Consider the following 55,102-nt stretch of genomic DNA (forward strand, 5'->3'; position numbering starts at 1 on the left):
CCAGAATCGGGCTGAATCGGTAGGTGCACATGGATACGGTCACGATCACGGCGAAGGGCATTTCGGTATCGGTCGATCTTGCCGTCGGCCATCTCGCCGACATGACGGTCGATATCGATGGCCGCCGGCTGAAGCCGCTGCATCGCGCACCCTGGGTCGGCGAGCCGCGCGAGATGCTGCCGAAAGACCTGCCCGAAGGGACGGTCCACCTGTCCGGCGATTTCCTCTGCGCACCCTTCTCGATCAGCGACGTCGAAGCGGCACCTTTGCATGGCTGGCCGGCAAATAGTCGCTGGGACGTCGTCGACAGCGCGGCAACCGCCGACGGCTGGCGCGCCGTCTTCCGCCTGCAGCGCCCGGTCATGGGCGCAACCGTCGACAAGATCCTGACCTTGCGCGACGATCATCCCTTTCTCTATCAGGAGCACGTCTTTTCCGGCGGCGCCGGCGCCATTCCCGTCGCCCACCACCCGATGACGGTGATGACGGCCGGCGGCAGGCTAGCGTTCTCGCCGAAGCGCCTTGCCGCAACGCCGAGTGAGGCGCCGGAGCCCGATCCGGCCCGCGGCCGCTCGTTGCTCGCCTACCCGGCGCGAACCGCCGACCTGACGCGCTTTCCCGCTGCCGACGGCGGCACGATTGACCTGACCACCTATCGCATGGACCAGCTGCGTGAGGACTTCGTCACGCTGGTCGAAGCCGACCATGGCGGACCGGGCTGGACGGCGCTGGCGCGCCAGGCGGAAGCCGACCTCGTGCTGGTGCTGAAGAACCCGGCCGAACTGCCGGTCACCATGCTGTGGGTCAGCAATGGCGGGCGCGACTATGCGCCGTGGAGCGGCCGCCACCGCGGCGTGCTCGGCATCGAGGACGGCCGCACGGCCGTCGGCCACGCCGCATCGCTCGGCGACAATTGGCTGAAGCGCGAAGGCGTGGCGACCGCCTTTGCCCTTTCCGAAGGGCGCCGCTTTTCGTTCCGCCATGTCATCGGCGCGCTGCCTTGGCCATCCGGCGAGCCGCCGCACGACGTCACGACCTCGCCGGGCCGCATGCGCATCCTGGCGGCTGACGGTGCCGTGCGCGACATCGGCTTCGACGGCGATTTCCTGCGGATCGGTCAATCCAGGCCCGATTGAAGGCTTGGCACAATCCGGCGTTTGAAATTTCCGAAAACTGCCGCCAAAATGCGCCAGAACCACCGTAAGGGGGCCAATGTCAGAAATCGCCCATATCGCTGCTGCCATTTTCAAGCGCGCCGGCAAGGCGCCGCGCTTCATCGTTGCCATTGCCGGTCCGCCCGGCGCCGGCAAGTCGACATTGTCGGCAGGCTTGCACGACCTGCTGCCGGAAGGCACGGCGGAAGTCGTGCCGATGGATGGCTTCCATTACGATGACGTCGTTCTCGATCGACGCGGCCTTCGCGCGCGAAAAGGTGCTCCGGAAACCTTTGATTTTGCCGGCTTCGAAGCGCTGCTGAAGCGCATCCGCGCCGGCGAGCCGGATATCGCCATCCCGGTCTTCGACCGCAGCATGGAGCTGTCGCGCGCCGCCGCTGCAATTGTCGCCGCCGACACCAAATTCATCCTGGTCGAAGGCAATTATCTGCTGCTCGACGAGGAACCCTGGACGCGGCTGGCGCCGCTGTTCGACTTCTCGATCTTCGTCGATGTGCCGCGCGCCGAGCTCGAGCGCCGACTGCTGGCGCGATGGCACGAGCACGGCCGCTCCGACGAGGACGCGCGCGCCTGGATCGCCTCTAACGATATGCCGAACATCGACCGCGTGCTTGCCCGTCGGCGGCCCGCCGACCTGGTGGTCGGCGACCTGGCCTGACTTGCAAGGAACCGCCCGGCCGGAACCTTGACAGTTTCAGGCCGTTATCCCGGACACGGCAATTGTGCCCATGAGGGAACCGTTCGATGGAAACCATGGCAAGAAAGCCTGCGCCCGCCAAGGGCAGGGCAACACGATCAAAAGCCACTCGAGTGAAAACCAGCGCCGGCCCGGCAGCAGCGGCCCGCTCCAAGGATGCGGCAAAGCCCAGCTTTGGCAAGGCGGTGCCGAAAAAGGTGATGCCTGCCGCGGCCAAAGCCGCTGCACCCAAGCCCAAAAGATCGGCAAGCAGCAGAGGATCGATCGCAGGCAGCGCAATGCGCACTGTTAAAGCAACGGCCAATGTCGCCGCCGGTGCCGTGCTTGCCACCGCCAAAGGTGCGGCGTCGCTTGCTGCTTCCGTAGTCGGCAAGGGCGGCTCAAAGCCCCGGACCAAGGCAAAATAGCCGAGCGGAATCGACGTAAGATCAGTTTCTGGCCGGAATGGTGAGGCCCCTCTGCACCGCCGGTCGGGCGAGGCCACGCTCCAGCCATGCGCCCACGCTGGGGAAATCGTCGAAACCGACGAGTTCCCGCGCCTCGTAGAAGCCGATCAGATTGCGCACCCACCCAAGCATCGAAATATCGGCGATGGTGTAATCGTCGCCCATGATCCAGCTGCGGCCCTTGAGCCTCGTTTCGAGGACGCCGATCAGCTCGCGACTCGTCGCGATAACGTTCCAGCGGGCGCTTGTCGGCGATTTCGCGCCCGGCGAATTTGTGGAAGAATCCGACTTGGCCGAACATCGGCCCGATCGAAGCCATCTGGAAGAACACCCACTGGATCGTCTCATAACGCAGCGTCGCGTCTGCCGGGACCAGCTTGCCGGTCTTGTCGCTGAGGTAAAGCAGGATGGCGCCGGATTCGAACAAGCCGATCGGCTTGCCGCCCGGGCCGTCCGGATCGATCATCGCCGGTATCTTGCCGTTCGGGTTCAAAGACAGGAATTCCGGGGTCCAGCTCTCGTTCTTGCCGATATCGACGGCATGCGGCTCGTAAGGCAGGCCAAGTTCCTCCAGCGCGATCGATATCTTCACCCCGTTCGGCGTCGGAAACGAATAAAGCTGGATGCGGTCGGGGTGGCTCGCCGGCCAGCGTCTGGCAATCGGAAACGCGGACAGATCGGTCATCGAAACTCCTGGTAGGGACCGCGCCGAGCGGCACGGTCATGGCGGGTCGCAGAGAGTTAGGCGCGACGCCTGGCGCGATCAATATGCGCATGGAAAGTTGCGCCGGCCCCGGTGAAGGACCGCAAGGGGTGCGGTCACACGGCCTTGACCGCCAGCACCGCATTGGTGCCGCCGAAAGCGAAGCTGTTGCTGATCGCGGTGCGCACGGTGCGTTCGCGCGCCACGTTCGGCGTGATGTCGAGATCGCAGTCGGCGTCGGCTTCCCGATAATTGGCGGTCGGCGGCACGATGCCTTCGCGGATCGCCATCACGCAGGCGATCATTTCCAGCGCGCCGGAGGCGCCGAGGCAGTGGGCGTGCATCGATTTGGTCGAGGACACCGAAAGCTTGTAGGCATGGCCGCCGAACACGCGTTTGATCGCCGCCGTCTCGATCTGATCGTTGGCCTTGGTGCCGGTGCCATGCGCGTTGAGATAGTCGACGTCCTCGGGATTGAGCCCGGCATCGACGAGGCAGAAGCGCATCGCCGCCTCAGGCCCTTCGATGGTTGGCGCGACGATATCGGAGGCGTCGGCGGAAAGGCCGACGCCGGCGATTTCGGCAAGGATGGCGGCGCCGCGCGCCATGGCATGCTCATATGTTTCCAGCACCACCATGCCGGCGCCTTCGCCGAGCACGAGCCCCTGGCGGTCGGCCGAAAACGGCCGGCAGGTGTCCGGCGACAATACCCGCAGGGCCTCCCAGCCCTTGAGGACGCCCCAGACCAGCGGCGCATCGGTGCCGCCGGCGACCATGACGTCGGCCCGGCCGAGCCTGATCTGATCGACCGCCGAGGCAATGGCGTGGTTGGATGACGAGCAGGCAGAGGTGATGCCGAACACCGGCCCGCGCAGACCAAGATTCATGCTGACATGGCCGGCTGCAGCGCCCGGCATTACTTTCGGGACGGTGAAGATGCCGGCGCGGTTCTTGCCTTCGAGCAGGATGGCGCGATAGTTCTCTTCGATTGCCTCCCAGCCGCAGACGCCGACGCCGACGATGGTGCCCATCCGGTAGGTGTTGGCCGCGTGCGGGTTCAATCCCGCCTGCTGTGCCGCCTCCCGCGCGGCGATCGTCGCCAGAAGGCTGAAGCGGTCCATCGACACGACCTGCTTGCGGTCGATGCCGTGCTCGGGAAGCGCCTTGATTTCGCAGCCGACCTTGACCTTCAGATCATGCAGCAGCGGATTGTCGATCGCGCCGATTGCCGAACGGCCGGCGCGCATTTCATTCCAGATTGCCGATGCATTGGTGCCGAGCCCGCATAATCCGCCGATGCCCGTGATGACGACGCGCTTGTGCATTCAGTCAGGCTTTTTTCGCGATCAGCGCGCGAACCGCCTCGACCATGTCGCCGACATTCTTCAGATTGCTCCAGGCATCGACAGTGTTCATCTCGATTTCGATGCCATACTCTTCCTCGAGATCGAAGATGATCTCCGTCAGTTCCAGCGAATGGATGCCAAGGGCGGTCAGTTCGGTACTGGTGGTGATTTCCTCGCCGCCCGGCTCGGCATGAGCCTTGATCTTGGCGATGATATCGTTTGCCAGCTGGTCAGCCATTCGGTTTCTTCCCCAACTCTGTCGTTTCCCGACGCCAACTGATCAGCGCCCCTTTTGTCCTCGATTACGTCGTCATCGTCGCCTTTTACCCCCGCCAGGCGCCGGTGACCGTACCAAGGTGGCTCCCTCTATAGAAACCGAAACGCTGTCAAGCAACAAGCTATATATCGACAAAGCCGCCGCAGTGCTTAACGTTGGTGTCGTGGATACGATCGCATATAGCTTGACTTCAGTGCCGCCGGCCCAGCGTGTTGCCGGCGTCGCGCGGCTTGGCTGCGACTGGAACGGAGGCCGCACGCGTCTTCGGCGTCTGTACCAGGACGGTTCGGCCAAGATCCGCATGCCGGCGGTCTCGGCCGATCCGCTCGAAGCCGTCCTGATCAACACCGCCGGTGGGCTGACCGGTGGCGACCGTCTCGCCTGGGAGGTCGATGTCGGTGCCGGCGCCTCCGCAACCATAACAACGCAGGCCTGCGAGAAAATCTATCGCGCCGCATCCGACCGCGCCGAAGTGCGGGTGCAGCTGACTGTCGGCGAAGACGGCCACATTGCCTGGCTGCCACAGGAAACCATCGTCTTCGACCGCTCGGCCTTTGCCCGCAGCCTTGACGTGGAGCTTGCCACCGGAGCCGAGGCGCTGATCCTGGAGGCTACCGTCTTCGGCCGCCTGGCCATGGGTGAACGGGCTTCGCAAGGCCATTTCCACGACCGCTGGCGCGTCCGCCAGGACGCGGCGCTGGTCCATGCAGAGGAGTTCCGCATCGGCCCGGACATTGCGGCGACCTTGAACCGTCCCGCAGCGGCCGGCGGTGCCGTCGCCGTGGCGACGCTGCTGATGCTGTCGCCACGGGCAGAGGCTTTGCTCGAGCCGGCCCGGGGCATAGTCGGCGGCCAGGGCGGCGTCAGTTTCTGGAGCGTGCGGAAATCTGGCAAGCTTCTTGCGAGGCTGTTCGCTGAGGACGGCTACCAGCTCCGCAAGCGGCTGGTGCCGCTTGTCGAATTGCTCAACGGACGGGCGGGCCTGCCCAAATTATGGTCACTCTGATTTCGATTGTGCCACCGCAGGAAAAAGCATGAATCTGACGCCGAGGGAGAAAGACAAGCTGCTGATCGCCATGGCGGCGATCGTGGCCCGCAAGCGGCTCGAACGCGGCGTCAAGCTCAATCATCCGGAAGCGATCGCGCTGATCACCGATTTCGTCGTCGAGGGTGCCCGCGACGGCCGCGCGGTCGCCGAGCTGATGGAGGCCGGCGCCCATGTCGTCACCCGGGCCCAGGTGATGGAAGGCATTGCAGAAATGATCCACGATGTGCAGGTCGAGGCGACGTTTCCAGACGGCACCAAGCTGGTGACCGTGCACGAGCCGATCAGATAACACCGGCAAGGAGAGGAAAATGCTTGAGCTGCGTCCCAACTGCGAGTGCTGCGACAAGGATCTGCCGCCCGATGCGACGGATGCGGTGATCTGCACCTTCGAATGCACCTTTTGCGCCGACTGCGCACAAAACGTGCTCGGCGGCGCCTGTCCGAATTGCGGCGGCAACTTCTCGGCCCGCCCGATCCGTCCGGCAGCGCTGCTGAAGAAATATCCGGCCTCCACCAAGCGCGTCCTCAAGGCAGAGGGCTGCGCTCCGGCCCGCAAGGCGGCGTGAGAGGTACTCGAAGATGGAAGGTACGCCGATGATCCCCGCTACGATGAAACGCTCAACGCTGTCGGCGGTCCTGCTGCTGGCGGCAGCAATGCCAGCCTATGCCCATGTCGGCGTCGGCACGGTTTGGTCCTTCACCGCCGGCTTCTCCCACCCGCTCTCCGGCCTCGATCACATGACGGCGATGATTGCCGTCGGGCTATGGGCGGCGCTCAAGGGCGACAAAGCGATCTGGGCATGGCCGCTGGCCTTCGTAAGCGTCATGCTGGCCGGCGGCGTGCTCGGCATGCTGCATGTGCCGACGCCTTTCGTCGAGCCGGCGATACTGGCGTCCGTCGTGGCACTCGGGCTGCTGGTTGCGCTCGCCGTCGATCTTCCTGTCTCGGCCGGCGTCGCCGTCATCGGCCTGTTCGCTCTGTTCCACGGCTATGCCCATGGCACCGAGGTGCCTGAAAATGTCGGCGGACTCGGCTATATGGCGGGCCTTGCCGTTGCCACGGCACTGCTCCACGCCGTCGGCATCGCGGCCGGTCTCGGCCTCGGCTGGCGCTTCCGCGGGCTTGCCCGCGCCGCTGGCGCCGCTTGTGCCGCGATTGGCGCCGGCCTCGCTTTCGGCGTCGTGTGAGGCCGCGATGATCCCAGGTGAAATCATCACGGCAAGCGGCGAGATCGAACTGAACAAGGGTCTGGCGACGGTCACCTTGAAGGTAGCCAACAGCGGCGACCGGCCGATCCAGGTAGGCAGCCATTATCATTTCTTCGAGACCAATGAGGGACTGAGATTCGATCGCGACAAGGCCCGCGGCATGCGCCTCGACATCGCTGCCGGCACCGCCATGCGTTTCGAGCCCGGCCAAGAGCGCGACGTTACCCTGGTGCCGTTCGGCGGCAAGCGCGAGGTCTACGGATTTCAGCAGAAGATCATGGGCGCGCTGTGAGATCGAAGGCGTCGAGCAGTTTCGGCTCAGCCGGGCGGCTTGGCCGCCGCATAGATGACGACCTTTCCCGGATCGTCGAATTCCACCGCCAGAACGTCCTCGGTTTGCACTCGCCGCGAATCGATGGCGTTGAACAGCAATGCGTTCGCTTCGATCTCCTTGCGCAGCTCGGCGATGTCGTCCCGATGTTGCCTGACCTTGTTTTCGATCGCCGGCGGCGGGCCGCCTTCGGTGCGCGCGGCATCGGTAAGAAACACGATATCGACCTTGTCGAGCTTGGATGTCTTGCGCACGGCGGCGATGTTTTCACGCGTGCGGTCGATCGCCGAACTGACCTTGCCGGCTTCCGCATTTGTCTGGGCCTCTTCCTGGCCGACCTCCGAGCCGACGATCCGGTTGACGGTCTCGGCGCTGTCGAGGCTCTGCGCGTTCAGCGCGGCGTGCGGAATGCTGGCTGCCAGAAACGCGGTCGCGGCAATCCCATGCAGCCATCTGGTGTCGGAGAAGGTGGTGATCGCCATCGCTCGTTCTCAGGGTCCTTTTCGAGGCTCGTGTCAGGGCGACAGGACCGAAACGTAACGTCCCCCGTGAAGGTTCCCTTTGCGATGCGGCGGGCTGGCCGGGCGCCGGCCCGCCGCCTCGTCTCGTCAGCTCGCTTTCTTGGTGATCAGCGTCAGCGCGCCATTGGTGCTCATGCTGGCGGCGATCACCTGCGCCGAGGTGAGCCCCTTGGCTTCGAGCGCGGATTTGACCTGCGGTGTCGCGTCGATCGAGCCGCGCAGTTTCTGCAGGTCGGCATCGCTGCGCTTGGCGATCACCTCGTTGACCTTGGCTTGAGTGTCCGCGGGCAGATCCTTAATATCGACGACGTTGATCGCCTGGATGGTGGGCGCCTGCGGCTGCGCCCCGGGCGCGGCAGGAGCAGGCGCAGCCGGCGCCGGACTGGGCTGCTGCGTAGGCTGTTGCTGGGCGCTGGCGGCGGTTGCGAGCACCAGCGTGGCGGCGGCTGCCAGAAGGGTCGTTTTGCGCATGGATGTTCCTTTCCATCGATTGGCAAATGGTCGTTTTGGGGTGGCCCGGCCACCTCAAACGCTAAATGGGATCGGAAAGTGTCGCTCAGCGGGTCATTGCGTGACCATAGGATGGCGGCAATGTGGGGCCCGGCTTCGACAAGCGGTATTTTCGGGCTGTATTTCGGGAGCAATTGCTGATGGCTAAAATCACCCGCGCCGCCTATGCGCAGATGTACGGCCCGACCGTCGGCGACAAGGTCCGGCTCGCCGACACCGAGCTGTTCATCGAGGTCGAAAGGGATCTCACTCTTCACGGCGAGGAGGTGAAGTTCGGCGGCGGCAAGGTCATCCGCGACGGCATGGGCCAGAGCCAGGTGTCGCGCGCGCAAGGCGCGGTCGACACCGTCATCACCAATGCGTTGGTCGTCGATGCCACCGCCGGTATCGTCAAGGCAGATATCGGCCTCAGGGACGGCCGTATCGCCGCGATCGGCAAGGCCGGCAATCCGGATACCCAAGGCGGCGTCACCATCATCATCGGTCCCGGCACCGAGATAATCGCCGGCGAGGGCAAGATCCTGACCGCCGGCGGCTTCGACGCGCATATCCACTTCATCTGCCCGCAGCAGATCGAGGAAGCGCTGATGTCGGGCATCACCACCATGCTCGGCGGCGGCACCGGCCCGGCGCACGGCACGCTGGCCACCACCTGCACGCCTGGGCCGTGGCATCTGGCGCGCATGATCCAGTCTTTCGACGCCTTCCCGATGAATATCGGCCTGTCGGGCAAGGGCAACGCGTCGCTGCCTGCCGCGCTTGAGGAGATGGTGCTCGCCGGCGCCTGCTCGCTGAAGCTGCACGAGGACTGGGGCACGACGCCGGCTGCAATCGACTGCTGCCTGTCGGTCGCCGACGATTACGACGTGCAGGTGATGATCCACACCGACACGCTGAACGAGTCCGGCTTCGTCGAAAACACGGTCGCGGCGATCAAGGGCCGCACCATCCATGCCTTCCACACCGAAGGCGCCGGCGGCGGCCACGCGCCTGATATCATCAAGGTCTGCGGCCTGCCTAACGTCATTCCGTCCTCGACCAACCCGACCCGCCCCTACACGGTCAACACGCTGGCCGAACATCTCGACATGCTGATGGTCTGTCACCATCTGTCGCCGTCGATCCCCGAAGATATCGCCTTTGCCGAAAGCCGCATCCGCAAGGAAACCATCGCCGCCGAAGACATTCTGCACGACATCGGCGCCTTCTCGATCATCTCGTCGGACAGCCAGGCCATGGGCCGTGTCGGCGAAGTGGCGATCCGCTGCTGGCAGACCGCCGACAAGATGAAGCGCCAGCGCGGTTCGCTGCCGCAGGAGACCGGCGACAACGACAATTTCCGCGTCCGCCGCTACATCGCCAAATACACCATCAATCCGGCCATCGCGCATGGCCTGTCGAAGGACATCGGCTCGGTGGCGGTGGGAAAACGCGCCGACCTCGTGCTGTGGAATCCGGCCTTTTTCGGCGTCAAGCCGGACATGGTGCTGATCGGCGGCATGATCGCCGCCGCCCCGATGGGCGATCCCAACGCCTCGATCCCGACGCCGCAGCCGATGCATTACCGGCCGATGTTCGGGGCCTACGGCAAGGCGATGACCAATTCGTCGGTAACCTTCGTTTCGAAGGCCGCGCTCGACGCCGGCCTGCGCGGCAGGCTCGGCGTCGACAAGCAGATGGTCGCGGTCGAAAACACCCGCGGCGGCATCGGCAAGCATTCGATGGTGCTCAATGACGCCACGCCGCATGTCGAGGTCGACCCCGAAACCTATGAGGTCCGCGCCGACGGCGAACTCCTGACCTGCGAGCCGGCTACCGTGCTGCCGATGGCGCAACGCTACTTCCTGTTCTGAACCATAGGCGTTAGAACGACCGATGTAGAACATGCCGCGCCAGGCTTATGGACCCGCAACTCCCCAACGCCCACGACATCTTCCCGCATATCCGCATCGTCCTGGGCATGGTGATCGGCCTCGGCGTCACCCGCCTGCTGTCGGGGGTCGCCCGCATCGTCCAGCATCCCGGCCAATACCGGCTCTATCCCGTGCACCTCGCCTGGGTTGCGTCGGTGCTTTTAATGCTGGTGCATTTCTGGTGGTGGGAGTTCGGCCTGTTCCAGATCGAGAATTGGACCTTCGGCAAATACCTGTTCATCATCTTCTACGCCGTCACGCTGTTCCTGCTCTGCGCGCTGCTGTTTCCGGATTCGATGCTGGACTACACCAGCTATGAGGATTTCTTTTATTCGCGCCGGGCCTGGTTCTTCGGCCTGCTGGCGGCGACCTATCTGCTCGACGTAATCGATACGCTGCTGAAAGGGCCGGAGCATTTCGCCCATTTTGGCGGCGAATATCTGATCCGCACGCCGGTTTTCGTCGCGCTTTGCGTCATTGCGATCCCGCTGCGCGACCGCCGCTTTCACATCGCCTTTGTCGCCGGCGCGCTCGTCTATCAGATATCGTTCATCCTGCGGCTCTTCGACACGATTGTTTGAGCGCCATTGGGGCGGCGGACGCGATAGGCTAGGCTTTTTTGGAGAGGCAGTTTTTACATGAAGCTCGATATTCGCACCGACTTCACCAAATTCCCGCGCGCCGTCGCCGTCCTGGCCGCAGGCGAAGCCGGAACCACCCCGCCATACGACCGGGCGGTGCTTGCCCATGACGAGCGGCATCTGCGCCGTCGCGCCATCGAAACGGCCCGTAGCGACAAGGTGCTGGTCGACCTGCCCGAACCGGTGACCTTGAACCATGGTGACCGGCTGGTGCTGGAGGATGGCCGCCACATCGAGATCGTCGCGGCCGAGGAGCCGCTCTACGATATCAGGGCCAGCGACCCTGTCCATCTGGCAGAGCTTGCCTGGCACATCGGCAACCGCCATCTCGCAGCCGCCATCGAAGCTGGGCGCATCCTCATTCTGCGCGACCATGTCATCAAGGCGATGCTGGAGGGATTGGGCGCCACGGTGAGCGACGTCTCCGAGCCGTTCAAGCCGGTGCGCGGCGCCTATTCCGGGCATGGCGGCCACGGCCACGCTCATGCCGAGGCGCATGCGCACAGCCACGCCGAAGCGCATTCCCATGGCCATAGCGAATCGCATTCCCACAGCCATTCGCATGAGCATGACCATGACCATGACTGACCAGCCTTCCAACGTTGCCCAGCCTTCCAATATTGCTTTGTTGCGGCTGATGGCGTGGCTGTCGCCTTCCTTCCCGGTCGGCGGCTTTTCCTACAGCCATGGTCTCGAGCAAGCCGTGCATGCCGGGCTGGTTGCCGACAGCAAAGAGCTCGCCGCGTGGCTGGAAACGCTGGTCGAGATGGGTTCGGGCTGGAATGATGCGGTGCTGTTTGCCGAAAGCTGGCGCAGGGCACGCGAAACCGGCGATCTCGATGAAATCGTCGCCCTTGCCGAAGCTCTGGCAGGCTCGCGCGAGCGCCATGCCGAGACCATGCTGCAGGGCGCTGCTTTCCTGAAGGCGGCCTTCGCCTGGCCGTGCCAGGTGCTGGATCGCCTGCCGGCCGAATGTGCCTATTGCGTTGCCGTCGGCGCCGTTGCCGGCGATCACGGCATTGCGCTGCGGGACGCCCTGGCGGCCTTTCTGCAGGCCTTCTTCTCCAATCTCGTCCAGGCTGCGATCCGGCTTGGCATCGTTGGCCAGAGTGCCGCGATGACGCTACTGGCCGCCTTCGAACCGCTTGCCCTGGCCACGGCCGACCGCGCTGCCGGCTCGACCCTCGATGATCTCGGCGGCTGCGCTTTCATCTCCGACGTCACGGCGATGAAGCACGAGGCCCAGTATTCGCGGCTGTTCCGCTCATGATCGTCCTCGCTTTCGCCCTCTCGCTCGTCCTGCTGTTGATCACAGCACTGCATGTCTATTGGGGCATTGGCGGCATCTGGCCGGGCAGGGACGCCGCCTCCTGCGCTCGCGCGGTCATCGGCTTTCGCGGCGTCGACGAGATGCCGGCACCCTTCGCCAGCTTCGCCGTTGCCGCATGCCTGGGCCTGGCGACACTGTGGCCGATGGCGCTCGAAGGTGTGTTTGCCACGCCCTTTCCCAAGGCAGGGCTTGCCGCCACAGCGCTGCTCATCGCACTGGTCTTCCTGGCGCGCGGCATTGCCGGCTTCACGCCCTGGTGGCGCCGGCTGGCGCCCGAACAGCCTTTCGCGCGGCTTGATGTCAGCTACTATTCGCCGCTCTGTCTGTTGATCGGGCTCGGCTTCGCCATTCTTGCCATCACGGAGTTCCCTGGATGACACAAGCCAACGGTCCTCTTCGCATCGGCATCGGCGGCCCGGTCGGCTCCGGCAAGACGACGCTCACCGAAAAGCTCTGCAAGGCGCTGCGTGACGAGTTCTCCATCGCCGTCGTCACCAACGACATCTACACCAAGGAAGACGCCATGATGCTGGCCCGGCTGCAGGCGCTCCCTGAGGATCGCATCATCGGCGTCGAGACCGGCGGCTGCCCGCACACCGCCATTCGCGAGGACGCCTCGATCAATCTGCAGGCGATCGCCGAAATGACCAGAAAATTCCCGGATCTCGACATCGTCTTCATCGAATCGGGCGGCGACAACCTCGCCGCCACCTTCTCGCCGGACCTTGCCGACCTGACGCTCTATGTCATCTCGGTTTGCCAGGGCGAGGAGATCCCGCGCAAGGGCGGCCCGGCAATCACGCGGTCGGATTTCCTGGTCATCAACAAGAGCGACCTTGCGCCCTATGTGAACGTCAATCTCGACGTGATGGAAAGCGACGCTGCCCGCATGCGCGGCAAACGGCCGTTTGGCTTCACCGACCTGTCGCGCGGCAAAGGGCTTCAGGAGGTGATAGATTTCATCGTCGAGTATGGCGGGCTGAGAGCCGGCACTGCCACCAGCACGGCGGCATAGCAATCGCGTTCGCCTGCACCAAACGAAACCGGTTGCGCGCGTTCCAGTCGCGCGGCATCCTCGCCTCTTTCACGGAGGTTTACGATGAGCATCACGCGCCTGCAGAAGGAAGTGCTGACCAACCTGCCGTTCTATGAGGAGCGCGTCGACCTCGCTTGCGCCTTCCGCTGGACGGCGCGGCTCAACATGCACGAGGCGGTGGCCAACCATTTCTCACTGGCCGTCAACGACAATGGTTCGCAGTTCCTGATGAACCCCAACCAGGTGCATTTCTCGCGCATCAAGGCGAGCGACCTGCTGTTGATCGACGCCAACGATCCCGACACGCTGGCCGGCCCGAATGCGCCCGATCCAACGGCGTGGGGCCTGCATGGCGCCATCCATCGCAACGTGCGTCATGCACGCTGCGTCATGCATGTCCACTCGATCCACGCCACCGTGCTTGCCTCGCTCGCCGACTCGACGTTGCCGCCGATCGACCAGAACTCGGCGATCTTCTTCAACCGCCATGTCGTCGACGCTCATTATGGCGGGCTGGCCTTCGAGGAAGAGGGCGAGCGCTGCTCCCAGCTTCTTGTCGACCCGAAGGTCAAGGTGATGGTGATGGGCAACCATGGCGTGCTGGTCATCGGCGACAGCGTCGCCGACACCTTCAACCGCATGTTCTATTTCGAGCGCGCCGCCGAAACCTATATCAAGGCGCTGTGGACCGGCCGGCCGCTGCGGGTTCTGTCGGATGAGATCGCGGAGAAAGCGGCAAGGGAACAGGAAGACTATCCCGGCCAGGCCGAGCGCCACCTTTCCGAACTGAAGGCGATCCTCGACGAGCAGGAGCCTGCCTACCGGAGTTGAGCGCGGTCCCGCCGGGCCTGCCTTAAAGCCCGAGTTCGGCCCGCAATTCGCCGGCGCTGTTGATGACAATCGCCCCCGGCGGCCCCTCCATGGGCACCTCTGGCCAGAAGATCGTCTTCATTCCAGCTGCCAGCCCCGCCGTGGCGCCGGTCACGCTGTCATCGACCGCCACGGCCTCGGCGGGATCGACGTCGGCCAACCAGGCGGCGCGCAGGAAAGGTTCGGCATGCGGCTTGCCTTCACGCACGTCGTTGCGGCTGACCGTCTTCATGCCGGGATATACGAGGCCTACGGCGCGCAGATTGGCATCGACGATCAGCCTATCCGAGTTGGACACCACCGCTTGCGGCACGCCAAGCGCGCGCAGCTCATTGAAAATCTCGATCGCGCCGGTGCGTGGCATCAGCGTTTCGGCCATCGGCAGATAGTGATCGTATTTGCGCACGATCCAGTCGTCGAAAGGCAGGTCGAGGCCGAACTCGTCGCGCAGCATTTCGTAGACCGGCCCTGCGGCGATGCCGAGCACGCGCTCATGCAGGTCGGCCGGCGGCGCGATGCCGACGCTGTGCAGCGCCGCAATCAGCGCCGCCTCGTGCAGCGGCTCGCTGTCGACCAGCGTGCCGTCCATATCCCAGAAAACCGCTTTCGGCGTCATGCAAGGCTCCATTCTCAAAAAATTCCTTAAAGCGTTTAGCGCGCGAGATAAACCGCCGCGTCCCCGCTAATGCATGTCGCGCAAAGTGTGCAGCGGTTTTGCGATGACGACATGCATAAAAAAACCTAAAACGCGTCGCATGAGGCCGATCGAACGCAACGCGCTTTAGAACCGGGATTGGTGCGACCTCGACAGCCTTGCTGTTGCAACGAGACTGGGTCGACCTGTCACTTCGCTCCAAACACCAAGTTTCATTACTAAGCAATTGCTCTTACAATAGGCAATTGCGCGCAAGTTCATTCCCTGCGAAACTACTGCGCTCCGCCTCTTATGCTCGGCGGGGTTGGGAGGCAGGAACTTGAATTCGCGGCAGGACAGCGGCGGCAACAGGCTGGACGACGCGGCGCGTGCCGGCTGGCTCTATTATGTCGCAGGCAACACCCAGGACCAGATCGCCGCCACGCTTGGCATCTCGCGGCAGACGGCGCAGCGGCTGGTGTCGCTCGCAGTCTCCGAAGGGCTGATCAAGGTGCGCGTCGACCACCCGATCGCCAATTGCCTCGACCTTGCGGCACGGCTGAAATCGCGCTTTGCGCTTGATCTGGTCGAGGTGGTGCCGAGCGACCCTTCTTCTTCCTCCACCGTCATCGGCGTCGCCGAGGCGGCGGCGGCCGAGATCGAACGGCGGCTGCGGTCGCCGGTGCCGATCGTCATGGCGATCGGCACCGGCCGCACACTGAAGGCCGCGATCGAGCAACTGCCGCCGATGGAATGCCCGCAGCACAAGGTGGTGTCACTGACCGGCAACATCTCGCCGGACGGCTCGGCGGCCTTCTACAACGTCATCTTCACCATGGCCGATAGGGTCAAGGCGCGTTCGTTTCCGATGCCTTTGCCGGTCATCGCTTCCTCGCCCGAGGAGCGCGAGATGCTGCTCAGCCAGCCGATGATCCAGCCGACGCTGGCGCTTGCGGCCGAGGCCGACGTCACCTTTGTCGGCATCGGCGATCTCGGCCCGAAGGCGCCGCTTTACGAGGACGGCTTCATTTCGGAGGGTGAATTAAAGGCGCTGCAGAAGGCCGGCGGCGTCGCCGAGATCGTCGGCTGGGTATTCGATCGTGACGGCCGCATGATCGAGGGCATCACCAATGATCGAGTGTCGTCGGCACCGCTGCCGTCGCGCGAAAAGTCGCTGGTGATCGCGCTTGCCATGGGCGACCGCAAGCTGCCGGGCATCTTCGCCGCCGTCAACCGGCGGCTGGTCAACGGCCTCATCACCGATGAGCGGACCGCCGCCGCCTTGGCGGCGGGCGCATGATCTCCGAGCCGCTGGCGGTCGGAAACGATCATGTGAAATCGAAACGCATCTGAATCCCCGATAAAACGAGCGTCACTACTGGTGCCGGCCGCAAGGATCGTTGCCGTCGAGAAAGCCCATGTCGCGCTGCAGGTGCGGCGGCAGCTCCCGGACGTCGAGATAGGCCCGTTTCCGCGCCGCGTGCCTTGCCAATCCCCGCGCCAACCGTGAAAACCAGCCATGGGCTGGAGCAAGAAGCAGCTTTTCCTGTATTGTGGTCATGATCGTCAGCCTTCGCTATCTCTAGGCGTAATTGATCTTCAATACGGAATATCGGTAGGACCGGCCGGTGCCGCCAATCAAACGTCGATCACTGCCCATAAGGAGGGCTTATGCCGGAGCTCAATTCACGGCAGCTGGTTTCGCAGCTTCCTCCGCTTCAGGCGATCCGGGTGTTCGAGGCGGTGGCGCGGCATCTCTCGTTCACCAAGGCCGCCCAGGAGCTTGGCATGACGCAGGCGGCGGCAAGCTATCAGATCAAGCTTCTGGAGGAGCGCATCGGCGCGCCCCTGTTCTTGCGCCAGCCAAAACAGATCGTGCTGACCGAACCGGGCCAGCGCCTGGCGCCCGCGGTCAGCGAGGCGTTCGCGCTGTTGAGCGGCGCCTATGCCGCCGCGCGCACCGGCGCCGATGGCGTGCTTTGCGTTTCGACGCTGCTGACATTTGCCTCCAATTGGCTGGCGCAGCATCTCGGTTCGTTCCAGGTCGCGCATCCGTCGCTGGCGGTGCGCGTCGATACTTCGAACAGGGTTGTCGACTTTGCCAGAGAGGATATCGACATCGCCATCCGCTCCGGCGGCGGCAACTGGCCGGGCGTCGAGACCCATATGCTTTTCAGGGCCGATTTCACGCCGGTCCTTAGTCCAAAGCTCGCGGCAAGCATCGGCGGCGTCAAGGAGCCGGCCGACCTGCTGCGGCTGCCGATCCTCGACCCGGGTGACATCTGGTGGCGGGACTGGTTTGCCGCCGCCGGCCTGCCGGTCGAGGAGCTGGCCAAGCGTCCCGGCACCAGCATGGGCGCGCAGGCCTACGAGGCCAATGCCGCGATTGCCGGCCACGGCGTGGCGATCGTTACCAAGGCGCTGTTCAAGACCGAACTTGCCGACGGCCGCCTGATCCAGCCCTTTGATCTGGTCGGTGACGACGGCCACGCCTATTGGCTGGTCTATCCGACGGCACGACGCAACGTGCCGAAGATCCGCGCCTTCCGCGATTGGATCCTGAGCGAGATCGCTTGCCAGTAGGCTGAATCCCAGCAAGCCCGATAGCAAAGCGCCGGGCCCAATCAGCCCGGCCGAATCCTTCGTCAGACATGCCGCAAACGTCCCAGGCTTGCCGCTGCACGAGACCCGGCGTGCTGCGCTGCAGCAACGAATCCGTCTTGACATAATTCATCGCAAGTGAGTAATTGCTCACAGCCAAGGCAAATGCTCATCTTGGTTTATGGGAGGAATTTTGATGAAACTTCGCACGTTCACCCTAGGCCTGTTCTCGGCCAGCGCCCTCGCTTTCGCCGCGCATGCCGAATCCATCACCATCGCCACGGTCAACAATGGCGACATGGTCCGCATGCAGAAGCTGACCGACGACTTCACCGCCAAAAATCCCGACATTCAGCTGCAGTGGGTCACGCTCGAGGAAAACGTCCTGCGCGAGCGCGTCACCACCGACATCGCCACCAAGGGTGGCCAGTACGACGTGATGACTATCGGCACCTATGAAGTGCCGATCTGGGCCAAGCAGAACTGGCTTTTGCCGCTCGACAAACTCGGCGACGATTACGACGTCAAGGACATCATCCCGGCCATAGCAGGCGGCCTGTCGGTCGACGGCAAGCTCTACGCAGCCCCGTTCTACGGCGAAAGCTCCTTCGTCATGTACCGCAAGGACCTGATGGAAAAGGCCGGGCTCAAGATGCCCGATGCACCGACCTGGGACTTCATCAAGCAGGCCGCCGACAAGATGACCGACCGCGCCAACGGCGTGAACGGCGTCTGCCTGCGCGGCAAGGCCGGCTGGGGCGAGAACATGGCCTTCCTGACCGCCATGTCGAACTCGTTCGGCGCGCGCTGGTTCGACGAGAACTGGAAGCCGCAATTCGACCAGCCCGAATGGAAGAACACGCTGCAGTTCTATGTCGACCTGATGAAGGCCGACGGCCCCGAGGGCGCGTCGTCCAACGGCTTCAACGAAAACCTGGCGCTGTTCCAGCAGGGCAAATGCGGCATGTGGATCGACGCTACCGTCGCTGCCTCCTTCGTTTCCGACCCGAAGAACTCCACCGTCGCCGACAAGGTCGGCTATGCGCTGGCGCCGGACAATGGCCTCGGCAAGCGCGGCAATTGGCTGTGGGCATGGTCGCTAGCCATCCCCGCCGGCACGCAGAAGGCCGACGCCGCTCAAAAATTCGTATCCTGGGCAACCAGCAAGCACTATGCCGAGCTCGTCGCCTCGAAGGAAGGCTGGGCCAACGTTCCGCCGGGAACACGCTCGTCGCTCTATGCCAATCCCGAATACCAGAAGGCAGCACCTTTCGCCAAGATGACGCTGGACTCGATCAACTCCGCCGATCCGACGCACCCGACCGTCAAGCCGGTGCCTTATGTCGGCGTCCAGTTCGTCGCCATTCCTGAGTTCCAGGGTCTCGGCACCACCGTCGGCCAGCTCTTCTCGGCGGCACTTGCCGGCCAGTCGAGCGTCGACGATGCCTTGAAGCAGGCGCAGGACGCCGCCACCGCGACGATGACCGAGGGCGGTTACATCAAGTAAGCTCCTCCCGGTGCCGGTTGCCAATGGCGACCGGCAACGGCCGCCCGAATCCCAGTTCGGGCGGCCAGCCTTCACACCGCTGAAAAACTTGGCCGACCTCGAAGGGTGACCGTCATGGCTACTCAGCAGACCCGTTCGCTTGCCCGTTTCATGATGGCGCCATCCGTGGTGCTGCTGCTGGTCTGGATGATTGTGCCGCTGGCATTCACGCTGTGGTTTTCCTTCCAGCAATACAACCCGCTCAATCCGATGCGCGACGGCTTCGTCGGGTTTTCGAACTACGCGCTGTTCTATTCCAACCCGGCATTCCTGCAGTCGATCCTCAACACGCTCACCATCGTCGTCAGCGTGCTTTTGATCACGGTGATCGGCGGTATTCTGCTCGCCCTTCTGCTCGATCAGCCGATGTGGGGACAGGGCATCGTCCGCATCCTTGTCATCTCGCCGTTCTTCGTCATGCCACCGGTGGCAGCACTGGTCTGGAAGAACATGATCATGCATCCGCAGTACGGGGTTTTCGCCGATATTGCGCGCTTCTTCGGCGGGCAGCCGATCGATTGGTTCGGGCAGCACCCGCTCCTGGCGATCATCATCATCGTTGCCTGGCAATGGCTGCCGTTTGCTACGCTGATCCTGTTGACCGCGCTTCAGTCGCTCGACGTCGAGCAGAAGGAAGCCGCCGAAATGGACGGCGCCGGCTTCATCAGCCGCTTCATCTATTTGACGCTGCCTCATATGTCGCGCGCCATAACCGTCGTCATCCTGATCCAGACGATCTTCCTGCTGTCGGTCTATGCCGAGATCCTCGTCACCACCAATGGCGGCCCGGGTTACGCCTCCACCAACCTGCCCTTCCTCGTCTATCAGAAGGCATTGCTGGAGTTCAAAATCGGCCAGGCGTCCGCCGGCGGTATCATTGCCGTCATTCTCGCCAACATCGTTGCCTTCTTCGCCATGCGCGCTGTCGGCAAGAACCTGGATAAATAAGGGAGGATAAGATGGCACGTGCGCTGAACCACCCCCACTCCGTCCCGCTGCGCGGGACACCTCTCCCCCTGCCCGGGAGAGAGGAAAGGCCTGCATCGAAGCCGCGCCCTTCCTCTACCCCGTCGATCGGGGGAGAGGTGGTTTGCGCAGCAAACCGGAGTGGGGGTCGACCCTGCCGCCAACATCGCCGATAGGGAGGACCTGACCATGGCACGTGCAGTCACCACCCAGCACAAGACGATTGCTACCGCGGCCGCCTGGATCGTCGCGCTGCTGATCTTCTTCCCGATCCTCTATACGATCATCACCTCGTTCAAGTCGGAGCAGGAGGCTATCCAGGGCTTCAACCTGTTCCCGTCGGGAACCACGGAGAGCTATTCCGAGGTCCAGGCGCAGAACGGCTATTTCAAATTCTTCCTGAACTCGGTGTTCCTGTCGGTCGGCTCGACCATCCTGGCTCTGCTCGTCGCCATACCGGCGGCGTGGTCGATGGCGTTTTCGCCGGGCAAACGCACCAAGGACATTCTGATGTGGATGCTTTCCACCAAGATGATGCCGGCCGTCGCCGTGCTGTTTCCGATCTATCTGATCTTCCGCGATACCGGTCTGCTCGACAGCCGCATCGGCCTGATGGTCATGCTGATGCTGATCAACCTGCCGATCGTGGTCTGGATGCTTTACACCTATTTTCGCGAGATCCCGGGCGAGATCCTGGAAGCGGCGCGCATGGACGGCGCATCGCTCTGGAACGAGATCATCTACGTGCTGACGCCGATGGCGGTCCCCGGCATCGCCTCGACCATGCTGCTCAACATCATTCTCGCCTGGAACGAGGCGTTCTGGACGATCCGGCTGACCACCACCGAGGCCGCGCCGCTCACCGCTTTCATCAGCTCCTTCTCCAGCCCGCAGGGGCTGTTCTGGGCCAAGCTTTCGGCCGCCTCGACGCTGGCGATCGCGCCGATACTGATCATGGGCTGGTTCAGCCAGAAGCAGCTGGTCCGAGGCCTGACATTCGGCGCGGTAAAGTAGCGGGCATCGCCTGACGCAAAACGAAAAGATAGCCCTTCGGGGGAGGAAACCATGGGAAACATCACGCTCAAGAACGTCTCCAAATCCTTCGGGGCGACGTCCATCATCCCCGGCCTCGATCTGGTCATCGAGGACGGAGAGTTCGTCGTCTTCGTCGGCCCGTCGGGCTGCGGCAAATCCACCCTGTTGCGTCTGATCGCCGGTCTCGAGGATACCAGCGGCGGCACCATCATCATCGATGGTCGCGACGTCACCGGCGAGGCGCCGGCCAAGCGCAAGCTGGCTATGGTGTTCCAGTCCTATGCGCTCTACCCGCACATGACGGTGGCCAAGAACATCGCCTTCCCGCTGAAGATGGCGGGCGAGGACCAGGCGACCATCGACAAGAAGGTGAAGGACGCCGCGCGGATCCTGAACCTCACCAACTACCTCGACCGCCGCCCCGGCCAGCTCTCCGGCGGCCAGCGGCAGCGCGTCGCCATCGGCCGCGCCATCGTGCGCCAGCCGTCGGCCTTCCTGTTCGACGAGCCTTTGTCTAATCTCGACGCGGCGCTGCGCGGCACCATGCGGCTGGAGATCAGCGAACTGCATCACCAGCTCAAGACAACCATGGTCTACGTCACCCACGACCAGATCGAGGCGATGACCATGGCCGACAAGATCGTCGTGCTCAATGCCGGCAATATCGAGCAGGTCGGCTCGCCGATGGATCTCTATAAGACGCCGAAGAACCTGTTCGTCGCCGGCTTCATAGGTTCGCCGAAGATGAACCTGATCGAAGGCGCGCCGGCCGCCAAATATGGCGCCAAGACAGTCGGCATCCGCCCGGAGCATATGAACATTTCGAAGACGTCAGGCGACTGGAAGGCGACGGTCGGGGTTGCCGAGCATCTCGGCTCCGACACGTTTTTGCACGTCCAGGCGGATGGTGTCGGGCAGCTGACGGTGCGTGCCGACGGCGAGTTGGCCGCCCATCACGGCGACACGATCTACCTGACGCCGGAAAAGGCCAAGCTGCATCGTTTCGGCGCCGACGGGAAGGCGATGCTGCAATGAAGCTCCGGGGTAAATCGGCGCTGATTACCGGATCGGCGCGCGGCATCGGCAGGGCGTTTGCCGAAGCCTACATGCGCGAAGGGGCGACGGTCGCGATTGGCGACATCAATCTCGAAGCCGCCGAGAAGACGGCTTCGGAAATCGGCCGCAACGCCTACGCGGTAAAGCTGGACGTCACCGATCTCGCGTCTATCGATGAGGCCATCAAGGCGGTCGAAGCCAGGGCCGGCGGCCTCGATATCTTGATCAACAACGCTGCTTTGTTCGATCTGGCGCCGATCGTCGAGATCACCAAGACAGGCTACGACAAATTGTTTTCGGTCAACGTCGCCGGCACGCTGTTTACGTTGCAGGCCGCCGCCCGTTCTATGATTGCCCGCGGCAAGGGCGGCAAGATCATCAATATGGCAAGCCAGGCCGGGCGCCGCGGCGAGGCGCTGGTTGCCGTCTACTGCGCCACCAAGGCGGCGGTCATCTCGCTCACCCAGTCGGCAGGGCTCGACCTGATCAAACATCGCATCAACGTCAATGCCATCGCCCCGGGTGTCGTCGACGGCGAGCATTGGGACCATGTCGATGCCTTGTTCGCCAAATTCGAGAACCGGCCGAGGGGCGAGAAGAAGAGGCTGGTCGGCGAAGCCGTGCCTTATGGCCGCATGGGCACGGCGCAAGACCTCACTGGCATGGCGGTGTTCCTGGCCAGCGATGAGGCCGAGTACATCGTCGCCCAGACCTATAATGTCGATGGCGGCCAGTGGATGAGTTGAGGGGGCGAAGGCGCTCTTCCCCCCGTCTCCTCCACGGGGGGAAGAGCCGTCCCGCTAAAGGGTAAAAGCAGATGACCGTGAAACTCTCTTCTTCCATCCTCGCCAAGCTGCCGCCCAAGGTCGCCGGCCCGAAATATGATCGCGCCGCGCTCAAGGCCGGGATCGTGCATTTCGGCGTCGGCAATTTCCATCGCTCGCACCAGGCCGTCTATCTCGACGATCTGTTCAATTCGGGTGTCGGCCACGACTGGGCCATTGTTGGCGCCGGCGTCTTCGAGGGCGAGAAGGTCGGCCGCGGCAAGTTGCAGGAGCAGGACTGGCTGACCACCGTGGTCGAGCAGGACAGCGGCCATATGAGCGCGCGCGTCACCGGCGTCATGATCGAATTCCTGGTGCCGGGCGATGCGGCCGCAATCGTCGAGCAGCTTGCCGATCCGGCGATCAAGATCGTCTCCCTGACCATTACCGAGGGCGGCTATTTCATCGATCCGGCATCCGGCGTCTTCAATCCGACACATCCCGACATCGTTGCCGACGCTGAGCCGGGGGCGACGCCGAAGACCGTCTTCGGCCTCGTCCTCGCCGGGCTGCTGCGCCGCCGCGCCGACGGTATCGTGCCCTTCACAATCATGTCCTGCGACAACATCCCCCATAACGGCCACGTCACCTCAGATGGCGTCATCGGCCTTGCGCGGCTGATCGACGAAGGTTTGGCAAACTGGGTGAGCGAGAACGTTGCCTTTCCCAATGGCATGGTCGACCGCATCACGCCGGCCACCACCGACCGCGAGCGCGGCATTCTCTCCAGCGAGTTCGGCCTCGACGACAATTGGCCGGTGTTTTGCGAACCGTTCAAGCAATGGGTGCTGGAGGACCGTTTCACCGACGGCCGCCCGCCGCTGGAAAAGGTCGGCGTGCAGTTCGTCAGCGACGTCGCGCCCTATGAGCTGATGAAGATCCGCATCCTCAATGGCGGCCATGCGACCATCGCCTATCCGGCCGGGCTGATGGACATCCATTTCGTCCATGAGGCGATGCAGGAGCCGCTGGTACGCGGCTTCCTCGACAAGCTCGAGCATGACGAAATCATCCCGACCGTGCCGCCGGTTCCGGACACCGACCTCGAAGATTACTACCAGCTCATCGAGCACCGCTTCTCCAATCCGAAGATCGGCGACACCATACGCCGGCTTTGCCTCGACGGCTCCAACCGCCAGCCGAAATTCATCATCCCGACCATCGCCGACCGGCTGAAGGCTGGCAAAAGTGTCACCGGCCTTGCGCTGGAATCGGCGCTCTGGTGTCGCTACTGCTTCGGCACGACGGATTCCGGTGCCGTCACCGAGCCCAACGACCCGAACTGGGGCCGGTTGCAGGCGACGGCCAAGGCGGCCAGGGACATGCCTGCCGCCTGGCTTGCCATGGAGGACATCTATGGCGATGTCGGCCGCTCGCCGCCGTTCGCTGAAGCCTTCGGCCAAGCGCTGAGACTGCTGTGGGCGGACGGCGCGCGCGCGACACTGACGCGCTATCTCGCCGGCGATCTCTGAAGCCGATCCAGCGCGATGACGCCTGAACTGGTCATTTTCGACTGTGACGGCGTGCTGGTGGACAGTGAGATGCTGTCCGTCTCGGCATTGCTGGAGATGATCGCGCTTGCCGGTGGCAACGTCAGCGAGGACATTGCCTACGAGCACTTCCTCGGCAAGAGCATGAAGAGCGTCCGCGAAATCCTCGCAAGCGACTTCGGGCTCGATCTCACCGAGCAGCATCTGACCGAGATGCGCTCCGAACTGATGCGCAGATTCCGCGAGGAGCTGAAACCGATGCCAGGTATCGCACAGGTCCTGCCGAGACTCGGCGTACCGTGCTGCGTCGCCTCCTCCGGCACCCTGGAACGCATCCGCTATGCGCTCGACGTCACCGGGTTGCTTGGGCTGCTGGAGCCGCATTTGTTCAGCGCCGCCATGGTGGCGCGGGGCAAACCGGCGCCCGATCTCTTTCTCCATGCAGCAGATAAAATGAGAGCGGCCCCGCGAAACTGCCTCGTCGTCGAGGACAGCCCGGCCGGCATCGAAGCGGCGCGGGCGGCCGGCATGCGCGTCCTTGCCTTCACCGGCGGCTCGCACACCGGCAACCCGGCATTGAAAGCGCGGCTTGCGTCGAGTGAGCCGGACTTTATATTCGCTGACATGCTGCAATTGCCCGATCTGATTGCAGGCCTGGGAGCGAGAGCAAGAACACCTTGACCAACAGTTTCGTTTGCGCGGTCGATGTCGGCACCGGAAGCGCTCGTGCCGGCATTCTCGACACCGGTGGCGCCTTGCTCGGCCGCGCCGAGCACCCGATCGCCATGCAACGGCCGAAGGCCGACCATGCCGAGCACGATTCGCAGGATATATGGTCGGCGGTGTGCATGGCCGTCCGCGCTGCCCGCGAAAAGGCGGGCGTGCGGGCCGAGGATATCGTCGGCATCTCCTTTGATGCCACGTGCTCCCTGGTGGTGCGAGACCGGCATGGCGGCCAGCTCAGCGTGTCCGTCACTGGTGAAAGGCGCTGGGACACCATTGTCTGGCTCGACCATCGCGCAATTGCCGAGGCCGACGAATGCACTGAAAGCGGCCACGCTGTGCTCGACTATATCGGCGGCGTCATGTCGCCGGAAATGGAGACGCCGAAGCTGATGTGGCTGAAGCGCAACCTGCCCGGAACATGGAACGAAGCCGGCTGTCTATTCGACCTCACCGACTTCCTCACCTGGAAGGCAAGCGGCTCGCTCTCCCGTTCACAATGCACGCTGACCGCCAAATGGACCTATCTAGCCCATGAAGCGACCGGCTGGCGGCGCGACTTCTTCGAAGCCGTCGGGCTCGGCGATATCTTTGAGCACGGCAACCTGCCGGAAAAGGCAAGCCCGGTCGGTGCCGATATCGGCCCGCTCGGCGCGCAAGCCGCGACGGAGCTTGGCCTCACCGAAAAATGCCGGGTCGGCGCCGGTGTCATCGATGCCTATGCCGGCGCGCTTGGCGTGCTCGGCGGTTTCGCCGGTGACGCGACGAACATCGGCCGCCATCTGGCCCTGATTGCCGGTACGTCGAGTTGCGTCATGGCGATGTCGCCCGATCCGCAGCCTTTCGCCGGTGTCTGGGGCCCATATTATGGCGCAGGCCTTCCCGGCCTGTGGCTGTCGGAAGGTGGCCAGTCGGCCACCGGCGCGCTGCTCGACCACATCATCCGCTGGCATGGCGCCGGCGGCGAGCCGGATGCCGCCATGCATGCCAGGATTGCCCACCGCGTCGCCGAGCTGCGCGCCGCCGAGGGCGACAACCTCGCCGCAAGGCTGCACGTACTGCCCGATTTTCACGGTAACCGCTCGCCGCTCGCCGACCCGCATGCCGTCGGCGTCATCAGCGGGCTGACGCTGGATGCCTCCTTCGACAGTCTGTGCAAGCTCTACTGGCGCACCGCCGTCAGCATCGCGCTTGGCGTCCGTCATGTGCTGGAAGCGCTGAACGAGAACGGCTATCTGATCGACACGCTGCACGTCACCGGTGGCCACACCAAGAACCCGCTGTTGATGGAGCTCTATGCCGATGCCACCGGCTGCACGGTGGTCGAGCCGCTGGCGGATGAGGCGGTGCTGCTCGGCACCGGCATGATTGCCGCCACCGCGGCCAGGCTTTTTCCCGATTTGAACGCTGCCTGCGTTGCCATGCAACAGGGCGGCAGGACGCGAGAGCCCAATCCGGCTGCCGCCGGCCGGTTCGATCGCGACTACCGCGTGTTTCTCGAAATGCACACGCAAAGGCAGGCGCTGGACGCGATCCGATAAATCGGGGTCGGTTGCTATCTCTGGTTCCAGCGCCGGATGACCGGCTCGTCAAGGTCGTGCTCATAACCGAGCACACTTATGCTGGCGGTATCCAGCACGAAAAACGCGCCGGCTTGCGGCGGCAGGCCGAGCCAGCGTGCGGCCAGCACCCTAAGGAAATGCGAGCTTGAGAAGACCAGGACATTGCTGCCGACCTCGCGCAACTGGCTGACGATCCGGTCCGCCCTCGAGCCGACATCCGTGGCGGACTCGCCGCTCGGGCAGCCGTCGCGAAAGAGACGCCAGCCGGGGCGCTCGGCGAGGATTTGCTTGGTGGTCAATCCCTCATAGGCACCATAATCCCACTCCGCCAGATCGTCTTTCTTCACGCCTGACGAGCCGAAGCCGGCCAGCGCACAGGTGTTGAAGGCGCGCTGCGACGGGCTCGACCACACCGCCGAGACGGACAGGCCCTTGAGCCGCTCAGCGATCCGCCTTGCCGCTTCCTCGCCGGCCGGCGTCAGCGGCATGTCGGTTCGGCCGGTATGTTTTCCGGACGCACTCCATTCCGTCTCGCCATGCCGAACCAGATAGATTTCGGGAAACGCGCTCATCAGGCTGCCTTTCAAATGGATCTGCCGCGACCATAGTGGCTTCCATAGCCTCTCCAATAGCCTCTCCAATAGCCTGCATTGAACCGACTGGCTTAACCCTTCCGCAAGTCAGCCTCTTGCCACCGGTGCCCATTTGATAGACAAACCCGTCGTAATGCGGAATCCGGCCGATCTTGGCCATTTTCCGCGCTGAGACGCGGCTTCCGGCTCTTGCTGACGTGCCGCAATCGGATAGGCGGAAAACTAGAATGTCTGCGATCGAAGCCGACGCTCGCGCGCCGGAAAACCTTTGGCGTCGGGAAATCAGGGCGATGCTGGCGCTCGCCTGGCCGATGGTGCTGACCAATCTCGGCCAGACCGCGATGACCGCTACCGACGTCATGATGATGGGGCGGCTGGGGGCGGACACGCTGGCCAGCGGTGCGCTTGGTGCCAACCTCTACTTCATGCCGCTCATCTTCGGGCTCGGCCTGATGCTTGCGACCTCGCCGATGATGGCGACCGAGCTCGGCCGTCGCCGGCACTCGGTGCGCGACCTGCGCCGCACCGTGCGCCAGGGTCTGTGGCTGGCGATCCTCATTTGCATTCCGATATGGGCCCTTCTCTGGCACGGCGAGAGCGTGTTGCTGGCCATGGGTCAGGAACCGGCGCTGGCGCACCAGGCCGGCATCTATCTGCGCTGGCTCGAATGGGCGGTGCTGCCCTTTTTCGGCTACATCGTCCTGCGCTCGTTCATTTCGGCGCTGGAGCGGCCGGGCTGGGCGCTGATCATCGTCTTCGTTGCCGTCGCCTGCAACGCCTTCTTCAACTGGCTGTTCATGTTCGGCAATCTCGGCATCCAATCGATGGGCATCGCCGGCTCCGGCCTCGCCACCACTCTGTCCAGCACGTTGATGTTCGCCGGCATGGCGGCGGTGGTGATGCTTGAGAAGAAATTCCGGCGCTATCGCCTGTTCGGACGCTTCTGGCGCGCCGATTGGCCGCGCTTCAAGGGCCTGCTGCGGCTCGGCCTGCCGATCGCGGGCCTGCTGGCGTTCGAGGTGACGATCTTCAACGCGGCGGCCTTTCTCATGGGCCTGATCGATGCGGCTTCGCTTGCCGCCCATGCGATCGCCATCCAGATCGCCTCGATCACCTTCATGGTGCCGCTCGGCCTCAACCAGGCGGTGACGGTGCGCGTCGGACTTGCCCACGGCGCCGGCAATCCGGAAGGTGTCAGCCGGGCTGGCTGGACCGCCTATGTCGTCGGTGTCTCCTTCATGGCGCTGATGGGGCTAGTGATGATCCTGTGGCCGCATCTCTTGATCGGCGCCTTCATCGATCTGGGCAATCCGGCTAATGCCGAGGTGGTGGCGCTTGCCGTGTCGTTCCTCGCCTTTGCCGCGCTGTTCCAGGTTTTTGACGGTGCGCAGGCGGTCGCCAGCGGCATGCTGCGCGGCCTGCACGACACCAAGGTGCCGATGATCTATGCCGCGATCGGCTATTGGGGCGTCGGGCTGCCGCTCGGCGTGCTGCTAGCCTTTCGTTTCAGCTTCAACGGCGTCGGCATCTGGATCGGCCTGTCGTCGGGACTGGCGGTGGTTGCGGCACTCCTGCTGGTGCGCTGGCTGCGGCGTGACAGGATCGCGCCGCCGCTGGTATTCGGGCGTTGAATTGCTGGTCGCCCGCTCAGCGGGCCGCCGCCCGCTGCTCGAGCGAACGTGCGTATTGCGTCAGCGGAAAGCACATGACGAAGAAGATCAGCGCTACCAGCCCATAGACTTTGAACGGTTCGAAGGTCGCATTGTTGATCGCGTTGGATGTCCTCACCAGCTCCTCGAAACCGATGATCGACGTCAGCGCGGTCGACTTGATCAGCTGCACCAGAAAGCCGACGGTCGGTGCGCGGGTGATCGAAAACGCCTGAGGTAAGATGATCAGCCGGAGTTCCTGCAGATAGTGCAGGCCGAGGCTGGCGCCGGCGTCCCACTGGCCGCGCGGCAGTGCATCGACGCCGCCGCGCCAGATCTCGGCGAGATAGGCGCTGGCAAAGAAGGTCAGGCCAAGCACCGCCGCGGTCCACGGCTCGATGCGCAGGCCCAGCATCGGCAAGCCGAAGAACATCAGGAAGAGCTGCATCAGCAGCGGCGTGCCCTGGAAAAGCGCGATGTAGCCGGAGGCAAACCGGCGCGCCCATTTATTCTTGGCGATCCGGAAGAACAGCACGATCATGCCGACCACGGCCCCGCCGACAAAGGCGGCCAGCGACAAGAGCACCGTCCAGCGCGCCGCCAGCAGCAGGTTGCGCAGAATGTCCCAGAAGGTGAATTCGATCATGACACGCCGGCTCCGAGAAGCCGGCGCCCGCCGCCGACCAGCAGCCGGCGCAGCCCAATCGACAGGATGAGATAGACCATCGTCACCACGAAATACGTCTCGAAAGCCCGGAACGTGCGCGCCTGCAGCATGTCGGCTTCATAGGTCAGCTCGCGAACGGCGATCTGCGATACCACGGCGGATTCCAGCATCATGATAACGATCTGGCTGGTCAGCGCCGGATAGATCACCTTGAGCGCCTGCGGCAGCACGATCTTGATGAAGACCTGGCGCGGCCTGAGCCCAAGCGCCAGTGCCGCTTCCGTCTGCCCGGACGGCACGGCGTCGAGCCCGGCGCCAACGATCTCGATCGTATAGGCGGCCATGTTGAGCGTCATCGCCAACATGGCTGCCAGCACCGGATCGAGCCTGACGCCGATGCTGGGCAGCCCGAAGAAGATGAAGAACAGCTGCACCAGGAACGGCGTGTTGCGGATCACCTCGACATAGACGCCGATCGCCCGCTTGAGCAGCAGCGGACCGTTCCGCCGCCCTGCCGCGCCGAGGATGCTGAGCAACGTTCCCGCCAGCGTGGTCACGGCGATCAACAGGATCGTCGTGGCCGCGCCGCGCGCGATCGCCCCTGTCGCCCCGGCAAGCCAGCCGAAGTCGAGGCTATACGTCACCGGCGATCAATCCTTGAGATTGGCGGGATCGAGCGGTGTCTTCAGCCAGGCCTTCGAGCTTTCGTCCAGTTTGCCGTCGGCCAGCATCTTGGCGACCGCATCGTTGACCGCTTGCTTGAGGCGGTCTTCCTTCTTGTTGAGGCCGATATGCGAGGGCGAGGTAAGAAGCTGGAATTTCTGCTCCGGCTTCAGTTCCTCCTGCCGGGCGAGTACCTGGGCGCCGACATCGTTGCCGACCACCATCAGCTGGGTCTGGCCCGAGATGAACGCCTGGATGACGGAATTATAGTTGTCGAAACGGCGGATGTCGGCCGAGGCGGGTGCCGCCTCGGTCAGCGAGGTGTCCTCCAGCGTGCCGCGATTGACGGCGATCGACTTGTCGGCAAGGTCTTCCTTGCCTTTGACCGAGAGTGCTGCCGGGCCGATGACGGCGATGTAGTAGGGTGCGTAGGCGGCGGCGAAATCGATCACCTGCTCACGCTCCTTGGAGTAGCCGACGCTCATCAGCAGGTCGACGCGCTTGTCGGTCAGGTACGGAATGCGGTTCTGGCCGGTCACGCTGACCAGATTGAGCTTGACCTTGAGCTGGTCGGCGATGGATTGCGCCACGTCGATGTCGTAGCCCTTGATGCTCATGTCGGCGCTGGCCGAGGAGAAGGGCGGGAAGTCGGAAAAGATGCCGACATTGATGGCGCCGGCCTTGGCTATGTCGTCGATCGCGTCGGCATTGACGGCCTGCGTCGTGAAAGCAAAACCGGTCGCGCCGAGCATCAGCACGGCGGCGATGGACGATTTGAGTTTCATGTGAAGTGTCATTGTCATTCCCCTGCTGGAAGCTTGTTTGTTTGAGTGCAACCGCCGGCTCCAGCGCGGCGGTCGCCTTTGGATTCTCTAGTGGACCATGATCTTCTCCGAAAACCGGTTCCCACTTTCGGGATCATGGTCGAGCGTGTCAGCCCTTGCCGGTGATTGCCGGGCTGAAGACCATCAGGCTGAGGATCTCGAACAGCACCTGCGCGCCGGCGTGCGCCGTGTTGGTGGTCGCGTCGTACTGCGGTGCCACCTCGACGACGTCGCCGCCGACGATGTTGAGTCCCTTCAGGCCGCGCAGCAGCTCGAGCACTTCGCGCGTCGTCAGCCCGCCGACTTCCGGTGTGCCGGTGCCCGGCGCGAAGGCCGGATCGATGCTGTCGATGTCGAAGGAGACATAGGTCGGGCCGTCGCCGACTATCCTGCGCGCCTTCTCGATAATTGCGGGAATGCCGAGGCCGGTCACCTCTTCGGCATGCACCACGGTCATGCCGGACTCATAGGTGAACTCCCACAGATATTCGGCCGAGCCGCGAATGCCGATCTGGATGGTGCGGCTCGGGTCGAGCACGCCGTCCAGCACCGCGTTGCGGAACGGCCCGCCATGGTGGAACTTGGTCATGTCGAACAGGCCGCTGGTGTCGCAATGGGCGTCGATATGGATCATGCCCACAGGCGCCTTTTTGCCGACAGCCTTCAGGATCGGGTGGCTGATCGAATGGTCGCCGCCGACAGACAAGGGCAAGACGCCGGCGTCGACGATCTGGTTGGTGCGGCGTTCGATGTCGTCATGGCTGGTCTCCAGCCGGTAGCGGCTCTGGAACGGCACGTCGCCGATGTCGGCGACCTTCAGCTCATGCGTCGGCGCGCATTCCAGCACATGATTGTAGGGGCCGATGCGCTCGATGGCGCGCAGCGCCCTTGGCCCGAAGCGGGCGCCCGGCCGGTTGGTGACGCCAAGATCCATCGGCGCACCGATCATCGCCACCTGCAGATCGCCGAAATCCGGATTGTCGGCGGCGATTTCACGATAGGGCGCCGCGAGGAAGGTCGGGATGCCGGAATAGGGCGCCAGTCGCGTGCCGGTCTTGGAGAAGATCTTGTCGGCGACACGCTGGAATTTCGGGTCGAACATTTCGCCGCCATGGCTCTCGCCGTATTTGCGGCGCAACGCTTCGAGCTTGCCGCGGTCGTAACCCATGTCGGTCCTCCATGGCTGGTGCGGCGCGGACAGCGGCCCCGATAGCCGCAGCCGTCGGCTGCCTGCAGATTTCACGTCTTGATGCAATGCCTGGGCAAAGTGTCCCGTAGCTGCATTGAAAAATCAATTGATATTGTTAGTGTATTATCTGTGAGAAAATCTCACAGAGCCTAGGGTCCAAATGGCCAAGCGTTTGCCACCGCTCAACCCGCTGCGCGCCTTCGAGGCGACGGCGCGCCACGCCTCGCTGAGCAAGGCGGCGGCTGAGCTCAACGTCACCCACGGCGCCATCAGCCATCAGATCAAGGCGCTCGAGCAATCGTTGGGTGTCAAGCTGTTCGAGCGCGCTGGTCAGCGGGTCGACCGCCTTCGACGGCATTGCCGCCGCCACGCAGCGCATGACGAGGCCGGCCAGCACCGGCGTTCTCTCTGTATCCTGCGTGCCGGCGCTACTGTTGCTGTGGATGATCCCGCGGCTGGGCAGCTTCACCTCGCAATATCCGGATATCAGGCTGACGCTGATCCCATCCAATGATGCCAAGGACGTCCGCGCACCGCATATCGATGTCTGCGTACACTATGGTGACGGCAGCTGGACCGACTGCTGGATGCGCAAATGGTCGGGCCTCGAACTGTTCCCGGTGGTCAGCCCGACGCTGATCAACAACCGCCCGATCCGCACCGTCCGCGACCTCGCCGATCACGTCTTCCTGCATGGCGACGACGGCCGCGAATGGCATACCTGGCTGGCCGCCGCTGACGCGCTGGACCTGGAGCGCGGCCGCCGCCACCATCTTGGCGACGCGCGCATGGCGACCGAGGCCGCTGTCCACGGCCATGGCGTGGCGCTCGGCGACACGGTGACGGCAAGCGGACTGCTCGCCAGGGGCCTGCTTGTCGCCCCGTTCAGTCTTTCCGTGCCGGCCGTCGACGATTTCTACGTCGTCTGCCGCAACGAGATGCGGTCGGCGCCGATCGTGCAATTGTTCATCGACTGGCTGTTTGCCGAGAAAGAGCAGGCCGACCGCCGCGCCGACGCGCCGGTGGCAGGCCGCATCGGCATTCGCCGCAAGCGTCCAGCGCTCAAGGTGGTCGGCGCCAAGACCGCATCCTGAGGCCGAAACTGCCGTAGGCGCCGCTTGCCGCAGGGGCTCCTTTTTGTCGGGCCAGCCCGCAAAGCGGGAGGCGCGTTCAAAAATTCGATGCTAAGAGGCATTTGGAGCAATTCCAGGAAAAGTGCGCAGCGGTTTTCCGTCCGGAAGTGAGCTAGACAAAAGCTAGAGCGAGCAGCGAAGGCGCATTGAGCGATGGCAAAGACCGATATAGCGCGGCGCGTCTACAATCACACCTGGAAGCTCGACCCGATCGTCCGCAGCTTGCTCGACACCGATTTCTACAAGCTTCTGATGCTGCAGATGATCTGGGGCATGTATCCCAAGGTCGACGCCACCTTCTCGCTGATCAACCGCACCACCTCGGTCCGCCTTGCCGAGGAGATCGATGAGACGGAGCTGCGCGAGCAGCTCGACCATGCCCGCACCTTGCGCTTCTCTAAGAAAGAGATGATCTGGCTCGGCGGCAACACCTTCTATGGCCGCAAGCAGATATTCGAACCGGAATTCCTCGCCTGGCTGGAAAATTTCCGGCTGCCCGAATACGAGCTTTCCAAGCGCGACGGTCAATACGAACTCGCCTTCAGCGGTCCGTGGATGTACACGACGCTGTGGGAGATCCCGGCGCTGGCAATTATCAATGAACTTCGATCTCGCGCGGCCATGCGGGCGTTCGGGCCGTTCGCGCTCGACGTGCTCTATGCCCGCGCCAAGGCCAAGATGTGGGCCAAGACCGAGCGGCTGAAGGCGCTGCCCGGCATCCGCATCTCGGATTTCGGCACCCGCCGCCGTCATTCTTTCCTGTGGCAGCGCTGGTGCGTCGAAGCGTTGAAGGAGGGCATCGGCGAGGCCTTCACTGGCACCTCCAACGTGCTGCTCGCCATGGACAACGATCTCGAGGCGCTCGGCACCAATGCGCATGAACTGCCGATGGTGTTCGCCGCGCTCACCAATTCGGAAAAGGAATTGAAACAGTCGCCCTACAACGTGCTGCAGGACTGGCAGCGCTACTACGGCGGCAACCTTCTGATCGTACTGCCGGACACCTTCGGCACCGCGGCGTTCCTGCGCGACGCACCGGACTGGGTCGCCGACTGGACCGGCTTCCGCCCCGACAGCGCGCCGCCGATCGAAGGCGGCGAGAAAATCATTTCCTGGTGGCGCGAAAAGGGCAAGGACCCCAAGCAGAAGCTGCTCATCTTCTCGGATGGGCTGGAGGTCGAGACCATCGAGGAAACCTACCGTCACTTCCGCGGTAAGGTGCGCATGTCCTTCGGCTGGGGCACCAACCTGACCAACGATTTCGAGGGCTGCGCGCCGACCGAGACCAACCGGCTAGACGCCATCTCGCTGGTCTGCAAGGTCACCGAAGCCAACGGCAGGCCGGCGGTCAAGCTTTCCGACAATCCGGCCAAGTCGACAGGCGACGAGAAAGAGATCGAGCGCTATTTGCGCATCTTCGGCCAGAAGGACCGCGTGGAGCAGTTGGTGAAGGTGTGAGGTAGGGGAACTCTTGCGTAGTATGAGTTCCTTCGCGCCCCCCTCTGTCCTGCCGGACATCTCCCCCACGAGGGGGGAGATTGCGCCCTCATTGCTGCTTTCGCCAATCGCTAAAGTTGCAGAAGGAGAGCCGACGGCGGAACCGCCGATCTCCCCCCTTGAGGGGGAGATGTCCGGCAGGACAGAGAGGGGCGCCGTAGAGCGCTGCATTTCTGCAATCAGGCCCTTTCCCGGCCGTGTCATTTCCTTGGCTCTCCTGTCGCCCAGGCCCGCCTTCGCCCACGCCTCCGACCGCGGCCACGTCCTGCTTCTCCCCACCGGCTACTACGTCGTCGGTGGCGCGCTCGCGGTTGCCGCCAGCTTCCTTGTCCTGGCGCTACTGCCGCCGGACTCCCTCGACCGCTTCTGGCGCAAACGCCTGCCGCTTTTTACCTTCGGCGACGGCGCGCGGACTGCCGTCAGCCTGGTATCCTTTGCCGGCTTTGCAATTCTGATTGCCGCCGGCCTGTTGGGCAGCCGCGATCCGCTTTCCAATCCGATGCCGCTGACCGTATGGACGCTGCTCTGGGTTGGCCTGGCTCTGTTGCAGGGGCTCGCCGGCGATCTCTGGTCGTGGCTCAACCCCTGGTACGGGCCATGCCGCGTCGCCTCGCGCCTATCTGGCAGAACGCAGCCGTATCTGCTCCCCCAACGGCTCGGCTATTGGCCGGCTTTCCTGCTGTTCTTCGCCTTCGCCTGGTTCGAGCTGATCGACCCTGCGCCAGACGATCCGGCGCGGCTGGCGTGGGCGGCAGGCCTCTATTGGCTGCTGAGCTTTACCGCGATGATCGTCTTCGGCTATCGCGACTGGAGCCGCAGCGGTGAGTTCCTGACCGTGTTCTTTTCCATGGTGGCGCGCTTCGCCATCGTCGAACGTAGTGCAGACGGCCGGCTAAAACTCTGCTGGCCGGGCGCCAAGCTGCTCGCTGCCGCGCCGCTACCGCTCAGCGGCGTCGCTTTCCTGCTGCTTGCGCTGTCGTCGGTGTCCTTCGACGGCCTGTCGAAAACCTTCTTCTGGCTAGGCTGGTTCGGCATCAATCCGCTGGAATTTCCGGGACGCACCGCTTTGATCGGCATCGGCAGCTTCGGCCTTGTGCTGAGCTTTGCCGTGCTTGCGGCCGTGTTCGCGCTCGCCGTCTTTCTTGGCCAGAACCTTGCCGGCAGCAAGCATTCGCTCGGTCACGCCGCCGGGCTTTTGGTCTGGTCGATCGTACCGATCGCGCTCGCCTACCACTTCGCGCATTATCTGACGGCGCTGCTGGTCGACGGCCAATATGCGATTGCCGCTCTCTCCGGCCCGTTTGCGCTGGGCTGGAACCTGTTCGGTACCGCCGACATGTCAATTGAAGCCGGCGTCGTCGCCGGTGCCGGTTCGGCGTGGTGGCTGTGGAACCTCCAGGCCGGCGTCATCATAGCCGGCCACATGCTTGCTGTGCTTGTCGCCCATGGCTTGGCCTGGCGGCTGCACGCCATTCCGGCTCGCGCCGCGGTCAGCCAGTTCCCGCTCACCGTGCTGATGATCGCCTACACCGTCCTCGGCCTATGGCTGCTTGCGACGCCGAGCGCCGGATGAACGAGGTGTGCGATGCCCGTCAATCGAACCTTGGGGAAAGCTCGCTTGCCACGTCAGAGCTTTGGTGATTTAGTTTGTACACATGCAATTTTCGCCCCTCTTAACAAGAGTGGCCTGCCTGCTACAGCCATTGGTCAAAGCTCAAAAACAAGGGGAACTGCCGTGACTGACAAGAATGGGTTTTTCGATCTCTCCAGATCCGCTCTCACCCGCCGCACGGCGCTGAAGGGCCTTGCCGCCGGCGCCGGTCTTGCCGTCGCGCCGGGTTTCGTGCGTTACTGCCAGGCGCAGAGCTCGGCGCCGATCAAGATCGGCTTCCAGTCGCACCGCACCGGCATCGGCGCCGCCTATGGCCGCTGGTACGAGAAGACCACAGCGGCTGCCGTCAAGGCGATCAACGAAGCCGGCGGCATCAACGGCCGGCCGGTCGACGTGATCATCGAGGATGACGGCACCGATCCCGGCCGGGGCGCCGAAGTCGTCGGCAAGTTCGCCTCTCAGCACAAGACCGATATCGTCTACGGCACGCTGTTTTCGCATGTCGTCATCGGCTCGGCGCCGGCCGCCGGCGAGGCCAAGATGCCCTATTTCGTTGTCAGCGAAGGCCACCACGTCGCCTCGACCAAGTTGAACCGCTACGTCTTCCAGCCCGGCATCACCGATGTGAAGAGCCAGATCCAGTCGATGGCGCCGTGGATTGCCGCCAATGCCGGCAAGAAGGTGACGCAGATATTCCCCGATTTCGCTTTCGGCTACGACCATCGCGACTACCTGCCGCCGGCGCTGAAGGCGCAAGGCGCCGAGGTTATCGCCCAGATCGCGATTCCGCCGACGGAATCCTCTTTCACCAAATATTTTCCGCAGATCCCCGCGGAGACCGAGGTGATCTACCACGTCATGGTCGGCCCGGCGGTGCTCACCTTCGTCAAGGAGCTCGGCGAGTTCTACGGCTCCAATCGGCCGCAATTGTTCGGCTTCATCGATTCGCTCGAAGCTACCGACATCAACAGCCCCGGCCTCGAATTCCTCGACGGCAGCCATTTCTGGGAAGGTTCGCCGCGCTACGCGCAGCCCGACGATTCCCCTGCACAGAAGGCCTACCGCGCCGCAGTCGGCATCGACGACAATGGTGCCGCCGTCGGCGACCCCAAGGACGTCTCCACCGCCGCGCATATGTTCGGCTGCTGGGAAACGCTCTACGTCGTCAAGAAGGCGATGGAGGATGCCGGCTACAAGGGCCCGGAAGACCGCGCCAAGCTGGTCGAGGCGACCGAGGCGTTGACCGAGTTCGCCGAGGGGCCCGAGCATCCGCAGGGACCGAAAACCTTCAACGGCAAGATCCACCAGTGCTTTGGTATCCAGAACATCTCCAAGGTCGAAGGCGGCCGGCTGAATGTCGTCCACAAGACCAAAATCGAGGACGGCCTCTACGAGCCGGAAGGGGATTACACGACGCAGGCGCTGTGAGCTTGGTTTCATTAAGCACAGTGCGCTTCGGCCCACCCCCCTCTGTCCTGCCGGACATCTCCCCCTCAAGGGGGGAGATTGGCAGTTCCTGCGAAGGCGACCGCTTTCCGACCTCGACGATTGGCGAAAGCGGTGATGACAGCCAATCTCTCGCCTCGAGGGGGAGATGCCAAGTTTTGGCAAAGAGGGCAGGCCAGAGGGGGGTGCTTCGCGCATCCGCCGGTGCTTAGCCGATGCACTTCGGACCTCACCTTCTCCTCGCCGCCCTCGAAGGCCTCGTCACCTCCGCCGTGCTGGCGCTGACGGCGCTTGGGCTGTCGCTGGTGTTCGGCGTCATGCGCGTCGTCAATGTCGCGCATGGCGAGTTCTTCATGCTGGGCGCGGTGCTTGCCTGGGCGATCTCAACGGCGATATCCGACCATCCGGCGCTCGGCTTCCTGGCCGCCCTGGTGCTGGCGCCGCTGATCGTCGGCCTGATCGCGCTGCTCGCCGAACGGCTGGTGCTGCGCCGGCTCAACTACAATCCGGAAGCCACCATCGTCGCCACCATCGGCATGCTCTACATCATTCAGCAATTGGCGCTGACCTTCTACGGCCCGGAGGCGCGGCCGGTGGAGCCGCCGTTCAGCTACCGCATCCTCCTGCCGTGGTTCGGTTATTCCGGCTACAAGCTGTCGATCATCGCCGCGTCGGCGCTGCTGCTGGTCGCGACCTGGCTGGTGCTGACGCGCACGAAAATCGGCCTCGTCATGCGCGCCACGCAATATGACAGCGAGACGGCGCAGGCCTTCGGCATCCCGGTGACGAGAGTCTATGCCGGTGTTTTCGCGCTCGGCGCCATGCTGGCTGCTGTCGCCGCGGTGCTGATCGTGCCGATCAGCCAGGCCCACTATCTGATGGGACAGGACCCGCTGTTGCTGTCGTTCATCGTCGTCATCATCGGCGGCCTCGGCTCGCTGCGCGGCACGGTCGTCGCCGCGGTGCTGATCGGCCTTTCCGACGGCATCATCTCGGTGTTCTTCTCACCGACGCTGGCCAAGATCATCGCCACCTTGCTCGTCGCCATGGTGCTGGTGTTCCGGCCGCAGGGCCTGTTCGGGACGACATCGCGATGAAGGATGCTTCGCCGGCAAAGCCATATGCGCTGCACCTCGGCGTCATCGCCCTGCTTTTCGGGCTTAGCTTCGTCCTGCCGGAATACCATCACGGCCTGCTCGCCCGCATCATGGTACTGGCGGTCTTCGCCATGGGCTACAATCTGCTGTTCGGCTATGTCGGGCTGCTCAGCCTCGGCCATGCCATGTTCTTTTCAGCCGGGCTCTATGGCGCCGGCCTTGCCGTCATCCATCTCGGCTGGAGCGTGCCGGCCGCCTTCGCAGCCGGGCTTGCCTGCGGCGCGCTGCTTGCGCTGGCGATCGGGCTGCTGGCGCTGCGCACCTCCGGCGTCGCCTTCATGATCGTCACTATGATGTTCGCGCAGGTATTCTATCTCGTCATCCTCTATTTCGCTGCCTGGACCGGTGGCGACCAGGGCATGGTCGTGCCGCAGCCGATGCGTGTCCTTGTCCTGGGCAGCACGTCACTCGACCTCACCAACCCGACCGTGCGCTATATGAGCGCGCTGGCACTGTTCTCGATCGTGCTGCTCATAAGCCTGGCGATAGTCCGCTCCGGCTACGGTCGCGTGCTGGTCGCGATCCGCGAGAACGAAGAGCGGACCAAAATGCTTGGCTACGATACATTTTCCAACAAGCTCGCCGCCGTCGTCATCTCAGGCAGCATCTGCGCGGCTTCCGGCGCGGCCTATGCGCTGCTGTTCGGCTATGTCGGCTCGAGCTTCGCCTCGGTGCAATATTCCATCCTGCCGCTGCTCTGGGTGCTGCTGGGCGGTGCCGCCACCACGCTCGGTCCGCTGATCGGCACGCTGTTCATGTATTATGTCATCGATGTCGCCAGCGGCTACACCTCGGCCTATCTGCTGATCGTCGGCATAGCGCTCATCCTGCTGGTGCTGTTCTTCCCGAGAGGCATTCTCGGCAGCATCCGCCAGCGCTGGCTCGGGTGGTTGCCATGATGCCGCTGCTCACCACCAAAGGCCTGTCGCGCAGTTTCGGCGGCTTGCGCGCCGTCGACGGCGTCGACTTCGCGCTGATGCCGGGCGAGATCCGCGCCATCATCGGCCCCAACGGTGCCGGCAAGACCACCTTCGTCAGCCTGGTCAGCGGCCGCATCCAGCCCTCGTCGGGCATGATCGTCTTCGACGGCGCCGACATCACCAACCTGCCTGCCTACGCCCGGGTTCGCCTTGGCATCGCCTACACGTTCCAGATCACCAGCGTCTTTGCCAATCTCAGCGCCTACGACAATGTTGCCCTGCCGGTGCAGCGCACGCTGACCGACGGCCGCTCGAAGGGCGCGGTTCACACCGGCGTCATGGCGGCGCTCGAGCGCACCGGCCTTGCCGATCGCGCTCAAATGCCGGCCGGGCAATTGTCCTACGGTCACCAGCGCCTGCTGGAAGTGGCGATGGGGCTGGCGCTGAAGCCACGCCTGCTGATCCTCGACGAACCGACGCAAGGCCTGGCCGACAGCGAGATCGACAACTTCATCGAGCTGGTGCGCGAGATCGCCGATAGCGCCACAGTGCTTTTGATCGAGCACAACATGCCGGTGGTCATGCAACTCGCCGACAGCATCACCGTCTTCAACGCCGGCAGGATCTTGGCTGAAGGCACGCCCGAGCAGATCCGCGCCAATGCCGCGGTGCAGGACGCCTATCTGGGGACGACCCATGGCTGAGGCCCAGTCCAAGGCACTGACGATCTCCGGGGTCGACTGCTTCTATGGCGAGGTCCAGGTGCTCTATGGCCTCGATCTTGTCTTGAACGAGGGCGAAGTGCTCTGCCTGTTCGGCCGCAACGGCGCCGGCAAGACGACGACGCTGAAGGCAATCATGGGCATGGTGCCGGTAAGCTCAGGCTCGATCCGGCTCGAAGGGCGAGAATTGACCGGCTTGCCGGCGCACGAGGTGCCCAAGGCCGGCGTCGCCTACGTGCCGCAGGGCCGGCGGCTGTTCGCCGAGATGACGGTGGCTGAAAACATCGAGATCGGCCTGATGGCCCGCAACAAGGGCAAGGCGACGCGCGAAAACGTGCTCGATCTTTTTCCGCTGCTGCGCCAGCGCCTCAGGCAGCGTTCCGGCACGCTGTCCGGCGGTGAGCAGCAGATGCTGGCCATGGCCCGCGCCCTGTGCCTGGAACCACAGGTGCTCCTGCTCGACGAACCAACCGAAGGGCTGATGCCGTCGATGATCGCCAAGATCCGCGAAACCGTGTCGAAGCTGCGTGCGCTTGGCGTGTCGACAATTCTTGTCGAGCAGCGCGTCGATGCGGTGCTGTCGGTCGCAGACCGCGTTTGTTTCATCGAAAACGGCCGCAACCGCGAGACGGTCGATGTCGAGGAACTGCGTTCCGATCCCTCGGCGGTCCGTCGCTATGTCGGCGTCGGATGATCAGGCAAAGAACAGCAAGCCGGCAAGCAGGAATGTCGGGATCAGCACCGCGCCCGACCATGCCATATAGCCAAAGAAGCTCGGCATCTTGATGCCGCGATGCCTGGCAATGGCCAAGACCATGAAATTCGGCGCATTGCCGACATAGGTGTTGGCGCCCATGAACACCGCGCCTGCCGAGATCGCCGCCAGCGTCGAGGCGAGCTCGGTCATCAGATGCTGCGCATCGCCGCCAGCCAGCTCGAAGAACACCAGATAGGTCGGCGCATTGTCGAGGAAGGACGACAGCGCTCCGGTCAGCCAGAAATAGGCAAGGTTGTCCGGCGCGCCGGTCGGCGAACTGACCAGCAGCACCAACGGCGCCAGCGCGCCGTCGAGCCCGGCCCGCAATATGGCGACGACCGGCACGATGCAGATGAAGATGCTGGCGAACAGCTTCGCCACCTCGGCAATCGGCCCCCAGTTGAAGGCGTTTGCGCCGCGAAATTCCTTCGGCGAGACGACAAGCGAAGTGAAGGCCAGTATCAGGATGGCGGCGTCGCGCACCAAGTTCTGCAGCTCGAGGCTGACGCCCTGAAAAGAGAAACTCACTCCCGGCTTCCAGGCAGCGGAAATCAGGATCGCGGCGATTACGCCGGCCAGCAGCGGGATGTTGGCCAGGCCGCGAATGCGCACCTTGCTGTCGGGCGTCGGATCCTTGATCTTCGGCGCGCCTTCCTCCCGGCGATGCATGATGATGTCGATCGCCAGGAAAACAGCCAGCACCACGCCGGCGACGAACAGCGTCTCCGGCAGCAGGTGAACTGTCGTCCAGAAGAAATCGACGCCGCGCAGAAAGCCGACGAACAGCGGCGGATCGCCCAGCGGCGTTAGCGACCCGCCGATGTTGGACACCAGGAAGATGAAAAAGATGACGACATGGGCGTTGAAGCGCCGGTTGTCGTTGGCGCGGATGAGCGGCCGGATCAGGATCATCGAGGCGCCGGTTGTGCCAATGATCGAGGCAAGCAGCGCCCCTCCCATCAACAGCCCGGCATTGACCAGCGGCGTGCCGTGTATGTTGCCGGCAACGAAGATACCGCCCGAAATGGTGAACAGCGCAAACAGCAGGATGATGAACGACATGTATTCGGTGAGCAGCGCATGCAGCACCGCCTGCGTGGCGGACGGGATGCCGAAGGCGATAGCCAGCGGCCCGATCACCAACGCTGCCCAGAAGGCAGCGATCTTGCCGTAATGGTGCTCCCAAGCATGATGGAACAGCAGCGGGCCGGTCGCAATGCAAAGCAATAGCCCGGCAAACGGCAGCACCCACCAAAGCGACATGGCGGCGCCCGGCAATTCGTGCGCTTCGGCCGCGAGAACCGCATTCGGAGAAAAGATTGCTGCAATAAGTGCAGCACTTGCCGTCAACGCCGCAAACCGCATGAAGCCCCTCAAAAGTCTGTCAGGTTCGGCTGGATGACGTTCAAATCAGTGTCACGCCGGCATCGCGCATCCGGCCCAGCATCCTCTCCACGGAGCCGTTGAGGTCGATGCCGCGGCAGGCGTCGAGCCGCACGGACGTCTCAAAACCGAGCTTGACCGCGTCGAGCGCCGAAAAGGCGACGCAGAAATCCGTCGCCAGGCCGACCAGGGTCAGCGTCTCGATGTTCCGATCCCGGAGATAGCCGGCAAGGCCGGTCGGCGTCGTCCGGTCGTTCTCGAAGAATGCGGAATAGCTGTCGATCGCAGGACGGAACCCCTTGCGGATCACCAGCTCGGCCTTGCTCCAGGCGAGGCCCGAATGGAAATCCGATCCCAGGCTGCCCTGGATGCAGTGATCCGGCCACAGCGTCTGGTGGCCATAAGGCACGTCGATCGTTTCGAACGGGTGCTTGCCGGGGTGGCTGGAGGCAAAGCTCGAATGGCCGGCAGGGTGCCAGTCCTGCGTCAGCAGGACGTGCTCGGTCCGCCGGATCAGGTCATTGACCAACGGCACGATTTCGTCGCCACCGGCCACTTCAAGGGCGCCACCCGGGCAGAAATCGTTCTGCAGGTCGATAACGACAAGCGCTTCGTCGGCCATGGAGCCTCCTTATTTTCTTGGTCTTGAGCTTAGGCTCCAATGAAAACGCGACCGGACGCAGAAACTTGACCAGATGGCCGGCTGCGTCAACCTCTCATGGCATAACAAACGCATTCCGGGTGCACCGGTGCCAACAGTCGTGCAAACTCTGGCTTTGACAATTCCTGCCGGCTTGATATCATTTGCATACGAATGAATTTCCTGCCTTGAATGCTCGGGAAAATCTTTCGGCAGGATCCCCTCTCGGGAAGCCCATTCTGGGAAGGCAAAGCGTGATCCGTTACGCAAAACCCACCACGGTCGACGATGCCCTCGCTTTGCTGGGCGAAGGGCAATGGCGCATCCTCGCCGGCGGCACCGACTTCTATCCGGCACAGGGCAGCAAGCCTTTCCGCGACAATGTCCTCGATATCAATGGCCTGGTGGCATTGCGCGGCATTGCCGAAGCCGAAAACCATTGGCTCGTCGGCGCACGCACCACCTGGACCGATCTCGTCCGCCATCCTCTGCCGGCGGCTTTCGACGCGCTGAAGCAGGCGGCGCGGGAAGTCGGCTCGGTGCAGATCCAGAACGTTGCCTCGATTGCCGGCAATCTCTGCAACGCCTCGCCGGCCGCCGACGGCGTGCCGGCGCTGCTGGTGCTCGATGCCGAAGTCGAACTGCGTTCCGCTGTGGCGACCCGGCATCTGCCCCTTGCAGAATTCATCCTCGGCAACCGTCGCACCGCACTGCAGCCCGGCGAAATGGTCACGGCAATCCGCATTCCCAAACCCGCGACCGCCGGCAGCTCCGCCTTCGTGAAACTCGGCGCGCGGCGTTATCTCGTCATCTCCATCGCCATGGCCGCCGCACGCCTGGCCGTCGAAGATGGTATGGTCAGGAACGCGGCCGTCGCCGTCGGTTCCTGCTCGGTTGTCGCCAGGCGCCTGGCGGGTGTCGAGGCGGCGCTACGCGGCCGGCCCGTCGGCCACGCGCTGGCCACTGCGATCCAATCCGCACCGATGGACGAGCTGTCGCCGATCGGCGACGTGCGCGGCAGCGCCGAATATCGGCTGGACGCTGCGCGCGAGATCGTCGCCCGCGCCGTGCTTGGTGCGATGGGCGCTGTTCCCGACGAAAGGGCGGCGGCCTGATGGGCATGGAGCGCGCCGACATCGCCTTCGAAGTCAACGGCGCCGCCGTCAGCGTTTGTGTGCCGCCGGTGCGGCGGCTGTCCGCGGTGCTGCGCGACGAGTTGCGGCTGACCGGCACCAAGATCGGCTGTGATGCCGGCGATTGCGGCGCCTGCACGGTGCTGGTCGACGGCGAGCCGGTCTGCGCCTGCTTGATGCCCGCGGCTTCCGCCTCCGGCACCGTGGTGACGACAGTCGAAGGCCTCGCCAATGGCCGGTTGTCGGCGCTGCAGGCTTCGTTCCTCAGCCATGGCGCAGCGCAATGCGGCGCCTGCACGCCCGGCCTGCTGGTCGCGGCAACGGCACTCCTGGACAGGACGCCTTGCCCGAGCGAGGCCGAAACGCAGGATGCACTGGGCGGCGTGCTCTGCCGCTGTACCGGCTACCGCAAGATCGTCACCGCGGTGATGGATGCCTGGCGCCACGCCGACGGCCTCGATCAGCGCATGCCATCCTCTGGCCATGCCGTCGGCTCCTCCCCGATCCGCCTCGATGGCCTTCCGAAAGTCACTGGCGGCGAAAAATTCGGCGGTGATTCATTCCCGGCTGACGCATTGTCGGTGCTGGTGGTCCGCTCGCCGCATTATCGTGCCGCTTTCACTTTTGGCGACCTCGGCAGTTGGGTGAAATCCCGTCCCGGCATTGCCGGCGTCTTCACCGCCGCCGACATTCCGGGAAAGAATTGTTTCGGCGTCATCGCGCCCTTCGCCGACCAGCCGGCGCTGGCCGAAGGGGTTTCGCGCTTTCGCGGTGAGGCGGTGGCGCTGGTTGCCGGCGAACGCGAGGCTATCCTCGATCTCGACCTTGCCGATTTTCCTGTCAGTTGGACCGAGTTGCCGCATTTTCTGGAAACTGGCGAAGCGCAGGCCGGCGGTGCGCCACTGGTCCATGAAAACCGGCCCTCGAACCTGCTCACCTCCGGCTTCGTCGAGCGTGGCGACCCGGAAGCCGCGCTTGCCGGTGCGGCTTTCGTCGTTTCCGGCGCCATCGACACCTCCTATGTCGAGCACGCCTATATCGAACCGGAAGCCGGCTATGCCTTCATGGACGGCGACACGCTGGTGGTCGTCGCCTGCACGCAGGCGCCCTATATGGACCGCGACGACACGGCAAAAGTGCTCGGCCTTGCCCCGGAAAAGGTGCGCATCGTGCCGACCGCCACCGGCGGCGGCTTCGGCTCCAAACTCGACGTCTCGCTGCAACCGCTCATCGGCCTCGTCGCCATGAAAACCGGCCGGCCGGCGGCGCTCGCCTACAGCCGCACCGAATCGATGATCTCGACCACCAAGCGCCATCCGGCTCTGATGAGAGCGAGCATCGGCGCCGATGCCGACGGCCGTGTCACCGGCATGGTCTTCGCCGGCGATTTCAACACCGGCGCCTATGCCAGCTGGGGGCCGACGGTCGCCAACCGCGTGCCGGTGCACGCCTCCGGCCCCTATGCGACGCCGAACTATCGCGCCGAAGGCCGCGCCATCCACACCAACGGCCCGATTGCCGGCGCCTTTCGCGGTTTCGGCGTGCCGCAGGCGACGATCATGCAGGAGACCCTCTATGACGAGCTGGCCGACAAGCTCGGCATGGATCGGCTCGCCTTTCGCCTGAAGAACTGCCTTCGGAACGGATCCGAAACAGTCACCGGCCAGCGGCTCGAGTCGGGCGTCGGCATCGCCGACTGCCTCGAGGCCCTCCGTTCACATTGGCAGCGTGCCGTTCGCGATGCCGAAGCGTTCAATGCCGGTAGCAGCATCAAAAAACGCGGCGTCGGCATCGCTTCTTGCTGGTACGGCTGCGGCAACACCTCGCTGCCCAATCCGTCGACCATCAAGGTCGGCATCTCGGCATCGGGCGCAGTCGTCCTGCATCAGGGTGCGGTCGATATCGGGCAAGGCTCGAACACTGTCATCGCGCAGATCTGCGCCGATGCGTTGGGTCTTCCGCTCGAAAAATTCCTGCTGAAAGGCGCCGACACGGCGATCACCCCCGACGCCGGCAAGACCTCGGCCTCGCGCCAGACCTTCGTCACCGGCAAGGCCGCCGAAAAGGCCGGCCGCGCCTTGCGCGAGGAGATCTTGCGTTTCGCCAATGTCTCGGAAAAGGCGGCGATTGCGCTGGACGGCACAAGCCTGAGCATCAGGGAAGGCGAAGCGACCCGCCGCGTCGATCTTTCCTCGCTGAAGGCAGACCCCGAAGGCTTTGTCTTTCGCGCCGAGGAAAGCTACGACCCGCCGACGCTGCCGCTCGATGCCAAGGGCCAGGGCAAGCCTTATGCCGTCTATGGCTATGGCGCCCAGATCGCCGAACTGGAGGTCGACCTCAGGCTCGGCACCGTGAAGCTTATAAAAATCACCGCCGCTCACGATGTCGGCAAGGCCATCAACCCTTTACTGGCAGAGGGCCAGATCGAGGGTGGAATCGCCCAGGGCATCGGCATGGCGCTGATGGAGGAATTCATCCCCGGCCGCACCGAAAACCTGCACGATTATCTGATCCCGACGATCGGCGACGTGCCACCGATCGAGACCATCCTGATAGAAGTTCCGGATCCGGAAGGACCCTTCGGCGCCAAGGGTTTGGGCGAGCATGTGCTGATCCCGACGGCGCCGGCGATCCTCAACGCCATCCGCCACGCCACCGGTGTGCTGGTCACCAAAATTCCGGCGACGCCGACCCGCATCCGCGCCGCCATCCTCGACAAGGAGGCGCGCCGATGAGCGAGCTTGCCGAACGCTTCGAGACGCATGATCCCGGCGAGAAGCTGGTGGCCGAGAAGATCCGCTGCGATGCCTGTCCGGTCATGTGCTACATCGCCGATGGCCGCACCGGCGCCTGCGACCGCTACGGCAATGTTGGCGGCAGGATCGTGCGGATGGATCCACTGACCATCCTCGACCACGCGGCCGAGACCGGCGCCGCAATCGTACCCTTTGCCGAAGAAGGCGAGGCATGGGACGGCGAACTGGTCAACACCGGCCGCCGCTTCGTCACCGCCATCGGCGCCGGCACCACCTATCCCGATTACAAGCCGGCGCCCTTCATCGTCAGCCAGGAGGTCGAGGGCGTCGATCTGGTCACCGTCGTCACCGAGGGCATCTTCTCCTATTGCGGCGTCAAGGTGAAGATCGACACCGACCGTCATATCGGCCCCGAAACGGCGACGGTCCGTGCCCAAGGCGAGGCGATCGGCCATGTCACGACCGGCGAATACGGCTCGCAGATGCTGTCGCTGGGCGGCGTACATCATTTGACCGGCGGCTCGAAGGCTGAAGGGCGCGCCACCTGCGACGCCATGCTCGCCCTGTGCAACCGCAAACCGGTTGAACTCGTCATCGACGGCGGCGCCACCGTCATCGTCGAAGCCGGCAAGCCGCCGGTCATCGACGGCAAGCTCGAGCAGCGGATGCGCGTCGGCTGCGGTTCGGCTACTATAGGCATGTTCGCGACCCAATGGCGCGGCCTTGTCGACGAGGTGGTGGTGGTCGATGACCACATCACCGGCGTCGTCTCCGAGCATCAGGCCGGCAAGGTGCTTGGCTGGCAGGATACCGGCATCAAGATCATCGGCCGCCGTTCGACGCCGGGCCGTTATTTCAAGGTGTCGGAGCCCGGCCTCGGCTGGGGCGGCACCAGCATTTCCGACCCGCTGTCGATCCTTGGTGAATGGAACGCCAAAAAGGGTGCGCGCCCCGGCATGTCGCTGCTGATGGTCTCGACCACCGGTGAGCAATTCGCCTATTACGAGCTCGACGACGAACTGAAGCCGGTCCAGAAACCGTTCCCGGAGCGGCTGCGGAAGTCGGTCGAACTGATCGAGGACAATTGCGAGCCGGCGCTCTGCACCGTGCTTTTCGTCGGCGGCGCCGGCGGCTCGCTGCGCGCCGGCGTCACCGAGAACCCGGTCAATCTGACCCGCTCGGTGCAGGGCTTGACGACCTATGTGACGGTCGGCGGCGCGCCGGTCTATGTCTGGCCGGGCGGCGGCATCACGCTGATGGTCGACGTCACCCGCGTGCCGGAAGGCGCCTTCGGCTATGTGCCGACCCCGGCGCTGGTGGCGCCGATCGAGTTCACCATGCGCCACGACGATTATGTCAGGCTTGGCGGCTACGAAGGCGAAATCCGCAGCGTCGACGATATCCTGGCCAAGGGCGGCGAATATCTCAATCCGCGCCGCGGCACGGCCGCACCCCGTGACAATCCCTGGCCGCCGCTGGCGCAGTTGCGTCGCGCGGTCGCAAACGGGGCCGGGCGATGAACGGCCCGCAGGCGCATTGGCTCGAGGACGGCCGGAGGCTTCATCTCAATCATGGGCCGATCGACCTGATCGTCGAGGCATTCGGCGAGGCGAGTGAATGCAGCGCCGCATATCGCCAGGCAGTGGCGCGCTTCCAGACAATCCTGCCCGAACTGGTCGAAGAGTTGCCCGAACTGCGGCGCCCGGCCGCCTCGCGGCCACGTGCTTTCGCTGGCCCGACGGCGCGCCGCATGGAAGCGGCGGTCGTTCCGCTAGCGAAACAATTCATCACACCGATGGCGGCCGTCGCCGGCTCGGTAGCCGACGAAGTGCTTGGCGCGCTGCTTGCCGGCCGCCCGCTCGAGCGCGCCTATGTCAACAATGGCGGCGACAGCGCGATCTATCTCGGCCACGGGCAGTCGATGACGCTTGCCATTGCCGGGACAGGTCATGGGTTGGCAGATCGTCTCACGATCCGCCCCGAAGACGGGATCCGCGGTGTCGCGACAAGCGGTTGGCGCGGCCGCTCCTTTTCGCTGGGCATCGCCGACGCGGTCACGGTGCTGGCGCGAACGGGTGCTGAAGCCGATGCCGCCGCGACCTTGATCGCCAACGCCGTCGACCTGCCCGGTCATCCGGCCGTTAGGCGCGTACGGGCGCGTGATCTCGCACCTGACAGCGACCTCGGCGACCGTTTGGTGACGCAGGGCGTGGGGCTGCTTTCCGCCGCTGAAATCGCTATTGCGCTGGAAGGCGGATTTGCCGTTGCCGAGGAGTTTCGGCGGCGCGGCCTGATTGCCGCCGCGGCGCTTTTCCTCGGCGGTCAGGCGCGCATCGCAGGTCCGATGGCGCTCGCCAATAAAGTTTTAGAGAGGGAAATTGCTCATGCCTGAGTTTCCGATCCGCAAGATCGCCGTGCTGACCGAAGAGATTTTTCACGAAGGCGGGCCGGTGGCGAAGGTGCCGCGGCGCCGCGCGGCGGCCATGGCTGTGGTCAAGAACCCGTTCGCCGGCCGTTACGTCGAGGAACTGCAGAGCGCCATGGAGGATTTGAAGCCGCTCGGGCTGCTGCTCTCCGACAGGCTTATTGCCGCATTGGGCGGCGACGTCAAACAGATCGACGGTTACGGCAAGGGCGCCATCGTCGGCATGGCGGGCGAGCTGGAGCATGGCGCGCTGTGGCATGTGCCGGGCGGCTATGCCATGCGCGAACGGCTCGGCGACGCCAAGGCGATCGTGCCCTCGGCGAAGAAGGTCGGCGGCTTCGGCGCGCGGCTCGATGTGCCGCTCGGCCACATCAACGCCGCCTATGTGCGCAGCCATTTCGATGCCATGGAAATCGGCATCAGCGATGGCCCCCGTCCCGACGAGATCCTGTTTTGCCTAGCCATGACCTGCGGCCCGCGCGTGCACGACCGCATGGGTGGGCTGGCGGCCAAGGACATTAAGGCATGGGATGGGCTGCGGTGAGCGCCGAGGACAATCTGCTCAAGCTGGTCGAGGCCGAGGAGCCTGACGAAAACGACTATCGCTTGCAGGAGCAGGTCGGCTTCATCCTGCGCAAGGCGCATCAGCGCCATGTCTCGATCTTCGCCGCACACATCGCCGATCTGACGCCGCCGCAATTTGCCGCTTTGGCCAAATTGCGCGACGTCGGCGAGACCTCGCAGAACCAGCTTGGCAGCCTGATCGCCATGGATGCGGCGACCGTGAAGGGCGTCATCGACCGGCTGAAAGCGCGTGGCTTTGTCGAACTTAGCAAACACGAAATCGACAAACGGCGCCTGCTGGTCAATCTGACCGCCGAGGGGCGCGACGCGATCGAGCAGCTGATTCCGCTTGCCCGTGAGATTACGCAGGAAACGCTGGCGCCGCTTTCCGCCAAGGAAGCGGCCATTTTCATGAAGCTGCTGGCCAAGCTGGCTTGAGCTGCTGCCTGCCGGCATTTGGTTGTTGTTCCTGCCGGGCGCTGAGCGCCCGGCAGGAAAGCCTCGTCTCAGAGGCCGTTGTCCTTCAGGATCTGGGCGGCATTTTCCTTGGTGATCTTCTGCGTCGGCAGGGTGATGGTCTTTTCCACCTTCTCCCCGTTCAGGAACTTGATCGCCTGCCGCAGCCCTTCGGCGCCCGGCGTCACATAAGTGAACGTCGCCGTCAGCTCGCCATTGGCGACGAGCTGCACGCCTTCATTGGGCAGGCCGTCGATGCCGATGAACTTGATGTCCTTCTCACGTCCGACGTCCTTGGCGGCAAGATAGGCGCCATAGGCCATCGGATCATTGTGGCCGTAGACGAGATCGATCTTCTCGTTGTTGCGCAGCGCCGTCGCCATGATGTTGTAGGCCTGGTCCTGCTTCCAGTCGCCCGACTGTTGGTCGAGCAGGTATTTTATGCCCGGCTCCTTGTCGGTGAATTCATGGAAACCGTCATGGCGGTCGTGTGCCGGCTGGGTGCCCATGCCGCCCCAGATCTCGACGACGTTGCCGGCGGCCTTGCCCTTGCCGCCAAGCAGCTCGACGGCATATTCACCGGCAGCCCGGCCGATCAGCTTGTTGTCGCCGCCGACGAACTGCGTGTAGTCGTTGGTTTCGACGTTGCGGTCGAGCACGAAGACTGGGATCTTGGCATCGATCGCCTGCTGCACGACACCGGTCAGGCCGGCGGATTCTTTCGGTGATACCAAGAGCGCATCGACCTCCTGACGGATAAGGTTTTCGACATCGGCGACCTGCTTCTCGGTCTTGTCCTCGCCGTCGGTGATGATCAGCTCGACTTCCGGATGCTTGGCCGCTTCGGCCAGGATGTCCTTGTTGAACTGGGCGCGCCAGGGTTCGATGGTCGTCACCTGCGAGAAGCCGATCTTCCACTTCTTGTCCTGCGCATGGGCGCCGCCGGCAAGCATGGCGGTCGTGGTCAGGAGTGCCGCTGTCAGCCCGGCGAGCTTCAACAATTCACGTCGTTTCATTTCTTGTTTCCTCCAATATTCAGAGACGCGGTCTCTTGCGACGGCCGCTTTGCCGCGGCCGTTTCCTTGTGCGCTTGCCCACCGGGCAGTCGCAGATAGAAAAGAAGATCACCGGCACTGCGCTCCTGTACGAGCACGGTACCGATGATGATCATCCCCTTCAGCACCAGCTGAAGATTCGAATTGATGTTGTGCAGCTGCAGGATGTTGGAGAGCAGCCCGAAGATCAGCACGCCGCAGAACGTCCCGGTGAGGCTGCCGCGTCCGCCCATCAGGCTGGTGCCGCCGATGACCACGGCGGCAATCGCGTCGAGCTCCAGCCCGGCGCCGGCGTCCGGCTTGCCTTGCCGGTACTGCGCGACATAGAGCACCGCCGCGATGCCGGCCAGCAGCCCTGACACGGCATAGGTGGCGATCTTCACGCGGCCTGCGGCGATGCCCGACAGCCGCGCCGCCTCCTCATTGCCGCCGATCGCATAGACATAGCGGCCGAACGGGGTGAAGCGCAGCACGGCGCCGTAGATCAGGATGGCGCCGAGGAAGAACAGGCCCGGCATCGGGATCACGCCGAATACCAGCGAGCGCAGCATTTCGAAATCGGCGGTGGCATTCGAGCCGGTGTAGACCGGCAGCACCGCATTGTTCTGGCCGGCCGTCAGCCGGGCGATGCCGAGCGCAGTGACCATCATCGCCAGCGTCACGATGAAGGGCTGCAGCCGCCCGGCGACGATGATGAAGCCGTTGAGCGCGCCGAACAGCAGGCCGACGCAAGGCGCCACCAGCAGCACGCCGAGCACGCCGAATTTTGAGCCCACCTGCGGCAGCAGGAACCACAGCACCAGACTGCACAGGATCACCCCGACAATGCCGGGTGTCACCAGCCCGCGAACGCTGTCCAACCTGATGTCGTGCGTGGCCTGCGCGCCGGCGCGGGATTTTTCGATGTTCAGCAGGATGAAACGAGTGACGAGGATGCCGAGGCAAAGGGCTGCCAGGGCAACTGTCGGCACCCCCAGCACCACCGCCGGCGTCACGCCGGGGACCGTCAGCAGCATGGCACAGACGACCGTGCAGATAGCCATCAGCGAGCCGACGGAAAGGTCGATACCGCCGGTGATGATCACCGCAGTCATGCCAGTGGCAATCAGCCCGGTGGTCGACACCTGGCGCAGCACATCGAGCAGGTTGCCGTAGGACAGGAAGATGTTGTTGCCCTTGGAGCTGATCGGCGAGCCGAGCACGCCGATCAGGAAGATGGCGATCAGGCCCCAATAGAGCTTCGTCCGGGACAGGATATGCAAAATGCTCATGCGGCAGGCCTCGTCATCGTCCGTCGCGGCGCCGCAAGCCGCATGATGGCCTCCTCGCTGGCTTGCGCGCGGGACAGGATTCCCGTCTGGCGGCCGTCGGCCATGACCAGGATACGGTCGGAAAGATGCAGCAGCTCCGGCAATTCCGAGCTGATGACGGCGATCGCCAGCCCGTCTCGCGCCAGCTTGAAGATGAGATCGTAAATTTCCCGCTTGGCACCGACATCGATGCCGCGTGTCGGCTCGTCGAGCAGCAGCACCCGCGGCCTCGTCGCCAGCCATTTGCCGATGACGACCTTCTGCTGGTTGCCGCCGGACAGCGTGCCGGCCGGCTGCTCGACGGTCTCGCAGCGAATGCCGAGCGCCTTGACGGCGTCCCGTGCCAGCCCTTGCTCACCGGCCAGCGAGCGCACGCCGAACCGCGCCAGCGCGCCGACCAGCGGCAGCGCGACATTGTCGGTGATCGAGGCCTCGAGATGCAGGCCTTGCGTCTTGCGGTCTTCCGTGACCAGAGCGATGCCGAGCCGGCGCGCATCGCGCGGCGAACGGATTTCTACTGCCTCGCCATCGAGCCTGATCTCACCGCCGGCGCGTCCGCCGCTGGACCCGAAGATGGTTTCCAGGATTTCGGTACGGCCCGAGCCCAGCAGCCCGCCGATACCGAGGATTTCTCCTGCGGCAAGATCGAAGCTGACGCCGTCGAGCACGGTGCGCCAACCATGGCGATTGGGCTTCGACAGCGACAGCTCGCTTACGGACAGGACGGTGTTGCCACCGGGGATGCGGTGCTCCTGGGAGGAAGCAAGCAGGTTTCGCCCGACCATCGCCGAAATTATGGCGTCTTCGTCGAGCTTGTCCATCACCCGCGTCAGGACGTGGCGTCCATCGCGAAACACGGTGACGCGGCTGGCCAGATGCATGACCTCGTCGATGCGGTGCGAAATGTAGACGATCGCCACGCCGCTGTCGGCGAGCTGGCGGATGATGCGGAACAGCCGCTGGCATTCGGCTGGCGAAAGGGCGGAGGTCGGCTCGTCCATGATCAGGATGCGTGCCGACATCGACAGCGCCTTGGCGATCTCGACCAGTTGCTGTTCGCCGACGCGCAAGGCACCGACGCGTGCATCCGGGTCGAGCTCGATGCCGAGCCTTTCCAAGAGCGTTCCGGCGGCGCGGCTGCTCGTCTTGCGGTCGACGATCAGTCCGGCGATCAGCTTCTCGCGGCCGAGAAAAATGTTGTCGGCGACGCTGAGTTCGGGGACGAGGTTCAGCTCCTGGTGGATGATGGCGATGCCGGCGCGCTCGGCCTCGCGGACGCCGGTAAAGCGCACCGGGTGGCCATCGATACTGACCGTTCCGTTATAATCCGTGTAGACGCCGGACAGGATCTTCATCAGCGTCGACTTGCCGGCGCCGTTCTCGCCCATCAGCGCATGGACTTCGCCGCGCCGCAGCTCGAAGCCGACATCGACGAGTGCCGCGATACCGCCGAAGGATTTGGAGATGTGCTCGGCCCTCAGCACGATAGCCGAGCCGTCCGCCGTAGCGCCTTCCGCAGGGATGGAATTGCCGTGCTGCATGACAAGGACGGCCTCCCTCCGTCGTCACCTAACGCCTCAAACGCTAATCTAAACGTTTCGATCATGTCAAGCCAATATCTGGAGCGTAAGATTGTTCCATTTCAATTCTTGCGCAAAATCATAAGATTCCGTACGTATTGCTGCCGCGGAGTGGTGAAACGTTTCGAAAATGACAGCGTCAGGACGAAAAAAGCAGCGCAAATCCACTGCACCGACCATGCTTCATGTGGCCGAGGCGGCGCGTGTTTCCGTGGCCACCGTATCGGCGCTGATCAACGGCACCGCGACCGTCAGCCCCGAGCTCAGCCAGCGCATCGAACAGGCGATCCGCGACATCGGCTACAAGCGCAACGCCATTGCCCGCAGCCTGAAGATGGGCACCACACGCACCATCGGTCTTACCGTCCCCCATATCACCAATCCGTTCTTTACCGACGTGGTTTCGGTCATCCAGCAGGCTTTCGACAGGGCCGGCTACGCCGTCATGCTGTGCTGCACCGACGAGCACCTGAACACGCAG

At 63.9% G+C, this 55,102-nt stretch carries 58 protein-coding genes and 2 pseudogenes (1 of these 60 only partly in view); 42 read left to right on the top strand and 18 right to left on the bottom strand.

Annotated features, from left to right (window positions below):
• The first annotated feature begins 29 nt into the window (after positions 1–29).
• The 4 genes from NKH16_RS11480 (at position 30) to NKH16_RS11495 (ending at position 2,279) form a co-directional block, all read left to right on the top strand.
• Positions 30–1,136, top strand: a complete 1,107-nt coding sequence (locus NKH16_RS11480; protein ID WP_352836122.1) for a hypothetical protein — start codon at positions 30–32, stop codon at positions 1,134–1,136.
• 76 nt (positions 1,137–1,212) lie between these two features.
• Entirely contained in the window at positions 1,213–1,833 is a 621-nt protein-coding gene (locus NKH16_RS11485) for a nucleoside triphosphate hydrolase (protein WP_352539906.1), read from the top strand.
• A 70-nt stretch (positions 1,834–1,903) separates the two neighbouring features.
• The gene (locus tag NKH16_RS11490) at positions 1,904–2,164 is read left to right on the top strand and encodes a hypothetical protein (RefSeq protein WP_352539907.1); all 261 of its coding nucleotides are present in this window, start codon (positions 1,904–1,906) and stop codon (positions 2,162–2,164) included.
• Positions 2,151–2,279 (top strand): hypothetical protein, encoded by a 129-nt coding sequence (locus tag NKH16_RS11495; protein WP_302893450.1) that lies wholly within the window; start codon positions 2,151–2,153, stop codon positions 2,277–2,279. The genes NKH16_RS11490 and NKH16_RS11495 overlap by 14 nt, the downstream gene beginning before the upstream one ends.
• A 21-nt stretch (positions 2,280–2,300) precedes the next feature.
• Here NKH16_RS11495 and NKH16_RS35000 read toward each other — a convergent pair whose 3' ends face one another.
• From NKH16_RS35000 to NKH16_RS11510, 4 genes and pseudogenes are all read right to left on the bottom strand, one after another.
• Positions 2,301–2,666, bottom strand: a complete 366-nt coding sequence (locus tag NKH16_RS35000) for a glutathione binding-like protein (RefSeq protein WP_502911691.1) — start codon at positions 2,664–2,666, stop codon at positions 2,301–2,303.
• Positions 2,667–2,763: 97 nt separating this feature from the next.
• Positions 2,764–3,003 (bottom strand): annotated as a pseudogene (locus tag NKH16_RS35005) (glutathione S-transferase N-terminal domain-containing protein); the annotation flags it as partial.
• A gap of 134 nt (positions 3,004–3,137) precedes the next feature.
• The gene (locus NKH16_RS11505) at positions 3,138–4,346 is read right to left on the bottom strand and encodes a beta-ketoacyl-[acyl-carrier-protein] synthase family protein (protein WP_352899419.1); all 1,209 of its coding nucleotides are present in this window, start codon (positions 4,344–4,346) and stop codon (positions 3,138–3,140) included.
• Positions 4,347–4,350: 4 nt separating this feature from the next.
• Positions 4,351–4,605 carry an acyl carrier protein gene (locus tag NKH16_RS11510; protein ID WP_023677013.1) on the bottom strand — a complete coding sequence of 85 codons (255 nt, stop codon included), beginning with the start codon at positions 4,603–4,605 and terminating at the stop codon, positions 4,351–4,353.
• Between the two features lie 223 nt (positions 4,606–4,828).
• Between NKH16_RS11510 and NKH16_RS11515 the strand changes: the two genes are divergently transcribed.
• From NKH16_RS11515 to NKH16_RS11535, 5 genes are read left to right on the top strand one after another with little or no spacing between them, the layout of a single operon-like run.
• Positions 4,829–5,650 carry an urease accessory protein UreD gene (locus NKH16_RS11515; RefSeq protein WP_502901512.1) on the top strand — a complete coding sequence of 274 codons (822 nt, stop codon included), beginning with the start codon at positions 4,829–4,831 and terminating at the stop codon, positions 5,648–5,650.
• Between the two features lie 28 nt (positions 5,651–5,678).
• A complete protein-coding gene (locus tag NKH16_RS11520) occupies positions 5,679–5,981 on the top strand; it encodes an urease subunit gamma (RefSeq protein WP_023677011.1) in 303 nt (100 codons plus the stop codon).
• 19 nt (positions 5,982–6,000) lie between these two features.
• A complete protein-coding gene (locus NKH16_RS11525; protein ID WP_352455915.1) occupies positions 6,001–6,258 on the top strand; it encodes a DUF1272 domain-containing protein in 258 nt (85 codons plus the stop codon).
• A gap of 28 nt (positions 6,259–6,286) precedes the next feature.
• Entirely contained in the window at positions 6,287–6,880 is a 594-nt protein-coding gene (locus NKH16_RS11530; protein ID WP_352456010.1) for a HupE/UreJ family protein, read from the top strand.
• 7 nt (positions 6,881–6,887) lie between these two features.
• Positions 6,888–7,193 (top strand): urease subunit beta, encoded by a 306-nt coding sequence (locus NKH16_RS11535; RefSeq protein WP_023677008.1) that lies wholly within the window; start codon positions 6,888–6,890, stop codon positions 7,191–7,193.
• 26 nt (positions 7,194–7,219) lie between these two features.
• Here NKH16_RS11535 and NKH16_RS11540 read toward each other — a convergent pair whose 3' ends face one another.
• Positions 7,220–7,714: a hypothetical protein gene (locus NKH16_RS11540; RefSeq protein WP_352449488.1), complete on the bottom strand. Its 495-nt coding sequence runs from the start codon at positions 7,712–7,714 to the stop codon at positions 7,220–7,222.
• 126 nt (positions 7,715–7,840) lie between these two features.
• Positions 7,841–8,224: a hypothetical protein gene (locus NKH16_RS11545; RefSeq protein ID WP_352455917.1), complete on the bottom strand. Its 384-nt coding sequence runs from the start codon at positions 8,222–8,224 to the stop codon at positions 7,841–7,843.
• 179 nt (positions 8,225–8,403) lie between these two features.
• On the opposite strand from NKH16_RS11545, the gene ureC reads away from it, so the two are divergent.
• The 7 genes from ureC (at position 8,404) to NKH16_RS11580 (ending at position 14,014) form a co-directional block, all read left to right on the top strand.
• On the top strand, positions 8,404–10,116 hold the full coding sequence (ureC, locus tag NKH16_RS11550) for an urease subunit alpha (protein ID WP_502900674.1): 1,713 nt from the start codon (positions 8,404–8,406) through the stop codon (positions 10,114–10,116).
• A gap of 47 nt (positions 10,117–10,163) precedes the next feature.
• Positions 10,164–10,757 (top strand): hypothetical protein, encoded by a 594-nt coding sequence (locus NKH16_RS11555; protein WP_352899422.1) that lies wholly within the window; start codon positions 10,164–10,166, stop codon positions 10,755–10,757.
• A gap of 57 nt (positions 10,758–10,814) precedes the next feature.
• Positions 10,815–11,405 (top strand): urease accessory protein UreE, encoded by a 591-nt coding sequence (locus NKH16_RS11560; protein ID WP_352899424.1) that lies wholly within the window; start codon positions 10,815–10,817, stop codon positions 11,403–11,405.
• Positions 11,380–12,087 (top strand): urease accessory protein UreF, encoded by a 708-nt coding sequence (locus NKH16_RS11565; protein ID WP_352899427.1) that lies wholly within the window; start codon positions 11,380–11,382, stop codon positions 12,085–12,087. Before NKH16_RS11560 ends, NKH16_RS11565 begins: the two co-directional genes overlap by 26 nt.
• Positions 12,084–12,524 carry a DUF3995 domain-containing protein gene (locus tag NKH16_RS11570; RefSeq protein ID WP_352899429.1) on the top strand — a complete coding sequence of 147 codons (441 nt, stop codon included), beginning with the start codon at positions 12,084–12,086 and terminating at the stop codon, positions 12,522–12,524. Before NKH16_RS11565 ends, NKH16_RS11570 begins: the two co-directional genes overlap by 4 nt.
• On the top strand, positions 12,521–13,162 hold the full coding sequence (gene ureG, locus NKH16_RS11575) for an urease accessory protein UreG (protein WP_352588667.1): 642 nt from the start codon (positions 12,521–12,523) through the stop codon (positions 13,160–13,162). The genes NKH16_RS11570 and ureG overlap by 4 nt, the downstream gene beginning before the upstream one ends.
• An 84-nt stretch (positions 13,163–13,246) precedes the next feature.
• Positions 13,247–14,014, top strand: coding sequence for a class II aldolase and adducin N-terminal domain-containing protein (locus NKH16_RS11580; protein ID WP_352899432.1), 768 nt, complete (start codon positions 13,247–13,249; stop codon positions 14,012–14,014).
• A 22-nt stretch (positions 14,015–14,036) separates the two neighbouring features.
• Here the strand turns inward: NKH16_RS11580 and NKH16_RS11585 are convergent, their stop codons facing one another.
• Positions 14,037–14,669, bottom strand: coding sequence for an HAD family hydrolase (locus tag NKH16_RS11585; RefSeq protein ID WP_352899435.1), 633 nt, complete (start codon positions 14,667–14,669; stop codon positions 14,037–14,039).
• A 358-nt stretch (positions 14,670–15,027) separates the two neighbouring features.
• On the opposite strand from NKH16_RS11585, the gene NKH16_RS11590 reads away from it, so the two are divergent.
• The gene (locus NKH16_RS11590) at positions 15,028–15,987 is read left to right on the top strand and encodes a sugar-binding transcriptional regulator (protein WP_352449479.1); all 960 of its coding nucleotides are present in this window, start codon (positions 15,028–15,030) and stop codon (positions 15,985–15,987) included.
• Positions 15,988–16,062: 75 nt separating this feature from the next.
• Here the strand turns inward: NKH16_RS11590 and NKH16_RS11595 are convergent, their stop codons facing one another.
• Positions 16,063–16,248, bottom strand: a complete 186-nt coding sequence (locus NKH16_RS11595; protein WP_254815832.1) for a hypothetical protein — start codon at positions 16,246–16,248, stop codon at positions 16,063–16,065.
• Positions 16,249–16,358: 110 nt separating this feature from the next.
• On the opposite strand from NKH16_RS11595, the gene gcvA reads away from it, so the two are divergent.
• From gcvA to NKH16_RS11640, 9 genes are all read left to right on the top strand, one after another.
• The gene (gene gcvA / locus NKH16_RS11600) at positions 16,359–17,270 is read left to right on the top strand and encodes a transcriptional regulator GcvA (RefSeq protein WP_292662413.1); all 912 of its coding nucleotides are present in this window, start codon (positions 16,359–16,361) and stop codon (positions 17,268–17,270) included.
• Positions 17,271–17,484: 214 nt separating this feature from the next.
• Positions 17,485–18,795 (top strand): ABC transporter substrate-binding protein, encoded by a 1,311-nt coding sequence (locus NKH16_RS11605; protein WP_023676994.1) that lies wholly within the window; start codon positions 17,485–17,487, stop codon positions 18,793–18,795.
• 114 nt (positions 18,796–18,909) lie between these two features.
• The gene (locus NKH16_RS11610) at positions 18,910–19,782 is read left to right on the top strand and encodes a carbohydrate ABC transporter permease (protein ID WP_023676993.1); all 873 of its coding nucleotides are present in this window, start codon (positions 18,910–18,912) and stop codon (positions 19,780–19,782) included.
• 207 nt (positions 19,783–19,989) lie between these two features.
• A complete protein-coding gene (locus NKH16_RS11615) occupies positions 19,990–20,814 on the top strand; it encodes a carbohydrate ABC transporter permease (RefSeq protein WP_023676992.1) in 825 nt (274 codons plus the stop codon).
• A gap of 51 nt (positions 20,815–20,865) precedes the next feature.
• Positions 20,866–21,870: an ABC transporter ATP-binding protein gene (locus NKH16_RS11620; RefSeq protein ID WP_352899439.1), complete on the top strand. Its 1,005-nt coding sequence runs from the start codon at positions 20,866–20,868 to the stop codon at positions 21,868–21,870.
• Complete coding sequence (locus NKH16_RS11625) at positions 21,867–22,637, top strand: L-iditol 2-dehydrogenase (RefSeq protein ID WP_352899441.1); 771 nt, start codon at positions 21,867–21,869, stop codon at positions 22,635–22,637. Before NKH16_RS11620 ends, NKH16_RS11625 begins: the two co-directional genes overlap by 4 nt.
• A 71-nt stretch (positions 22,638–22,708) precedes the next feature.
• Positions 22,709–24,187, top strand: a complete 1,479-nt coding sequence (locus NKH16_RS11630; RefSeq protein WP_352449476.1) for a mannitol dehydrogenase family protein — start codon at positions 22,709–22,711, stop codon at positions 24,185–24,187.
• A 15-nt stretch (positions 24,188–24,202) separates the two neighbouring features.
• Positions 24,203–24,886 (top strand): HAD family hydrolase, encoded by a 684-nt coding sequence (locus tag NKH16_RS11635; RefSeq protein ID WP_352449475.1) that lies wholly within the window; start codon positions 24,203–24,205, stop codon positions 24,884–24,886.
• Complete coding sequence (locus NKH16_RS11640; protein WP_352449474.1) at positions 24,883–26,469, top strand: FGGY-family carbohydrate kinase; 1,587 nt, start codon at positions 24,883–24,885, stop codon at positions 26,467–26,469. The genes NKH16_RS11635 and NKH16_RS11640 overlap by 4 nt, the downstream gene beginning before the upstream one ends.
• Positions 26,470–26,483: 14 nt before the next feature.
• Here NKH16_RS11640 and NKH16_RS11645 read toward each other — a convergent pair whose 3' ends face one another.
• Positions 26,484–27,065 (bottom strand): histidine phosphatase family protein, encoded by a 582-nt coding sequence (locus tag NKH16_RS11645; RefSeq protein WP_352899531.1) that lies wholly within the window; start codon positions 27,063–27,065, stop codon positions 26,484–26,486.
• A gap of 245 nt (positions 27,066–27,310) precedes the next feature.
• Here NKH16_RS11645 and NKH16_RS11650 point away from each other — a divergent pair, with 245 nt between their 5' ends.
• Positions 27,311–28,714 carry an MATE family efflux transporter gene (locus tag NKH16_RS11650; RefSeq protein WP_352449473.1) on the top strand — a complete coding sequence of 468 codons (1,404 nt, stop codon included), beginning with the start codon at positions 27,311–27,313 and terminating at the stop codon, positions 28,712–28,714.
• Between the two features lie 16 nt (positions 28,715–28,730).
• Here the strand turns inward: NKH16_RS11650 and NKH16_RS11655 are convergent, their stop codons facing one another.
• The 4 genes from NKH16_RS11655 to speB form a co-directional block, all read right to left on the bottom strand.
• A complete protein-coding gene (locus tag NKH16_RS11655) occupies positions 28,731–29,378 on the bottom strand; it encodes an amino acid ABC transporter permease (RefSeq protein ID WP_023722520.1) in 648 nt (215 codons plus the stop codon).
• Positions 29,375–30,043, bottom strand: coding sequence for an amino acid ABC transporter permease (locus NKH16_RS11660; protein ID WP_352899445.1), 669 nt, complete (start codon positions 30,041–30,043; stop codon positions 29,375–29,377). The genes NKH16_RS11655 and NKH16_RS11660 overlap by 4 nt, the downstream gene beginning before the upstream one ends.
• Positions 30,044–30,049: 6 nt before the next feature.
• Positions 30,050–30,859, bottom strand: a complete 810-nt coding sequence (locus NKH16_RS11665; RefSeq protein WP_352472382.1) for a transporter substrate-binding domain-containing protein — start codon at positions 30,857–30,859, stop codon at positions 30,050–30,052.
• Positions 30,860–30,995: 136 nt separating this feature from the next.
• Positions 30,996–32,054 carry an agmatinase gene (gene speB, locus NKH16_RS11670; protein WP_352899448.1) on the bottom strand — a complete coding sequence of 353 codons (1,059 nt, stop codon included), beginning with the start codon at positions 32,052–32,054 and terminating at the stop codon, positions 30,996–30,998.
• A gap of 181 nt (positions 32,055–32,235) precedes the next feature.
• Here speB and NKH16_RS11675 point away from each other — a divergent pair.
• From NKH16_RS11675 to NKH16_RS11710, 8 genes and pseudogenes are all read left to right on the top strand, one after another.
• A pseudogene (locus tag NKH16_RS11675) lies at positions 32,236–33,169 on the top strand (LysR substrate-binding domain-containing protein).
• A 192-nt stretch (positions 33,170–33,361) separates the two neighbouring features.
• Positions 33,362–34,666, top strand: coding sequence for a nicotinate phosphoribosyltransferase (gene pncB / locus NKH16_RS11680; RefSeq protein WP_254815847.1), 1,305 nt, complete (start codon positions 33,362–33,364; stop codon positions 34,664–34,666).
• Between the two features lie 169 nt (positions 34,667–34,835).
• On the top strand, positions 34,836–36,278 hold the full coding sequence (locus NKH16_RS11685) for a hypothetical protein (RefSeq protein WP_352899450.1): 1,443 nt from the start codon (positions 34,836–34,838) through the stop codon (positions 36,276–36,278).
• Positions 36,279–36,440: 162 nt separating this feature from the next.
• Positions 36,441–37,745, top strand: coding sequence for an ABC transporter substrate-binding protein (locus NKH16_RS11690; RefSeq protein ID WP_352899453.1), 1,305 nt, complete (start codon positions 36,441–36,443; stop codon positions 37,743–37,745).
• Between the two features lie 233 nt (positions 37,746–37,978).
• Entirely contained in the window at positions 37,979–38,860 is an 882-nt protein-coding gene (locus NKH16_RS11695; RefSeq protein WP_352899456.1) for a branched-chain amino acid ABC transporter permease, read from the top strand.
• Entirely contained in the window at positions 38,857–39,819 is a 963-nt protein-coding gene (locus tag NKH16_RS11700; protein ID WP_352455936.1) for a branched-chain amino acid ABC transporter permease, read from the top strand. The genes NKH16_RS11695 and NKH16_RS11700 overlap by 4 nt, the downstream gene beginning before the upstream one ends.
• The gene (locus tag NKH16_RS11705; protein WP_352455937.1) at positions 39,816–40,544 is read left to right on the top strand and encodes an ABC transporter ATP-binding protein; all 729 of its coding nucleotides are present in this window, start codon (positions 39,816–39,818) and stop codon (positions 40,542–40,544) included. Before NKH16_RS11700 ends, NKH16_RS11705 begins: the two co-directional genes overlap by 4 nt.
• Positions 40,537–41,256 (top strand): ABC transporter ATP-binding protein, encoded by a 720-nt coding sequence (locus NKH16_RS11710; protein ID WP_352899461.1) that lies wholly within the window; start codon positions 40,537–40,539, stop codon positions 41,254–41,256. The genes NKH16_RS11705 and NKH16_RS11710 overlap by 8 nt, the downstream gene beginning before the upstream one ends.
• Here NKH16_RS11710 and NKH16_RS11715 read toward each other — a convergent pair whose 3' ends face one another.
• Positions 41,257–42,684 (bottom strand): sodium:proton antiporter, encoded by a 1,428-nt coding sequence (locus tag NKH16_RS11715; protein WP_352899464.1) that lies wholly within the window; start codon positions 42,682–42,684, stop codon positions 41,257–41,259. It lies immediately after the preceding gene.
• A gap of 40 nt (positions 42,685–42,724) precedes the next feature.
• A complete protein-coding gene (pncA, locus tag NKH16_RS11720) occupies positions 42,725–43,324 on the bottom strand; it encodes a bifunctional nicotinamidase/pyrazinamidase (RefSeq protein ID WP_023676971.1) in 600 nt (199 codons plus the stop codon).
• Positions 43,325–43,596: 272 nt separating this feature from the next.
• Here pncA and NKH16_RS11725 point away from each other — a divergent pair, with 272 nt between their 5' ends.
• From NKH16_RS11725 to NKH16_RS11750, 6 genes are read left to right on the top strand one after another with little or no spacing between them, the layout of a single operon-like run.
• The gene (locus NKH16_RS11725) at positions 43,597–44,457 is read left to right on the top strand and encodes an FAD binding domain-containing protein (protein WP_352539932.1); all 861 of its coding nucleotides are present in this window, start codon (positions 43,597–43,599) and stop codon (positions 44,455–44,457) included.
• Entirely contained in the window at positions 44,457–47,210 is a 2,754-nt protein-coding gene (locus NKH16_RS11730) for a molybdopterin-dependent oxidoreductase (RefSeq protein WP_352899467.1), read from the top strand. The genes NKH16_RS11725 and NKH16_RS11730 overlap by 1 nt, the downstream gene beginning before the upstream one ends.
• Positions 47,207–48,751 carry a 6-hydroxynicotinate reductase gene (locus tag NKH16_RS11735; RefSeq protein WP_352449457.1) on the top strand — a complete coding sequence of 515 codons (1,545 nt, stop codon included), beginning with the start codon at positions 47,207–47,209 and terminating at the stop codon, positions 48,749–48,751. Before NKH16_RS11730 ends, NKH16_RS11735 begins: the two co-directional genes overlap by 4 nt.
• Positions 48,748–49,623 carry a UPF0280 family protein gene (locus NKH16_RS11740; protein ID WP_352834685.1) on the top strand — a complete coding sequence of 292 codons (876 nt, stop codon included), beginning with the start codon at positions 48,748–48,750 and terminating at the stop codon, positions 49,621–49,623. Before NKH16_RS11735 ends, NKH16_RS11740 begins: the two co-directional genes overlap by 4 nt.
• Positions 49,616–50,200, top strand: a complete 585-nt coding sequence (locus NKH16_RS11745; protein WP_023676966.1) for an amino acid synthesis family protein — start codon at positions 49,616–49,618, stop codon at positions 50,198–50,200. Before NKH16_RS11740 ends, NKH16_RS11745 begins: the two co-directional genes overlap by 8 nt.
• Complete coding sequence (locus tag NKH16_RS11750) at positions 50,197–50,658, top strand: MarR family winged helix-turn-helix transcriptional regulator (protein ID WP_352449630.1); 462 nt, start codon at positions 50,197–50,199, stop codon at positions 50,656–50,658. Before NKH16_RS11745 ends, NKH16_RS11750 begins: the two co-directional genes overlap by 4 nt.
• A 68-nt stretch (positions 50,659–50,726) precedes the next feature.
• Here the strand turns inward: NKH16_RS11750 and NKH16_RS11755 are convergent, their stop codons facing one another.
• Genes NKH16_RS11755 through NKH16_RS11765 form a run of 3 tightly spaced genes read right to left on the bottom strand, consistent with a single transcriptional unit; the run spans position 50,727 to position 54,582 of the window.
• The gene (locus NKH16_RS11755) at positions 50,727–51,692 is read right to left on the bottom strand and encodes a substrate-binding domain-containing protein (protein WP_254815861.1); all 966 of its coding nucleotides are present in this window, start codon (positions 51,690–51,692) and stop codon (positions 50,727–50,729) included.
• Complete coding sequence (locus NKH16_RS11760) at positions 51,689–53,002, bottom strand: ABC transporter permease (RefSeq protein ID WP_023676963.1); 1,314 nt, start codon at positions 53,000–53,002, stop codon at positions 51,689–51,691. Before NKH16_RS11760 ends, NKH16_RS11755 begins: the two co-directional genes overlap by 4 nt.
• Complete coding sequence (locus NKH16_RS11765) at positions 52,999–54,582, bottom strand: sugar ABC transporter ATP-binding protein (RefSeq protein ID WP_352449455.1); 1,584 nt, start codon at positions 54,580–54,582, stop codon at positions 52,999–53,001. Before NKH16_RS11765 ends, NKH16_RS11760 begins: the two co-directional genes overlap by 4 nt.
• Before the next feature lie 217 nt (positions 54,583–54,799).
• Between NKH16_RS11765 and NKH16_RS11770 the strand changes: the two genes are divergently transcribed.
• On the top strand, positions 54,800–55,102 hold the beginning of the coding sequence (locus NKH16_RS11770; protein ID WP_352449454.1) for a LacI family DNA-binding transcriptional regulator. The gene runs 717 nt beyond the window's last position; the window shows 303 of its 1,020 coding nt (coding positions 1–303); the start codon lies at positions 54,800–54,802; its stop codon lies beyond the right edge, outside the window.

It is taken from the genome of Mesorhizobium sp. M1307 (assembly GCF_040318155.1).
Lineage (GTDB): Bacteria > Pseudomonadota > Alphaproteobacteria > Rhizobiales > Rhizobiaceae > Mesorhizobium.

Coding starts and splice junctions, on each gene's coding strand:
- NKH16_RS11480 (WP_352836122.1), top strand. CDS start 30: ATGGATACGGTCACGATCACGGCGAAGGGCATTTCGGTATCGGTCGAT.
- NKH16_RS11485 (WP_352539906.1), top strand. CDS start 1,213: ATGTCAGAAATCGCCCATATCGCTGCTGCCATTTTCAAGCGCGCCGGC.
- NKH16_RS11490 (WP_352539907.1), top strand. CDS start 1,904: ATGAGGGAACCGTTCGATGGAAACCATGGCAAGAAAGCCTGCGCCCGC.
- NKH16_RS11495 (WP_302893450.1), top strand. CDS start 2,151: ATGCGCACTGTTAAAGCAACGGCCAATGTCGCCGCCGGTGCCGTGCTT.
- NKH16_RS35000 (WP_502911691.1), bottom strand. CDS start 2,666: ATGAGACGATCCAGTGGGTGTTCTTCCAGATGGCTTCGATCGGGCCGA.
- NKH16_RS11505 (WP_352899419.1), bottom strand. CDS start 4,346: ATGCACAAGCGCGTCGTCATCACGGGCATCGGCGGATTATGCGGGCTC.
- NKH16_RS11510 (WP_023677013.1), bottom strand. CDS start 4,605: ATGGCTGACCAGCTGGCAAACGATATCATCGCCAAGATCAAGGCTCAT.
- NKH16_RS11520 (WP_023677011.1), top strand. CDS start 5,679: ATGAATCTGACGCCGAGGGAGAAAGACAAGCTGCTGATCGCCATGGCG.
- NKH16_RS11525 (WP_352455915.1), top strand. CDS start 6,001: ATGCTTGAGCTGCGTCCCAACTGCGAGTGCTGCGACAAGGATCTGCCG.
- NKH16_RS11530 (WP_352456010.1), top strand. CDS start 6,287: ATGATCCCCGCTACGATGAAACGCTCAACGCTGTCGGCGGTCCTGCTG.
- NKH16_RS11535 (WP_023677008.1), top strand. CDS start 6,888: ATGATCCCAGGTGAAATCATCACGGCAAGCGGCGAGATCGAACTGAAC.
- NKH16_RS11540 (WP_352449488.1), bottom strand. CDS start 7,714: ATGGCGATCACCACCTTCTCCGACACCAGATGGCTGCATGGGATTGCC.
- NKH16_RS11545 (WP_352455917.1), bottom strand. CDS start 8,224: ATGCGCAAAACGACCCTTCTGGCAGCCGCCGCCACGCTGGTGCTCGCA.
- ureC (WP_502900674.1), top strand. CDS start 8,404: ATGGCTAAAATCACCCGCGCCGCCTATGCGCAGATGTACGGCCCGACC.
- NKH16_RS11555 (WP_352899422.1), top strand. CDS start 10,164: ATGGACCCGCAACTCCCCAACGCCCACGACATCTTCCCGCATATCCGC.
- NKH16_RS11560 (WP_352899424.1), top strand. CDS start 10,815: ATGAAGCTCGATATTCGCACCGACTTCACCAAATTCCCGCGCGCCGTC.
- NKH16_RS11565 (WP_352899427.1), top strand. CDS start 11,380: ATGAGCATGACCATGACCATGACTGACCAGCCTTCCAACGTTGCCCAG.
- NKH16_RS11570 (WP_352899429.1), top strand. CDS start 12,084: ATGATCGTCCTCGCTTTCGCCCTCTCGCTCGTCCTGCTGTTGATCACA.
- ureG (WP_352588667.1), top strand. CDS start 12,521: ATGACACAAGCCAACGGTCCTCTTCGCATCGGCATCGGCGGCCCGGTC.
- NKH16_RS11580 (WP_352899432.1), top strand. CDS start 13,247: ATGAGCATCACGCGCCTGCAGAAGGAAGTGCTGACCAACCTGCCGTTC.
- NKH16_RS11585 (WP_352899435.1), bottom strand. CDS start 14,669: ATGACGCCGAAAGCGGTTTTCTGGGATATGGACGGCACGCTGGTCGAC.
- NKH16_RS11595 (WP_254815832.1), bottom strand. CDS start 16,248: ATGACCACAATACAGGAAAAGCTGCTTCTTGCTCCAGCCCATGGCTGG.
- gcvA (WP_292662413.1), top strand. CDS start 16,359: ATGCCGGAGCTCAATTCACGGCAGCTGGTTTCGCAGCTTCCTCCGCTT.
- NKH16_RS11605 (WP_023676994.1), top strand. CDS start 17,485: ATGAAACTTCGCACGTTCACCCTAGGCCTGTTCTCGGCCAGCGCCCTC.
- NKH16_RS11610 (WP_023676993.1), top strand. CDS start 18,910: ATGGCTACTCAGCAGACCCGTTCGCTTGCCCGTTTCATGATGGCGCCA.
- NKH16_RS11615 (WP_023676992.1), top strand. CDS start 19,990: ATGGCACGTGCAGTCACCACCCAGCACAAGACGATTGCTACCGCGGCC.
- NKH16_RS11620 (WP_352899439.1), top strand. CDS start 20,866: ATGGGAAACATCACGCTCAAGAACGTCTCCAAATCCTTCGGGGCGACG.
- NKH16_RS11625 (WP_352899441.1), top strand. CDS start 21,867: ATGAAGCTCCGGGGTAAATCGGCGCTGATTACCGGATCGGCGCGCGGC.
- NKH16_RS11630 (WP_352449476.1), top strand. CDS start 22,709: ATGACCGTGAAACTCTCTTCTTCCATCCTCGCCAAGCTGCCGCCCAAG.
- NKH16_RS11635 (WP_352449475.1), top strand. CDS start 24,203: ATGACGCCTGAACTGGTCATTTTCGACTGTGACGGCGTGCTGGTGGAC.
- NKH16_RS11650 (WP_352449473.1), top strand. CDS start 27,311: ATGTCTGCGATCGAAGCCGACGCTCGCGCGCCGGAAAACCTTTGGCGT.
- NKH16_RS11655 (WP_023722520.1), bottom strand. CDS start 29,378: ATGATCGAATTCACCTTCTGGGACATTCTGCGCAACCTGCTGCTGGCG.
- NKH16_RS11665 (WP_352472382.1), bottom strand. CDS start 30,859: ATGACACTTCACATGAAACTCAAATCGTCCATCGCCGCCGTGCTGATG.
- speB (WP_352899448.1), bottom strand. CDS start 32,054: ATGGGTTACGACCGCGGCAAGCTCGAAGCGTTGCGCCGCAAATACGGC.
- pncB (WP_254815847.1), top strand. CDS start 33,362: ATGGCAAAGACCGATATAGCGCGGCGCGTCTACAATCACACCTGGAAG.
- NKH16_RS11685 (WP_352899450.1), top strand. CDS start 34,836: ATGTCCGGCAGGACAGAGAGGGGCGCCGTAGAGCGCTGCATTTCTGCA.
- NKH16_RS11695 (WP_352899456.1), top strand. CDS start 37,979: ATGCACTTCGGACCTCACCTTCTCCTCGCCGCCCTCGAAGGCCTCGTC.
- NKH16_RS11700 (WP_352455936.1), top strand. CDS start 38,857: ATGAAGGATGCTTCGCCGGCAAAGCCATATGCGCTGCACCTCGGCGTC.
- NKH16_RS11705 (WP_352455937.1), top strand. CDS start 39,816: ATGATGCCGCTGCTCACCACCAAAGGCCTGTCGCGCAGTTTCGGCGGC.
- NKH16_RS11710 (WP_352899461.1), top strand. CDS start 40,537: ATGGCTGAGGCCCAGTCCAAGGCACTGACGATCTCCGGGGTCGACTGC.
- NKH16_RS11715 (WP_352899464.1), bottom strand. CDS start 42,684: ATGCGGTTTGCGGCGTTGACGGCAAGTGCTGCACTTATTGCAGCAATC.
- pncA (WP_023676971.1), bottom strand. CDS start 43,324: ATGGCCGACGAAGCGCTTGTCGTTATCGACCTGCAGAACGATTTCTGC.
- NKH16_RS11730 (WP_352899467.1), top strand. CDS start 44,457: ATGGGCATGGAGCGCGCCGACATCGCCTTCGAAGTCAACGGCGCCGCC.
- NKH16_RS11735 (WP_352449457.1), top strand. CDS start 47,207: ATGAGCGAGCTTGCCGAACGCTTCGAGACGCATGATCCCGGCGAGAAG.
- NKH16_RS11740 (WP_352834685.1), top strand. CDS start 48,748: ATGAACGGCCCGCAGGCGCATTGGCTCGAGGACGGCCGGAGGCTTCAT.
- NKH16_RS11745 (WP_023676966.1), top strand. CDS start 49,616: ATGCCTGAGTTTCCGATCCGCAAGATCGCCGTGCTGACCGAAGAGATT.
- NKH16_RS11755 (WP_254815861.1), bottom strand. CDS start 51,692: ATGAAACGACGTGAATTGTTGAAGCTCGCCGGGCTGACAGCGGCACTC.
- NKH16_RS11760 (WP_023676963.1), bottom strand. CDS start 53,002: ATGAGCATTTTGCATATCCTGTCCCGGACGAAGCTCTATTGGGGCCTG.
- NKH16_RS11765 (WP_352449455.1), bottom strand. CDS start 54,582: ATGCAGCACGGCAATTCCATCCCTGCGGAAGGCGCTACGGCGGACGGC.